Source organism: Streptomyces sp. NPDC029169, assembly GCF_055563935.1.
On the sequence record NZ_JBVHXA010000011.1, the window covers coordinates 1 to 57,206 of the forward strand.

48 protein-coding genes, 1 tRNA gene and 1 rRNA gene (1 of these 50 running past the window's edge) are annotated in these 57,206 nt (G+C 71.5%); 32 read left to right on the forward strand and 18 right to left on the reverse strand.

The window, feature by feature from the left end:
- Positions 1–95: ribosomal RNA gene (gene rrf / locus ACZ4VI_RS20990) — 5S ribosomal RNA — on the forward strand; the annotation flags it as partial.
- 4 nt (positions 96–99) lie between these two features.
- Positions 100–175: transfer RNA gene (locus ACZ4VI_RS20995), tRNA-Thr, on the forward strand.
- A gap of 107 nt (positions 176–282) precedes the next feature.
- Here ACZ4VI_RS20995 and ACZ4VI_RS21000 read toward each other — a convergent pair.
- Entirely contained in the window at positions 283–2,934 is a 2,652-nt protein-coding gene (locus ACZ4VI_RS21000) for a SpoIIE family protein phosphatase (protein ID WP_468001177.1), read from the reverse strand.
- 267 nt (positions 2,935–3,201) lie between these two features.
- Here ACZ4VI_RS21000 and ACZ4VI_RS21005 point away from each other — a divergent pair, with 267 nt between their 5' ends.
- From ACZ4VI_RS21005 to ACZ4VI_RS21045, 9 genes are all read left to right on the forward strand, one after another.
- Positions 3,202–8,706, forward strand: a complete 5,505-nt coding sequence (locus ACZ4VI_RS21005; RefSeq protein ID WP_468001179.1) for a HAMP domain-containing protein — start codon at positions 3,202–3,204, stop codon at positions 8,704–8,706.
- 241 nt (positions 8,707–8,947) lie between these two features.
- Complete coding sequence (locus ACZ4VI_RS21010; protein WP_361680772.1) at positions 8,948–9,622, forward strand: response regulator; 675 nt, start codon at positions 8,948–8,950, stop codon at positions 9,620–9,622.
- 127 nt (positions 9,623–9,749) lie between these two features.
- Positions 9,750–12,557: a DNA translocase FtsK gene (locus tag ACZ4VI_RS21015; protein WP_468001181.1), complete on the forward strand. Its 2,808-nt coding sequence runs from the start codon at positions 9,750–9,752 to the stop codon at positions 12,555–12,557.
- Positions 12,558–12,765: 208 nt separating this feature from the next.
- A complete protein-coding gene (locus ACZ4VI_RS21020; protein ID WP_468001183.1) occupies positions 12,766–13,590 on the forward strand; it encodes a helix-turn-helix domain-containing protein in 825 nt (274 codons plus the stop codon).
- A gap of 73 nt (positions 13,591–13,663) precedes the next feature.
- On the forward strand, positions 13,664–15,196 hold the full coding sequence (rimO, locus tag ACZ4VI_RS21025) for a 30S ribosomal protein S12 methylthiotransferase RimO (protein WP_468001185.1): 1,533 nt from the start codon (positions 13,664–13,666) through the stop codon (positions 15,194–15,196).
- Entirely contained in the window at positions 15,193–16,044 is an 852-nt protein-coding gene (pgsA, locus tag ACZ4VI_RS21030; protein WP_468001187.1) for a CDP-diacylglycerol--glycerol-3-phosphate 3-phosphatidyltransferase, read from the forward strand. Before rimO ends, pgsA begins: the two co-directional genes overlap by 4 nt.
- Entirely contained in the window at positions 16,041–16,550 is a 510-nt protein-coding gene (locus ACZ4VI_RS21035; protein ID WP_468001189.1) for a CinA family protein, read from the forward strand. The genes pgsA and ACZ4VI_RS21035 overlap by 4 nt, the downstream gene beginning before the upstream one ends.
- Positions 16,551–16,659: 109 nt before the next feature.
- On the forward strand, positions 16,660–17,043 hold the full coding sequence (locus tag ACZ4VI_RS21040; protein ID WP_028963738.1) for a helix-turn-helix domain-containing protein: 384 nt from the start codon (positions 16,660–16,662) through the stop codon (positions 17,041–17,043).
- A gap of 253 nt (positions 17,044–17,296) precedes the next feature.
- Positions 17,297–17,611: a hypothetical protein gene (locus ACZ4VI_RS21045; protein ID WP_468001191.1), complete on the forward strand. Its 315-nt coding sequence runs from the start codon at positions 17,297–17,299 to the stop codon at positions 17,609–17,611.
- Here the strand turns inward: ACZ4VI_RS21045 and ACZ4VI_RS21050 are convergent.
- The 3 genes from ACZ4VI_RS21050 to ACZ4VI_RS21060 are packed head-to-tail and all read right to left on the reverse strand — an operon-like array spanning position 17,559 to position 23,871.
- Complete coding sequence (locus ACZ4VI_RS21050; protein ID WP_468001193.1) at positions 17,559–18,323, reverse strand: SDR family NAD(P)-dependent oxidoreductase; 765 nt, start codon at positions 18,321–18,323, stop codon at positions 17,559–17,561. The genes ACZ4VI_RS21045 and ACZ4VI_RS21050 overlap by 53 nt on opposite strands.
- A gap of 32 nt (positions 18,324–18,355) precedes the next feature.
- Entirely contained in the window at positions 18,356–19,180 is an 825-nt protein-coding gene (locus tag ACZ4VI_RS21055; protein ID WP_468001195.1) for a DNA-formamidopyrimidine glycosylase family protein, read from the reverse strand.
- Positions 19,181–19,230: 50 nt separating this feature from the next.
- Positions 19,231–23,871, reverse strand: a complete 4,641-nt coding sequence (locus tag ACZ4VI_RS21060) for an Lhr family ATP-dependent helicase (RefSeq protein WP_468001197.1) — start codon at positions 23,869–23,871, stop codon at positions 19,231–19,233.
- Between the two features lie 91 nt (positions 23,872–23,962).
- Here ACZ4VI_RS21060 and ACZ4VI_RS21065 point away from each other — a divergent pair, with 91 nt between their 5' ends.
- From ACZ4VI_RS21065 to ACZ4VI_RS21075, 3 genes are read left to right on the forward strand one after another with little or no spacing between them, the layout of a single operon-like run.
- Positions 23,963–24,928: an AraC family transcriptional regulator gene (locus ACZ4VI_RS21065; protein ID WP_468001199.1), complete on the forward strand. Its 966-nt coding sequence runs from the start codon at positions 23,963–23,965 to the stop codon at positions 24,926–24,928.
- A 10-nt stretch (positions 24,929–24,938) separates the two neighbouring features.
- On the forward strand, positions 24,939–25,694 hold the full coding sequence (locus ACZ4VI_RS21070; protein ID WP_468001201.1) for an AzlC family ABC transporter permease: 756 nt from the start codon (positions 24,939–24,941) through the stop codon (positions 25,692–25,694).
- Positions 25,691–25,999 (forward strand): AzlD domain-containing protein, encoded by a 309-nt coding sequence (locus ACZ4VI_RS21075; RefSeq protein WP_468001203.1) that lies wholly within the window; start codon positions 25,691–25,693, stop codon positions 25,997–25,999. The genes ACZ4VI_RS21070 and ACZ4VI_RS21075 overlap by 4 nt, the downstream gene beginning before the upstream one ends.
- A 101-nt stretch (positions 26,000–26,100) precedes the next feature.
- On the opposite strand, the gene ACZ4VI_RS21080 is transcribed toward ACZ4VI_RS21075, so the two are convergent.
- Complete coding sequence (locus ACZ4VI_RS21080) at positions 26,101–27,030, reverse strand: hypothetical protein (protein WP_468001205.1); 930 nt, start codon at positions 27,028–27,030, stop codon at positions 26,101–26,103.
- A 79-nt stretch (positions 27,031–27,109) separates the two neighbouring features.
- Between ACZ4VI_RS21080 and ACZ4VI_RS21085 the strand changes: the two genes are divergently transcribed.
- From ACZ4VI_RS21085 to recX, 4 genes are all read left to right on the forward strand, one after another.
- Positions 27,110–27,304: a DUF3046 domain-containing protein gene (locus ACZ4VI_RS21085; RefSeq protein WP_468001206.1), complete on the forward strand. Its 195-nt coding sequence runs from the start codon at positions 27,110–27,112 to the stop codon at positions 27,302–27,304.
- Between the two features lie 328 nt (positions 27,305–27,632).
- Entirely contained in the window at positions 27,633–28,778 is a 1,146-nt protein-coding gene (locus ACZ4VI_RS21090; RefSeq protein ID WP_468001497.1) for an AI-2E family transporter, read from the forward strand.
- A 296-nt stretch (positions 28,779–29,074) separates the two neighbouring features.
- Positions 29,075–30,205 (forward strand): recombinase RecA, encoded by a 1,131-nt coding sequence (gene recA, locus ACZ4VI_RS21095; protein ID WP_468001208.1) that lies wholly within the window; start codon positions 29,075–29,077, stop codon positions 30,203–30,205.
- A 4-nt stretch (positions 30,206–30,209) separates the two neighbouring features.
- Complete coding sequence (gene recX / locus ACZ4VI_RS21100) at positions 30,210–30,776, forward strand: recombination regulator RecX (RefSeq protein WP_468001209.1); 567 nt, start codon at positions 30,210–30,212, stop codon at positions 30,774–30,776.
- A gap of 87 nt (positions 30,777–30,863) precedes the next feature.
- On the opposite strand, the gene ACZ4VI_RS21105 is transcribed toward recX, so the two are convergent.
- The 8 genes from ACZ4VI_RS21105 to ACZ4VI_RS21140 all read right to left on the reverse strand — a co-directional run bounded on the left by ACZ4VI_RS21105 (position 30,864) and on the right by ACZ4VI_RS21140 (position 37,324).
- Entirely contained in the window at positions 30,864–31,283 is a 420-nt protein-coding gene (locus ACZ4VI_RS21105) for a rhodanese-like domain-containing protein (RefSeq protein WP_468001211.1), read from the reverse strand.
- Positions 31,280–31,879: a cupin domain-containing protein gene (locus ACZ4VI_RS21110; RefSeq protein WP_468001213.1), complete on the reverse strand. Its 600-nt coding sequence runs from the start codon at positions 31,877–31,879 to the stop codon at positions 31,280–31,282. Before ACZ4VI_RS21110 ends, ACZ4VI_RS21105 begins: the two co-directional genes overlap by 4 nt.
- A gap of 44 nt (positions 31,880–31,923) precedes the next feature.
- Positions 31,924–32,010 (reverse strand): putative leader peptide, encoded by an 87-nt coding sequence (locus tag ACZ4VI_RS21115; protein WP_361441868.1) that lies wholly within the window; start codon positions 32,008–32,010, stop codon positions 31,924–31,926.
- A gap of 32 nt (positions 32,011–32,042) precedes the next feature.
- Positions 32,043–33,734, reverse strand: a complete 1,692-nt coding sequence (locus tag ACZ4VI_RS21120) for an FAD-dependent monooxygenase (RefSeq protein WP_468001215.1) — start codon at positions 33,732–33,734, stop codon at positions 32,043–32,045.
- 163 nt (positions 33,735–33,897) lie between these two features.
- Positions 33,898–34,809 carry an amino acid ABC transporter permease gene (locus ACZ4VI_RS21125; RefSeq protein ID WP_468001217.1) on the reverse strand — a complete coding sequence of 304 codons (912 nt, stop codon included), beginning with the start codon at positions 34,807–34,809 and terminating at the stop codon, positions 33,898–33,900.
- Positions 34,806–35,453 (reverse strand): amino acid ABC transporter permease, encoded by a 648-nt coding sequence (locus ACZ4VI_RS21130; RefSeq protein WP_468001219.1) that lies wholly within the window; start codon positions 35,451–35,453, stop codon positions 34,806–34,808. The genes ACZ4VI_RS21125 and ACZ4VI_RS21130 overlap by 4 nt, the downstream gene beginning before the upstream one ends.
- 104 nt (positions 35,454–35,557) lie before the next feature.
- Complete coding sequence (locus ACZ4VI_RS21135) at positions 35,558–36,475, reverse strand: glutamate ABC transporter substrate-binding protein (protein ID WP_468001221.1); 918 nt, start codon at positions 36,473–36,475, stop codon at positions 35,558–35,560.
- A gap of 63 nt (positions 36,476–36,538) precedes the next feature.
- The gene (locus ACZ4VI_RS21140) at positions 36,539–37,324 is read right to left on the reverse strand and encodes an amino acid ABC transporter ATP-binding protein (protein ID WP_468001223.1); all 786 of its coding nucleotides are present in this window, start codon (positions 37,322–37,324) and stop codon (positions 36,539–36,541) included.
- 297 nt (positions 37,325–37,621) lie between these two features.
- On the opposite strand from ACZ4VI_RS21140, the gene ACZ4VI_RS21145 reads away from it, so the two are divergent.
- Both ACZ4VI_RS21145 and ACZ4VI_RS21150 read left to right on the forward strand, forming a co-directional pair.
- The gene (locus ACZ4VI_RS21145; protein WP_468001225.1) at positions 37,622–38,326 is read left to right on the forward strand and encodes a response regulator transcription factor; all 705 of its coding nucleotides are present in this window, start codon (positions 37,622–37,624) and stop codon (positions 38,324–38,326) included.
- A 17-nt stretch (positions 38,327–38,343) separates the two neighbouring features.
- On the forward strand, positions 38,344–39,741 hold the full coding sequence (locus tag ACZ4VI_RS21150; RefSeq protein ID WP_468001226.1) for a sensor histidine kinase: 1,398 nt from the start codon (positions 38,344–38,346) through the stop codon (positions 39,739–39,741).
- A 167-nt stretch (positions 39,742–39,908) separates the two neighbouring features.
- Here ACZ4VI_RS21150 and ACZ4VI_RS21155 read toward each other — a convergent pair whose 3' ends face one another.
- Together ACZ4VI_RS21155 and ACZ4VI_RS21160 are read right to left on the reverse strand one after the other, a co-directional pair.
- The gene (locus tag ACZ4VI_RS21155; protein ID WP_468001228.1) at positions 39,909–40,907 is read right to left on the reverse strand and encodes a TAXI family TRAP transporter solute-binding subunit; all 999 of its coding nucleotides are present in this window, start codon (positions 40,905–40,907) and stop codon (positions 39,909–39,911) included.
- A gap of 172 nt (positions 40,908–41,079) precedes the next feature.
- Complete coding sequence (locus ACZ4VI_RS21160) at positions 41,080–41,961, reverse strand: LysR family transcriptional regulator (RefSeq protein WP_468001230.1); 882 nt, start codon at positions 41,959–41,961, stop codon at positions 41,080–41,082.
- 113 nt (positions 41,962–42,074) lie between these two features.
- Between ACZ4VI_RS21160 and ACZ4VI_RS21165 the strand changes: the two genes are divergently transcribed.
- From ACZ4VI_RS21165 to ACZ4VI_RS21190, 6 genes are read left to right on the forward strand one after another with little or no spacing between them, the layout of a single operon-like run.
- Positions 42,075–43,274, forward strand: coding sequence for a four-carbon acid sugar kinase family protein (locus ACZ4VI_RS21165; protein ID WP_468001232.1), 1,200 nt, complete (start codon positions 42,075–42,077; stop codon positions 43,272–43,274).
- Complete coding sequence (gene pdxA, locus ACZ4VI_RS21170; protein ID WP_468001234.1) at positions 43,271–44,308, forward strand: 4-hydroxythreonine-4-phosphate dehydrogenase PdxA; 1,038 nt, start codon at positions 43,271–43,273, stop codon at positions 44,306–44,308. The genes ACZ4VI_RS21165 and pdxA overlap by 4 nt, the downstream gene beginning before the upstream one ends.
- On the forward strand, positions 44,280–45,014 hold the full coding sequence (locus tag ACZ4VI_RS21175; RefSeq protein WP_468001236.1) for a HisA/HisF-related TIM barrel protein: 735 nt from the start codon (positions 44,280–44,282) through the stop codon (positions 45,012–45,014). Before pdxA ends, ACZ4VI_RS21175 begins: the two co-directional genes overlap by 29 nt.
- On the forward strand, positions 45,011–46,531 hold the full coding sequence (miaB, locus tag ACZ4VI_RS21180; protein WP_468001238.1) for a tRNA (N6-isopentenyl adenosine(37)-C2)-methylthiotransferase MiaB: 1,521 nt from the start codon (positions 45,011–45,013) through the stop codon (positions 46,529–46,531). The genes ACZ4VI_RS21175 and miaB overlap by 4 nt, the downstream gene beginning before the upstream one ends.
- 23 nt (positions 46,532–46,554) lie before the next feature.
- The gene (locus ACZ4VI_RS21185) at positions 46,555–46,710 is read left to right on the forward strand and encodes a hypothetical protein (protein ID WP_468001240.1); all 156 of its coding nucleotides are present in this window, start codon (positions 46,555–46,557) and stop codon (positions 46,708–46,710) included.
- A 10-nt stretch (positions 46,711–46,720) separates the two neighbouring features.
- Positions 46,721–47,428, forward strand: coding sequence for a class III extradiol dioxygenase subunit B-like domain-containing protein (locus tag ACZ4VI_RS21190; RefSeq protein WP_468001242.1), 708 nt, complete (start codon positions 46,721–46,723; stop codon positions 47,426–47,428).
- A gap of 253 nt (positions 47,429–47,681) precedes the next feature.
- On the opposite strand, the gene ACZ4VI_RS21195 is transcribed toward ACZ4VI_RS21190, so the two are convergent.
- Complete coding sequence (locus ACZ4VI_RS21195) at positions 47,682–47,957, reverse strand: antitoxin (protein ID WP_468001244.1); 276 nt, start codon at positions 47,955–47,957, stop codon at positions 47,682–47,684.
- A 53-nt stretch (positions 47,958–48,010) separates the two neighbouring features.
- Positions 48,011–48,322, reverse strand: a complete 312-nt coding sequence (locus tag ACZ4VI_RS21200; RefSeq protein WP_468001246.1) for a hypothetical protein — start codon at positions 48,320–48,322, stop codon at positions 48,011–48,013.
- A 182-nt stretch (positions 48,323–48,504) separates the two neighbouring features.
- Here ACZ4VI_RS21200 and miaA point away from each other — a divergent pair, with 182 nt between their 5' ends.
- From miaA to hflX, 6 genes are all read left to right on the forward strand, one after another.
- Positions 48,505–49,443 carry a tRNA (adenosine(37)-N6)-dimethylallyltransferase MiaA gene (gene miaA / locus ACZ4VI_RS21205; protein WP_468001248.1) on the forward strand — a complete coding sequence of 313 codons (939 nt, stop codon included), beginning with the start codon at positions 48,505–48,507 and terminating at the stop codon, positions 49,441–49,443.
- 107 nt (positions 49,444–49,550) lie between these two features.
- Positions 49,551–50,015 (forward strand): hypothetical protein, encoded by a 465-nt coding sequence (locus ACZ4VI_RS21210; protein ID WP_468001499.1) that lies wholly within the window; start codon positions 49,551–49,553, stop codon positions 50,013–50,015.
- A gap of 80 nt (positions 50,016–50,095) precedes the next feature.
- Positions 50,096–50,971 carry a diaminopimelate epimerase gene (dapF, locus tag ACZ4VI_RS21215; RefSeq protein ID WP_468001250.1) on the forward strand — a complete coding sequence of 292 codons (876 nt, stop codon included), beginning with the start codon at positions 50,096–50,098 and terminating at the stop codon, positions 50,969–50,971.
- 202 nt (positions 50,972–51,173) lie between these two features.
- Positions 51,174–53,351, forward strand: coding sequence for a RelA/SpoT family protein (locus ACZ4VI_RS21220; RefSeq protein ID WP_468001251.1), 2,178 nt, complete (start codon positions 51,174–51,176; stop codon positions 53,349–53,351).
- A gap of 82 nt (positions 53,352–53,433) precedes the next feature.
- Positions 53,434–54,927, forward strand: coding sequence for a M1 family metallopeptidase (locus tag ACZ4VI_RS21225; protein ID WP_468001253.1), 1,494 nt, complete (start codon positions 53,434–53,436; stop codon positions 54,925–54,927).
- Positions 54,928–55,056: 129 nt separating this feature from the next.
- Positions 55,057–56,550: a GTPase HflX gene (gene hflX, locus ACZ4VI_RS21230; protein ID WP_468001255.1), complete on the forward strand. Its 1,494-nt coding sequence runs from the start codon at positions 55,057–55,059 to the stop codon at positions 56,548–56,550.
- A 78-nt stretch (positions 56,551–56,628) separates the two neighbouring features.
- On the opposite strand, the gene ACZ4VI_RS21235 is transcribed toward hflX, so the two are convergent.
- Positions 56,629–57,206, reverse strand: partial view of a trypsin-like serine peptidase gene (locus ACZ4VI_RS21235; protein ID WP_468001257.1) — the 3' portion only. Its footprint extends 592 nt past the window's final position; only the last 578 of its 1,170 coding nucleotides appear in the window; the start codon falls outside the window, past its right edge; its stop codon occupies positions 56,629–56,631.

A 57,206-nucleotide genomic window follows, 5' to 3' on the forward strand; every position in this document is an offset into this window, starting at 1 on the left:
AAACGCCCGGTTACATTCCGAACCCGGAAGCTAAGCCTTTCAGCGCCGATGGTACTGCAGGGGGGACCCTGTGGGAGAGTAGGACGCCGCCGAACTCCCGCCCTTTTAGCTCAGTCGGTAGAGCGTCTCCATGGTAAGGAGAAGGTCAACGGTTCGATTCCGTTAAAGGGCTCCAGTGAAACAAAGAAGGCCCCCGCCTTGAGGCGGGGGCCTTCTTTGTTTTGCGTTGTGTGTGGGCCGGCGCGATGGCGGCTGAGACCCCGGAGGGTCTCAGCCGCCCGATCAGTTGCCGGTCAGGGGCTCCGGGAGGCGCATCGCCAGGATGGCCATGTCGTCCGAGGCGGGCTCCTGGGCGAAGCGTTCGACCGCGCGGAGGATGCGGGCGGCGACCGCGCCGGCCGTCAGGCCCGTACACGTCTTGAGGACCTCGATCAGGCCGTCGTCGCCGAGCATCCTCGTGCCCTCGCGGCGTTCCGTGACGCCGTCGGTGACGCAGAGCAGGACGTCGCCCGGTTCGAGGGTGATGGTCTGCTCGTACAGCTCCAGGTCGTCCAGGACGCCCAGGAGCGGCTGCGGGTCGGCGGCCGGGACGACCGTGCCGTCCTGGCGCAGGCGGAGCGGCAGAGGGTGGCCGGCGCAGACGACCTTCAGGATCGCCGAGCCGTCCTCCTGCGGCCACATCTCGCCGTAGAGGAGCGTCAGGAAGCGGCTGCGGGCGCCCTCGTCGAGGATCGCCGCGTTGAGCCGTTCCAGGACGGCGGGGCCGCCGAAGCCCTCGCGGGCGAGGAGGCGCAGGGCGTGCCGGGCCAGGCCCGTGACGGCCGCGGCTTCCGGGCCCGTACCGCAGACGTCGCCGATCGCGAAGCCGTATGCGTTGTCGCGGATCGGGAAGAGGTCGTAGAAGTCGCCGCCGACCTCGTTGCCCTCGCCGGCCGCGCGGTAGATGACCTCGACCTCGACGCCGTCGATCTGGGGGAGGCCGGGGGGCAGCAGGCTGCGCTGGAGGGACTGACTGATCGCCATGCGCTCGGAGTAGAGGCGGGCGTTGTCCAGGGCGAGGGCGGCCCGGCGGGAGAGGTCCTCGGCGAGTTCCAGGATCTCCTGGCGGAAGTGGTCGTCAGAGGGCTTCCCGAGAGTGAGCATGCCGATGACGCGGTTGCGGGCGACCAGCGGCAGGACCACCGTCTCGCCGCCGACGGCGGCCGCCGTGGCGAGCGTGGTGTCGATACCGGAGGACAACGGGCCGCTGCCGTGGCCGAGTTCGCGCATCGAGGTGGAGAGTGCGGCCCGGTGGGCGGCCTCGCCGGGCGCCGTCCAGACGCGGGCGCCGGGGGTGGGCACCGGGTCCGGCGGGGCGATGGAGGACAGCAGGGCCTTCAGTCCGTCGATGCGGTCCTCGTCCTCGTGCAGGACGTACGAGAGGTACGGGTCCGAGGCCTGGTCGGCGATCGTGTAGACGGCGCACCAGGTGGCGAGGGTCGGGACGGTCATCTGGGCCATGAGGGCCAGGGTCTGGTCGCGGTCGAGGGTGCCGGCCAGCAGGTCGGAGGCCTCGACGAGGAAGCTGAGCGAGCCGCGGCGGAGCCGTTCGAGTTCGCCGAGGCGGGCCGACTCGACGGCCAGCGCGATCCGGTCGGCGGCGAACTGGAGGCGCAGGGCCTCCTCGTTGGAGTACCGGTTGGAGCTTTCGGCGGCGACGCCGAGGGAGCCGGTGAGGCGGCCCTCCACCTTGAGCGGCACGGTGACGACGGAGCGCATGCCGGTGCCTTCGAGAAGGGGGACGGCGCCGGGGACGGCGGCCAGGTCCTCGTGGACGGCCGGCATGCGTGCGGAGCCGTAGCGGCTGGCGCCGGTCTCGACGGGGACGCGGGCGAACCGCTGGCGGGCGGAGGGGAGTCCGGTGGTGGCTCGTACTTCCAGTTCGGTCTCGTCGTCGGTGGCGAGCAGGAGGAAGGCGGAGTCGCCGTCGAGCATGTCGCGGGCGCGTTCCACCGTGCGCTGGAGGAGGCCGTCGAGGTCGTCGGGGGCGGGGGAGCCGATGAAGACCTCGAAGGGGTCCGTGGCGCGGCTCTCGGAGCCCGCGTCGGAGACGGCGGGGCGCTGGGGGGTCTGGAGGACGGCGCGCTCGTACTCCCGTACCAGCAGACAGACCGTCGAGGGTTCGCCGGAGGAGTCGCGGACGCGGAGGTGGGAGGCGTAGACGGGGATGACGCGGCCGTCGGCGCAGCGGATTCCGTAGCTGCCCTCCCAGCGGGAGAGGCGCAGGGCCTCGGCGAGGCCGGTGCTGATGCCGGGGGTGTGCGGCCAGGCGGCGAGGTCGCCGAGCGGTTTGCCGGTGACCTTCTCGGCGCTGTAGCCGAAGAGCTCCTCGGCGTCCTCGTTCCAGACAGTGATGGCTCCGCCGCGGTCGATCTGGGCGACGGCGACGCGGACGCGGCTGTCGGCGGCCGGGAGGAGGGCGTCGGGGAGGACCGGTCCGGCGGAGCGGGTGCCGATCGGGCGCTCGGGGAGATCGAGCTGGAACCAGACATGTTTGTGCGTGGGGGTGTACTCCACGCCCCAGCGGGTGGCGAGGGCGGCGCACAGGAGCAGGCCCCGGCCGTTCTCGCGGTCGGGGTGGGCGACGGTGCGGCCGCCCTGGACGGGGATCTCGCGCTCGGGGTAGCGGTCGGCGACCTCGACGCGGATGCCGTCGTCGCTGCGCAGGCAGAGGACGTCGGCGGCGGTGCCGGCGTGGATGACGGCGTTGGTGACGAGTTCGCTGGTGAGGACGACGGCGTCGTCGACGACCTCGGCGTATCCCCAGCCCTGGAGGGTGTCCCGGACGAAGGCGCGGGCGGTCGCGACGGACCGCCCGACGGGGTCGAAAGTGGCAGCCGCCCGCGCGGTGATCACAGAACTCCTCGTACGCGTTTCGACGCCCGGCTCCGCCATGGTCGGTCTGCCCCTCCCGCTGCCCGGTGGTCGTTTCGCGCCATACCGCCCCTGCCGGGCGGCCGGGGGCGGTTGGACAGCCGGATGCCAGGTTACTTACCTTCGCTGTCCGAGCGGATGCCGGTCGCCGCTGTTTCCGTCCCCCCAGGGCGGGGACGCTATGCGAAGCTGCCGAACTGTTATCGCCAGGTTCGCCAGCGGTGAAACACTGGGCAGGCTTGTGGTGACGGCCCGGGCAGTACGGTCAACCCCTTCGGGAGGGACACGGTGGAGTCTGGCACGGCGGCGCGGCGCGGTGGTGGCGGCACGACGCGCGCGAAGGGCGGACGGCCCCGGAGCGGTGGGACGGTGCAGGTGGACGCGGCGGCCATGGAGCGGCTTCTGGCTGCCCTGGTCTCCATGCGGGACGGGAACTTCCGTAAGCGGCTGACCGTGTCGGGCGACGGGGTGATGGCGGAGATCTCCGCCGTCTTCAACGAGGTCGCGGACCGGCAGATGCATCTGACCGGCGAGTTGTCGCGGGTACGGCGCATGGTGGGGCGCGAGGGCAAGCTGTCCGAGCGGCTGGAGGCGGGGCCCAGCGAGGGCGCCTGGGCGGCGGCGATCGAGGCCGCGAACGCGTTGGTCGACGACATGACGCGGCCGGTGTCCGAGGTGGGTCGGGTGCTCTCCGCGGTGGCCGAGGGCGATCTCGACCAGCGGATGGAGCTGCGCTCGTACGGTCCGGACGGGGCGGCGCGGCCGCTGCGCGGGGAGTTCCTGAAGGTCGCGCGGACCGTGAACAACCTGGTCGACCAGTTGTCGGCGTTCACCGACGAGGTGACGCGGGTCGCTCTGGAGGTCGGTACCGAGGGCAAACTGGGCGGTCAGGCTCAGGTGCGCGGTATGTCCGGTTCGTGGAAGGATCTGACGGATTCCGTCAACACGATGGCGTACCGGCTGACGGCTCAGGTACGTGACATTGCTCTCGTGACGACGGCGGTCGCCAACGGCGATCTGTCGCAGAAGGTCACGGCGCATGTCGACGGCGAGATGCTGGAGCTGAAGAACACCGTCAACACGATGGTGGATCAGCTGTCCTCGTTCTCCTCCGAGGTGACCCGGGTCGCGCGCGAGGTGGGCACTGAGGGCGAGCTGGGCGGTCAGGCCGAGGTCGCGGGTGTCGCGGGCGTGTGGAAGGACCTCACCGACTCCGTCAACACGATGGCGGGAAATCTCACCAATCAGGTGAGGGGTATCGCCGAGGTCACGACCGCGGTCGCCAATGGTGACCTCTCGCAGAAGGTCACCGTGAGCGCGCGCGGCGAGGTCGCGCAACTCGCGGACACCATCAACCAGATGACCGAGACGCTCCGCACGTTCGCCGACGAGGTGACGCGTGTGTCCGGTGAGGTCGGTGCGCAGGGTCTGCTCGGCGGTCAGGCGAAGGTGCCGGGCGCGGCGGGTACATGGAAGGACCTGACCGATTCGGTCAACACGGTCTTCCGGAACATCACCACGCAGGTGCGGGACATCGCGACGGTGACGACGGCGGTCGCCAACGGTGATCTGTCGCGAAAGGTCACGGTCGACGTGGCCGGCGAGATGCTGGAACTGAAGAACACCGTCAACAAGATGGTCGATCAGCTGTCGGCGTTCGGTTCCGAGGTGACCCGGGTGGCCCGGGAGGTCGGCGTCGAGGGTCTGCTCGGCGGTCAGGCCGAGGTGCCGGGTGTGGCGGGGAAGTGGAAGGACCTCACCGACTCGGTGAACACCGCGTTCCGGAACCTGACGGGTCAGGTGCGGGACATCGCGCAGGTGACGACGGCGGTCGCCAACGGCGATCTGTCGCAGAAGGTCACGGTCGACGTCGCGGGCGAGATGCTGGAGCTGAAGAACACCGTCAACACGATGGTGTCGCAGCTGTCCTCCTTCGCCGACCAGGTGACGCGGATGGCGCGTGACGTGGGCACGGAGGGCCGCCTCGGCGGCCAGGCGCGGGTCGACGGCGTCTCCGGTACGTGGAAGGAGCTCACCGACTCCGTCAACTTCATGGCCGGCAACCTGACGTCCCAGGTGCGGCAGATCGCCCAGGTGACGACGGCGGTGGCGCGCGGTGATCTGTCGCAGAAGATCGACGTGGACGCGCGCGGCGAGATCCTGGAGCTGAAGAACACCATCAACACGATGGTCGACCAGCTGTCCGCGTTCGCGGACCAGGTCACCCGGGTCGCCCGTGAGGTGGGTACGGACGGCCGGCTGGGCGGTCAGGCGCAGGTGCCGGGCGTCGCCGGAGTGTGGCGTGATCTGACCGACTCGGTGAACGGCATGGCCGGGAACCTCACCGCCCAGGTCCGTAACATCGCGGGGGTCGCCACGGCGGTGGCGCGCGGTGACCTGTCGCAGAAGATCGACGTGGACGCGCGCGGCGAGATCCTGGAGCTGAAGAACACCCTCAACACCATGGTCGACCAGCTCTCCAGCTTCGCGGAGCAGGTGACGCGGGTGGCCCGTGAGGTGGGTACGGAGGGCATCCTGGGCGGTCAGGCCGAGGTGCAGGGGGTCTCCGGCACCTGGAAGGACCTCACCCAGTCCGTGAACTTCATGGCCAACAACCTGACCTCGCAGGTGCGGAACATCGCCGAGGTCACCACGGCGGTCGCCAAGGGCGATCTGTCGAAGAAGATCACCGTCGACGCCAAGGGCGAGATCCTGGAGCTGGTGACGACCGTCAACACGATGGTCGACCAGCTGTCCAACTTCGCGGACGAGGTCACGCGCGTGGCCCGTGAGGTGGGTACGGAGGGCATCCTCGGCGGCCAGGCACGGGTGCGCGGGGTCACCGGCATCTGGAAGGACCTGAGCGACAACGTCAACCTGATGGCCAACAACCTGACGAGTCAGGTGCGGAACATCTCCCGGGTCTCCTCGGCGGTCGCCAACGGCGATCTGACGAAGAAGGTGACGGTCGAGGCCCGCGGCGAGGTCGCCGAGCTCGCCGACACCGTCAACACGATGGTGACGACTCTGTCCTCGTTCGCGGACGAGGTGACGCGAGTCGCCCGCGAGGTGGGTACGGAAGGCGAACTGGGCGGCCAGGCACGGGTGCCGGGTGTCTCGGGCACCTGGAAGGACCTGACCGAGTCGGTGAACTCGATGGCCTCCAACCTGACGGGTCAGGTGCGCCAGATCGCCGCCGTCACGACCGCCATCGCCAAGGGTGACCTCACCAAGAAGATCGACATCGACGCGCGCGGTGAGATCCAGGAGCTGAAGAACACCATCAACACGATGGTCGACCAGCTGTCCTCGTTCGCCGAGGAGGTCACGCGCGTGGCCCGTGAGGTGGGTACGGAGGGCATCCTCGGCGGCCAGGCCCGCGTCCGGGACGTCGACGGCACCTGGCGCGACCTGACCGAGTCCGTGAACGAGATGGCCGGGAACCTGACCCGGCAGGTCCGCGCGATCGCGGCCGTCGCCACGGCGGTGACCCGCGGCGATCTGAACCTGAAGATCGACGGCGTGGACGCGGCGGGCGAGATCCAGGCGCTCCAGGACAACATCAACACCATGATCGCCAACCTGCGCGACACCACCCTCGCCAACGAGGAGCAGGACTGGCTGAAGGGCAACCTGGCCCGGATCTCCGGTCTGATGCAGGGCCGGCGCGATCTGGACGACGTCGCCTCGCTCATCATGAGCGAGCTGACCCCGGTCGTCTCCGCCCAGCACGGCGCCTTCTTCGTGGCGATGCCGACCGCGGCCGCGACGGGCAGCGCCGAACTCGGCGGGTCCGGGGAGAGCTCGTACGAGCTGCGGATGCGCGGCAGTTACGGCTACTCCGCCGGTTCCATGCCCACCTCGTTCAGGCCGGGCGAGACGCTCATCGGGACGGCCGCCGAGGAGAAGCGGACGATCCAGGTCAATGTGCCGCCGGGCTATCTGAAGATCTCCTCCGGTCTCGGCGAGGCCGCCCCGGCGCATGTGATCGTGCTCCCCGTCCTCTTCGAGGGGAAGGTCCTCGGCGTCATCGAGCTGGCCTCCTTCCAGCCCTTCACCCAGATCCAGCGGGACTTCCTCAACCAGCTCGCCGAGCTGATCGCCACCACCGTCAACACCATCAGCGTCAACACCAAGACCGAGGTGCTGCTCAAGCAGTCCCAGGAGCTGACCGAGCAGCTGCGCGAGCGCTCCGCCGAGCTGGAGCACCGGCAGAAGGAACTCCAGGGCTCCAACGCCGAGCTGGAGGAGAAGGCCGAACTGCTCGCCCGGCAGAACCGGGACATCGAGGTGAAGAACACCGAGATCGAGGAGGCCCGGCAGGTCCTGGAGGAGCGCGCCGAACAGCTCGCCGTCTCCATGCGGTACAAGTCCGAGTTCCTGGCCAACATGTCGCACGAGCTGCGCACCCCGCTCAACTCGCTGCTGATCCTGGCCAAGCTGCTCGCCGACAACGCGGACCACAACCTCTCGCCCAAGCAGGTCGAGTTCGCCGAGACGATCCACGGCGCGGGCTCCGACCTGCTCCAGCTGATCAACGACATCCTCGACCTGTCCAAGGTCGAGGCGGGCAAGATGGACGTCTCCCCGACCCGTATCGCGCTCGTGCAGCTCGTCGACTACGTGGAGGCCACCTTCCGGCCGCTGACCGCGGAGAAGGGGCTCGACTTCTCGGTCCGGGTCTCGCCCGAACTGCCCGCCACGCTCCACACCGACGAGCAGCGTCTGCTCCAGGTGCTGCGCAACCTGTTGTCCAACGCGGTGAAGTTCACCGACAGCGGCGCCGTGGAGCTGGTGATCCGGCCGGCCGGGACGGATGTGCCGCAGTCGATCCGGGAGCAGCTCCTGGAGTCCGGTTCGCTGCGCGACCCGGAGGCCGAGCTGATCGCGTTCTCGGTGACGGACACCGGCATCGGGATCGCGGCCGGCAAGATGCGGGTGATCTTCGAGGCGTTCAAGCAGGCGGACGGGACGACCAGCCGCAAGTACGGCGGTACGGGTCTGGGGCTCTCGATCAGCCGGGAGATCGCGCGGCTGCTCGGCGGCGAGATCTACGCGGCGAGCGAGCCGGGCCGCGGCTCCACGTTCACGCTCTATCTGCCGCTGAGCCCGAGCGGGCTGCCGCCGCACGGGTACGGGCCGGGCGAGCCGGGCTCAATGGACCCGCGGTCGGGTCTGGAGGACGGCTCGGTCGACGAGATGCCGCCGTTCCCGCCCTCGCCGATGGCGGCCGATCTGCGCTCCGGCGCGGGGGCGCTGTTCCGGCACCGGCGCAAGGCGGCGCAGGCCGGGGTCGGCGAGCGGCCGGCGCTGCCGGGACAGCCCGGCAGGGGCGGTCAGGGCGAGCAGACGGCGGCCGACGAGGACCGCGTGGACTCCGAGCCGCGCCGTACGTTCATGTTCAGCGGCGAGAAGGTGCTGATCGTGGACGACGACATCCGTAACGTCTTCGCGCTCACCAGCGTCCTGGAGCAGCACGGTCTCGCGGTGCTGTACGCGGAGAACGGCCGCGAGGGCATCGAAGTGCTCGAGCAGCACGACGATGTGACGGTCGTTCTGATGGACATCATGATGCCCGAGATGGACGGGTACGCGACGACGACGGCGATCCGCCGGATGCCGCAGTTCGCCGGGCTGCCGATCATCGCGCTCACCGCGAAGGCGATGAAGGGGGACCGGGAGAAGGCGATCGAGTCGGGTGCCTCCGACTACGTCACCAAGCCCGTCGACCCCGATCATCTCCTCTCCGTGATGGAGGAGTGGATGCGCGGAAACGGAACCGGGGGTTGTTGACGGACTGTCGCCGAGGGCGTGTGAGAGGGCGGGATCCGGGGAACCTTCTGGTCTCTCACCACGTTTCTGCTACGTGCACAGTGACATCGTGGTGACAGGGTGTGGCGACAGGCGGGGTGCGGCTACCATGACCGGCACAAGGACGGACGGCGCATGGGAGTCGTCTTCTGGGGCGGCGCCCGGTGCGTCCCCCGGCTCGGCGAGTCGGGGGGAACCGATGCCGGGGCGAGGAGGACGGGGCATGGTGCAGAAGGCCAAGATCCTCCTGGTCGATGACCGGCCGGAGAATCTGCTGGCGCTGGAGGCCATTCTCTCCGCGCTCGATCAGACGCTGGTGCGGGCATCGTCCGGGGAGGAAGCGCTCAAGGCGCTGCTGACCGACGACTTCGCGGTCATTCTGCTGGATGTCCAGATGCCGGGAATGGATGGATTCGAGACCGCCGCGCACATCAAGCGGCGCGAGCGGACCCGGGACATCCCGATCATCTTCCTCACCGCCATCAACCACGGCCCGCACCACACCTTCCGGGGCTACGCGGCGGGCGCGGTCGACTACATCTCCAAGCCGTTCGACCCGTGGGTGCTGCGCGCCAAGGTCTCGGTCTTCGTCGAGCTGTACATGAAGAACTGCCAGCTGCGTGAGCAGGCCGCGCTCCTCCGGCTCCAGCTGGAGGGCGGCGGCCACGGCGGTCACGCCAAGGAGTCCGCCGGGCTGCTCGCCGAGCTCTCCGCCCGCCTCGCGGCGGTCGAGGAGCAGGCGGAGGCGCTGTCCAAGCAGCTCGACGACGACTCGGCCGACGCCGCAGCGGTCGCCACCGCCGCGCACCTGGAGCGCAAGCTCACCGGGCTGCGGCGGGCCCTGGACGCCCTGGAGCCCGGCGCGGGCGGCCCGACCGTTCTCCCCTCGCAGAGCTGACGTAACGTCAGGATGCGACCGCCCGCAGTGAGCGGGCGTCAGTTTCACGCCCGCGTACGGACGACACGAACGGGTGAGCCCGGACGGGCACGTGTCCGACGCCGCTCACACCGGTAACCTCAGCATCATGGCCTCACGTACGTCCGGCAAGGGTTCCCAGGGCACGGCGGGCACCGCGAAGCCGCGCGCCGGCCGTACGAGCGGCGCCGCGAAGAAAGCGGCGCCCCCGAAGTCGCCTGCCAAGCCCGCCGCGAAAAAGACCGCGGCGAAGAAAGCCGTACCCGCGAAGCGCGCGCCCGCGAAGAAGACCGCCGCGAAGAAGGCCGCCCCCAAGCCCGCGCCGTCCCCGACCGGGGGCGTGTACCGGCTGGCACGCGGGCTCTGGCTGGGTCTCGCGCACGGCGTCGGGGCCGTGTTCCGGGGCATAGGGCGCGGGGCGAAGGGGCTCGACCCGGCGCACCGCAAGGACGGCATGGCGCTGCTGCTGCTCGGCGTCGCGCTGATCGTCGCCGCCGGCACCTGGTCCAGTCTGCGCGGCCCGGTCGGCGACCTCGTCGAGATGCTCGTCACCGGCGCCTTCGGCCGCCTCGACCTGCTCGTGCCTCTGCTGGTCGGCGCCATCGGCATCCGGCTGATCCTCTACCCGGAGAAGCCCGAGGCCAACGGCCGGATCGTCATCGGTCTCTCCGCCCTCGTCATCGGCGTGCTCGGCCAGGTCCACATCGCCTGCGGCTCCCCGGGGCGCGGTGAGGGCACCAAGGCCATGCAGGACGCCGGCGGGCTCATCGGCTGGGCCGCGTCCAAGCCGCTGATCTTCATGATGGGCGAGGTCCTCGCCGTACCGCTGCTCGTCCTGCTCACGGTCTTCGGACTGCTCGTCGTCACCGCCACGCCCGTCAACGCCATCCCGCAGCGCCTGCGGGCGCTCGGCGCCAGACTCGGCCTGGTCGAGCCGGCGTACGACCCCGAGACCGACGGCGAGGAGTACGAGGACGACTGGCGCGAGGCCGCCCCGCAGTCCGCCCCCCGGGCGCGGCGCGCCGCGCCCGGACCCCAGCAGGTGTACGACGTCGACCAGGCCGAGGAGGAGGCGCTCACCCGGCGCCGGCGCCCGCGCCGGCCCTCCGTGCAGCCGGCCTTCGACCGGCCCATGGACGCCGTGGACGTCGCCGCCGCGGCCGCCGCCGCCCTCGACGGTGCCGTCCTCAACGGAATGCCGCCCTCCCCGCTGGTCGCCGGGCTGACCCGGGACGTCACCGCCGAGCGCGCCGCCGCGGTCGCGGCAGCCGCCGCCGAAGCCGGGGCGGCCGAGGTCGCGGAGGCTCCGCCGGCCGCCCCGGTGCCGACCGCGCGCGGCGAGAAGGCCGGTCGCCTGCCCGGAGCCGTACCGGATCTCACCAAGCCGGCGCCCGAGCACACCGACCTGCCGCCCCGAGCGGAGCAGCTGCAGCTCTCCGGGGACATCACCTACGCGCTGCCCTCGACGGATCTGCTGGAGCGCGGCGGGCCGGGCAAGACCCGCAGCGCCGCGAACGACGCCGTCGTGGACGCGCTCACCAACGTGTTCACCGAGTTCAAGGTCGACGCGGCCGTCACCGGCTTCACGCGCGGTCCGACGGTGACGCGGTACGAGGTCGAGCTGGGTCCCGCGGTCAAGGTCGAGAAGATCACGGCGCTGACGAAGAACATCGCGTACGCCGTGGCCTCCCCTGACGTGCGGATCATCTCGCCGATCCCGGGGAAGTCCGCGGTCGGCATCGAGATCCCGAACTCCGACCGGGAGATGGTCAACCTCGGCGACGTGCTGCGGCTGGCCGACGCGGCGGGCGACGACCATCCGATGCTGGTGGCGCTCGGCAAGGACGTCGAGGGCGGCTATGTGATGGCCAATCTGGCGAAGATGCCGCACATCCTGGTCGCCGGTGCCACGGGCTCCGGAAAGTCCTCGTGCATCAACTGCCTGATCACGTCGGTGATGATAAGAGCGACCCCGGAGGACGTCCGGATGGTGCTGGTCGACCCCAAGCGGGTCGAGCTCACCGCGTACGAGGGCATCCCGCACCTGATCACGCCCATCATCACCAACCCCAAGCGGGCCGCCGAGGCCCTGCAGTGGGTCGTGCGCGAGATGGACCTGCGCTACGACGACCTGGCCGCCTTCGGCTTCCGGCACATCGACGACTTCAACGAGGCCATCCGCAACGGCAAGGTCAAGCTGCCCGAGGGCAGCGAGCGCGAGCTGAAGACCTATCCGTACCTGCTGGTGATCGTGGACGAGCTGGCCGACCTGATGATGGTCGCCCCGCGCGACGTCGAGGACGCCATCGTCCGCATCACCCAGTTGGCGCGTGCGGCCGGCATCCATCTGGTGCTCGCCACCCAGCGGCCGTCGGTGGACGTCGTCACCGGTCTGATCAAGGCGAACGTGCCGTCGCGGCTCGCGTTCGCGACCTCCTCGCTCGCCGACAGCCGGGTCATCCTCGACCAGCCCGGAGCCGAGAAGCTCATCGGAAAGGGTGACGGTCTGTTCCTGCCGATGGGTGCGAACAAGCCCGTCCGCATGCAGGGCGCCTTCGTCACCGAGGCCGAGGTCGCGACTGTCGTGCAGCACTGCAAGGACCAGATGGCGCCGGTCTTCCGGGACGACGTCACCGTCGGCAGCAAGCAGAAGAAGGAGATCGACGAGGAGATCGGCGACGACCTCGACCTGCTGTGCCAGGCCGCGGAGCTGGTCGTCTCCACCCAGTTCGGCTCGACCTCGATGCTCCAGCGCAAGCTGCGCGTCGGCTTCGCCAAGGCCGGCCGACTGATGGACCTGATGGAGTCACGGAACATCGTCGGACCGAGCGAGGGGTCCAAGGCGCGGGACGTGCTTGTCAAGCCGGACGAGCTGGACGGGGTACTGGCCGTCATCCGCGGGGAAGGCGCACCGTAGACCTGGCCGGAACGAGACCGGGCCGAGACTCACTCGTAAGGGAACAGGGGCAACCGTTTCCCTTGGCCGTACGTCAAGTTGGAGGGAGGGACAGAAGGATGTCCCAGCCTCATGGCGTACAAACTGAGTCCGCCCGGTTGCCCCACCCTTTCGTACCACCCATAGACTGAACGTCCAGCAGGTGGTTACACGCTCGAAAGGCGCTCTCGTGTCCATCGGCAACTCCCCCGAATCCCCCGAAGACGACCGGAACTTCCCGGCAGACGACCGGGATTCGATCGGTCGTGCCCTCCAGCAGGCCCGGATCGCCGCCGGTCTCACCGTCGACGAGGTCAGTGCCTCCACGCGGGTCCGCATCCCGATCGTGCACGCGATCGAGGAGGGCGACTTCTCGCGCTGCGGCGGCGATGTCTACGCCCGCGGGCACATCCGTACGCTCGCGCGCGCCGTCGGCACCGATCCCGCGCCGCTGATCGAGCAGTACGACGCCGAGCACGGCGGACGGCCCGCACCGACCCCCGCCGCGCCGCTCTTCGAGGCGGAACGTATCCGCCCCGAGCCGCGTCGCCCCAACTGGACCGCGGCCATGGTGGCCGCGATCGTCGCCGTCGTCGGTTTCGTCGGCTTCACGATGTTCAGCGGGAACGACACCCAGGGCGGGGCCGGCGCCGTCGCCGAGGGTCCGGCGCCGGCGAAGAAGACGACCAGCCCGACCGTGAAGCCCACGAAGACCCCCAAGCCCGTGCCGAGCGCCATCGCCGCCGTCCCCAAGGACAAGGTGACGGTCAAGCTCACCGCGATCGACGACAAGAGCTGGATCTCGGCCAAGGCGAGCGACGGCAAGCTGCTCTTCGACGGGCTCCTCCTCGCGGGCGAGTCCAAGACCTTCCAGGACGACGAGCGCGTCGACCTGATCCTGGGCAACGCCGGCCCGATCGAGCTCTTCGTGAACGGCAAGAAGATCGAAGAGAAGTTCGAGTCGGGTGCCGTCGAGCGGCTCTCGTACACCAAGGGCGACCCCGAGGCCGGATGATCTTCCGGGCGGCCGTCGCGCAGGTGAACCCTGCGCGGCGGGGGTACGGCCGGGACGAAGTAGTCTTGAGCCCATGCCCGAACGCCGCACCGTCGCCCTTGTCACTCTTGGCTGCGCCCGTAACGAGGTGGACTCGGAGGAGCTCGCAGGCCGCTTGGCAGCGGACGGCTGGGAGCTCGTCGAGAACGCCGAGGACGCCGATGTCGCCGTCGTCAACACCTGTGGATTCGTCGAGGCCGCCAAGAAGGACTCCGTCGACGCCCTCCTCGAAGCCAATGATCTGAAGGATCACGGCAAGACCCAGGCCGTCGTCGCCGTCGGCTGCATGGCCGAGCGGTACGGCAAGGAGCTCGCCGACGCCCTGCCCGAAGCCGACGGCGTGCTCGGCTTCGACGACTACGCCGACATCTCCAACCGGCTCCAGACCATCCTCAGTGGCGGCAGCGTGGAGGCCCACACCCCGCGCGACCGCCGCACGCTGCTGCCGCTGTCCCCGGTGGAGCGGCAGGAGGCCGCCGCAGCCGTTGCCCTCCCCGGCCACGGCGCCGCGGCCCCCGTCGAGGCGCCCGAGAACGTGCCCGCTGATCTTCCCGACGGCCTTGCGCCGGCCTCCGGGCCGCGCGCCCCGCTCCGCCGCCGTCTGGACCGCAGCCCCGTCGCCTCGGTGAAGCTCGCCTCCGGCTGCGACCGCCGCTGCTCCTTCTGCGCCATCCCGTCCTTCCGTGGCTCCTTCGTCTCGCGGCGTCCCTCCGACGTCCTCAACGAGACGCGCTGGCTCGCCGAGCAGGGGGTGAAGGAGGTCATGCTGGTCTCCGAGAACAACACCTCCTACGGCAAGGACCTGGGCGACATCCGCCTCCTGGAGAGCCTGCTGCCCGACCTCGCGGCCGTGGACGGCATCGAGCGGGTCCGGGTCAGCTACCTCCAGCCCGCCGAGATGCGGCCCGGCCTCATCGACGTGCTGACCTCCACCGAGAAGGTCGTCCCGTACTTCGACCTGTCCTTCCAGCACAGCGCCCCGGCCGTGCTGCGGGCGATGCGCCGCTTCGGCGACACCGACCGCTTCCTGGAGCTCCTGGAGACGATCCGCGGCAAGGCCCCGCTGGCCGGTGCCCGGTCCAACTTCATCGTCGGCTTCCCCGGCGAGACCGAGGCGGACTTCGCCGAGCTGGAACGCTTCATCACGCACGCCCGCCTCGACGCCATCGGCGTCTTCGGCTACTCGGACGAGGACGGCACCGAAGCCGCCACGTACGAGCACAAGCTCGACCAGGAGATCGTGGACGAGCGGCTCGCCCGTCTCTCGCGGCTCGCCGAGGAGCTCACCGCCCAGCGTGCGGAGGAGCGGATCGGAGAGACCCTGGAAGTACTCGTCGAATCGATCGACGACGAGGACGGCGTGATCGGCCGTGCGGCCCACCAGGCGCCCGAGACGGACGGCCAGGTCGTCATCACCGCGGACTCCGCCGCGAGCCGGAATCTGGTTCCCGGCCGTATGGTCGAGGCGAAGGTCGTGGGAACGGAAGGCGTCGACCTGGTGGCCGAGTACTGCGAGCTTCTGGGGAGCGGCCCCCAGGCCCCCGAAGTCGAGGAGGCGGGCAGATGACCGGAGCCCCGGCATCCGCGGCGGGCGGGACCGGTAGGCGGCCCGCGCCCGGTGGCAAGCTGGGCTCGGCGGCCGTCAACCAGGCCAGCCTGTGGAACATCGCCAACATCCTCACCATGATGCGGCTGGTGCTCGTTCCCGCCTTCGTGGTGCTGCTGCTCCAGGACGGCGGGCACGACCCGGTCTGGCGCGCCTGGGCATGGGCCGCGTTCGCTGTCGCCATGATCACGGACGTCTTCGACGGCCATCTGGCGCGGGCGTACAACCTGGTCACGGACTTCGGCAAGATCGCCGACCCGATCGCCGACAAGGCGATCATGGCGGCCGGGCTGATCTGTCTGTCGTCGCTCGGGGACCTGCCCTGGTGGGTGACCATCGTGATCCTCGCGCGGGAGCTCGGGATCACGCTGATGCGGTTCTGGGTGATCCGGCACGGGGTGATTCCGGCCAGCCGCGGCGGCAAGATGAAGACGCTGGCGCAGGGCACGGCGGTCGGCATGTACGTGCTGGTGCTCACCGGTCCACTTGCGACGTTGCGCTTCTGGGTGATGGCGGTGGCCGTCGTGCTGACGGTCGTCACCGGTCTGGACTACGTGCGGCAGGCGATCGTGCTGCGGCGCCAGGGGCTGGCGGAGGAACGGGCGGCTGAGCGGGCGGCTGAAGTGCCGACTGAGCGGACTGCTGAGGTGCCGGCCGAGCGGGGGGCCGAACCGGGCGCTGTGTCCGGAGAGCGGCCTGTGCCGGGGCCGGCGAAGGGGCCCGGCACCGGGGCGGCGGACGAGGCGCCAGGGGCGCCAGGGGCGTCCGATACGTCCACGACGGGTCCGGCGGCGGGATCGGCACGATGAACGCGGCCGCCCGGGTACTGGATCTGCTTGCGGAGCGTGGTCAGAGCCTCGCCGTCGCGGAGTCCCTCACGGGCGGTCTGCTGGCCGCGGAGCTCACTGCCGTACCTGGAGCGTCGAAATCGTTCCGCGGGTCCGTCACGGCGTACGCCACGGCCGTCAAACAGGATCTTCTGGGGGTCGACGAGACCCTCCTGGCGGAGCGCGGAGCGGTCGATCCCGAGGTCGCGCTGCAGATGGCGGTGGGTGCGCGGTTCCGGCTCGAGGCCGACTGGGGCGTCGCGACGACCGGTGTGGCCGGGCCCGAACCGCAGGACGGACAGCCCGTCGGCACGGTGTACGTGGCGGTGGCGGGGCCCGTGGGGGCCGGGAAAGTGGCCGCATTGCGGTTGAACGGCGACCGTGCGGAAATCCGTAGAGAGAGTGTACGGAGCGTGCTGGAACTGCTCGGCGACGAACTCTCGGGAAATGCGCGGGCACAGGATACGGAACAGAACGGGGGGAATTGATGTTTGCAGCCCTGAGTGAACACGACATCGCTCCCCGCACGGCCGCAGCGCGAGGCGGTACGGTGGGGCGTGAAGGATGCGGCTACGCGGTCCGAGGAGGGAGCCACCGATGATTCTGCTCCGTCGCCTGTTGGGTGACGTGCTGCGTCGGCAGCGCCAGCGCCAGGGCCGTACTCTGCGCGAAGTCTCCTCGTCCGCCCGAGTTTCGCTCGGCTATCTCTCCGAGGTGGAGCGGGGGCAGAAGGAGGCTTCCTCCGAGCTGCTCTCCGCGATCTGCGACGCGCTGGACGTACGGATGTCCGAGCTCATGCGTGAAGTGAGCGACGAGCTGTCACTGGCCGAACTGGCCGAGTCGGCGGCGGCGAGCGAACCGGTGTCGGCGCCGGTACGCCCGATGCTCAATTCGGTGTCGGTGACGTCGGTGGCAGGTGTGCCCACCGAGCGGGTGACCATCAAGGCGCCCGCGGAAGCGGTGGACGTCGTCGCTGCCTGACCGAAGTGGGCGAAGGCCCCGGTCGATGTCCCCTGCGGGGCATCGGGCGGGGCTTTCGTCCTTTTCGTGCTTCTTTCAATCAGTTGGTTTCGAGATGCCCGGCTTTCGCGGTTCGTGCATCGTGGGGAGAACGTACGACTGGTTGGAGAATCCGCATGTCTGTCGTCAAGAGCCCCCGTGCGCCGGGTCTGCCTCCGGTGCGCCCTCCCGCCGGGTGATACGGCCGGTCTAGCGTCGACCGGAGGAGGCGGCCATGGTACGGCGACGGGTTCCGCTGGTGACGCTCGTGTGGGGGACGGGCGGGCTGGTGGCCGGCGGGCTGTGGTGGTGGGCGGTGTTGCGACTGGCGCTGGTCCCCGAGCAGTCGGGGCTGGTGGAGGGGGCGGTCGCGGCCGGTGGCTGGGGGCTGAGTCTGCTGCCGGTGCACGTGACGGCGTCCGCCGCCGTGGGCGGCCGGGCGCGCGCGGGGCGTGGGCGCGCCGCACGGGCCGTTGGGGACGCAGGAGGTGCACAGGTCACCACGGCATCGCGACGCCGCCGTTGGGGCGGAGGATCTGACCCGTCGTGAAAGAGGCGGCGTCGGACGCGAGATGGAGGACCGCGTGTGCGATGTCCTCCGGCTCGCCCACCCGGCCCAGGGGGGAGTGGCGGACCATGGCCGCCTCCGCCTGCTGCTGCGCGGCGGGCTCATGGCGGTCCGTCATGGGCGTACGGATCCAGCCGGGGGCGATCGCGTTGACCCGGATGCCGTGCGGGCCGACCTCGGTGGCCAGCGTCTTGGTCAGCTGGACCACGGCGGCCTTGGTGACGCTGTAGCAGAGCAGGCCCGGGCTCGCGGTGTCCATGGCGCCCGAGGCCATCGTGACGATGGAGCCGCGCGTGCCGGTCGCGATCATCGAGCGGGCAGCCTCCTGGCAGGCGTAGAGCACCCCCTTGAAGTTGACCGCGAGGACGCGGTCGAGGTCCTCGTCGCGGGTCTCCAGGACCGTGCTCGTGTGCATGATCCCGGCGACGGCGGCCATGGTGTGCAGCGGGCCCGCGCTCGCCACGGCGGCGGCGAGGGCTGCGCGGTCGGTGACGTCCAGGACGTGGGTGTGTGCCGTGCCGCCCTGCTCGGAGACGAGTTTCGCGGTCGCGCGGAGGCCGGGTTCGTCGCGGTCCGCGCAGTGGACGGTGGCGCCCGCCTGGGCGAGGAGCGTGGCGGTCGCGCGGCCGATTCCGCTCGCGGCTCCGGTGACGAAGGCGGTGCGGCCGGTGAAGTCGTACGCCGTGAGGGCCATGAACGGACCGTACGACTGGATCTGACGGTTCGTCAATTGCGGGGAGGCTGCCCTGACGGGCCGCGCTGGCAGCCGGGGCACCAGTACGAGACGCGGTCGCCGGGGCCGGACCCGTGGGCGGGGGGATCCGCCCGGCGGACAGGCGTGCCGCAGCGCAGGCAGGGGCGGTTCTCGCGGCCGTAGACGTAGAGGGGGTGGTTGGGGTGCCGGGTCGTGGTGGTGCGCCGGCCGGGACGGTCCTTGTTCGCCTCCAGGAGGCGGTGGGCGGTGGCGACCAGGCGTTCGGGGACGCCGGGCGGGAGCTCGCCGACCGGGAGCCAGGGTGTGACGGCGGCGAGGAAGGCCAGCTCCGACGTGTAGACATTGCCGATGCCCGCGAGATTCCGCTGGTCGAGGAGGGCCTCGCCGAGGGGCCGGGCGGGGTCGGCAGTGAGACGGCGGACGGCCTCCGCCGGATCCCAGTCCGGGCCGAGGAGGTCCGGGCCGAGATGGCCGACCACGTGCTGTTCCTCGGCCGTGCGGATCAGTTCCAGGACGGGGAGGCGGTAGCCGACGGCGGTCTGCTCCGCATTGCCGAGGATCGCCCGGATCTGATGCGCCGGGCCGCCGCTCCAGCGCTCACCGGTGGCGAACACCCGCCACTGACCGTCCATCCGCAGATGCGAGTGGAGGGTCAGTCCGCCGTCGAATCGGGTGAGCAGGTGCTTGCCGCGCGGTGTGACGTCGAGGACGGTGCGGCCGGTGAGATCGGCGGTGGCGAACTTGGGCACGCGCAGGTCGGACCGGGTCAGGACGCGGCCGGCCAGCGCGGAGTGCAGGCGGCGGGCGGTCTGCCAGACGGTGTCTCCTTCGGGCATGACTCCATGATGGGTCCTCCGCGTCTTCCGGGTCCTCTATGGCGGGTCTCCTACGGGCGGAGGCGCAGCCCCCTCGGGGTGGCGTGGAAGCCGGCCGCCTCCAGCGGGCGGGCGAGCGGGGAGGTGAGGGCGGTGGAGCCGTTGACCCGCTCGACGGTGACCGTGCCGAGCGACCCGGCCAGGGCGGCCGCGGCCAGGGCCTCGGCGGCGGCTCTCAGCGCCGGGTCCTCGGGGTCGGCCGGCCAGCACAGCAGCGTCTTTCCGCCGCGCTCCATGTACAGCGTCAGCTCCCCGTCGACCAGGACGACCATGGAGCCCGCCTTGCGGCCGGGCTTGTGCCCCGCGCCGCTCGGCGGCTCGGGCCAGGGCAGCGCCGCCCCGTACGCGTTGGCCGGGTCGGCGGCGGCAAGGACCACCGCGCGCGGGCCCGCGCCGGCCTCCGCGCCGCGGTCCCGGGCGGTCGCCGCCGCGCGGAGCCGGTCCACGGCCCCGTCCATCGCGAACTGGGCCGCGCCGAGACCCTCCACCACATAGCCGCGGCGCGCCTGCCCGCTGTCCTCGAAGGCGGACAGAATGCGGTACGTCGCCGAGAAACCGCCCTCGACGCCCTCGGCGGCCACGGCGCCCCGGGTGACCACACCGTGCCGGTCCAGGAGTGTGCGGGCGAGCGCGTGCGCGCGGTGGGTCGGCTCAGGCTCCACGGGCGGAAGCAGCGACCAGCGTCCGCTGACCGTGGGTGGTCCGGTCCGGGACGCGGGCCGGGCGGCCGCGGTGAGCGTGCCGTAACGGCCGCGCGGGACCGTGCGCTTGGCGCGATGAGCCGTGGACCCCGCCGTACGGCCCGAGCCGAGCAGGGAACGCAGCGGGGCGAGGGTGTCGTTGGTGAGCCGGCCCGACCAGGCCAGGTCCCAGACCGCATCGGCGAGTTGGGGATCGGTGGCGTCCGGGTGCGTGGTGGCCCGTACCTGATCGGCGATCTGGCGGAAGAACAGGCCGTATCCGCCGGACAGGGTGGTGAGCACCGACTCGTGGAGCGCGGTCTGCTCCAGCGGGTGCGGCGGCGGGAGCAACAGCGGCGCCGCGTCGGCCAGATAGAGCGAGATCCAGCCGTCCTTGCCGGGCAGGGCTCCCGCGCCGGCCCAGACGACCTCGCCCGTCGTGGTCAGCTCGTCGAGCATCGCGGGGGAGTAGTCCCTGACCCGGGACGGCAGGATCAGCTTCTCCAGGGCCGAGGCCGGCACGGGCGCGCCCTGCAACTGCTCGATGGCGCGGGCCAGCCCGTCGATCCCGCGCAGGCTGCTGCTCCCCAGGTGCTGCCACTGCGGAAGGAACGTGGCGAGCGCGGCCGGGGCCACCGGCTCCACTTCGTGCCGGAGCGCGGCGAGGGAGCGGCGGCGCAGGCGGCGCAGGACGGCTGCGTCGCACCACTCCTGGCCGATCCCGGAGGGATGGAACTCGCCCTGGACGACCCGGCCGGCCGCGGCGAGGCGCTGGAGGGCCCCGTCGGTGACGGCGGCTCCGAGGCCGAAGCGGGCGGCTGCCGCGGAGGACGTGAACGGGCCGTGCGTGCGCGCGTGCCGGGCCAGGAGATCGCCCAGGGGGTCCTTCACCGGCTCCGTGAACGCCTCGGGCACTCCCACCGGCAGGGCCGTGCCGAGGGCGTCCCGCAGCCGGCCCGCGTCCTCGATCGCCGCCCAGTGGTCGGTGCCCGCGATCCGGACCCGGATGGCCCGGCGGGCGGCTCCCAGCTCGTGCACCCAGGCCGGCTCCGCGCCGCGCTCGGTCAGCTCGGCCTCGGTGAGGGGCCCGAGTACCCGCAGTGCGTCGGCGACACCCTCCGGGTCCTTGATCCGGCGCTCCTCGGTGAGCCACTGGAGCTCCCGCTCCAGCTCCGTCAGCACGTCCGCGTCGAGCAGCTCGCGCAGCTCCGCCTGACCGAGCAGCTCGGCGAGGAGCCGCGAGTCCAGGGAGAGGGCGGCGGCCCGCCGCTCGGCGAGCGGGGAGTCTCCCTCGTACAGGAACTGGGCCACGTAGCCGAAGAGCAGGGAGCGGGCGAACGGCGACGGCTCGGGGGTCGTCACCTCGACCAGCCGGACGCGGCGGGACTCGATGTCGCCCATGAGCTCTTGGAGCCCGGGGACGTCGAAGACGTCCTGGAGGCATTCGCGGACCGCTTCCAGGACGATCGGGAACGATCCGAACTCGCTCGCCACCTGGAGCAGTTGCGCGGCGCGCTGGCGCTGCTGCCACAGCGGGGTGCGCTTGCCCGGGTTGCGCTTGGGAAGCAGCAGGGCCCGCGCGGCGCACTCCCGGAAGCGGGAGGCGAACAGGGCCGATCCGCCGACCTGGTCGGTGACGATCTGACCGATCTCGCCCTTGTCGAAGAGCGCGTCCGCCGCGCCGACCGGGGCCTGGTCGGAGTCGTACGTCGTGTCGAGGTGCCGGCCGGGGTCGATCGGCTCCTGGTCCAGGAGGTCCAGGCCCATCAGGTCGGCGTCCGGCAGCCGCAGCACGATCCCGTCGTCGGCGTGCATCACCTGGGCGTCCAGGCCGTACCGCTCGGCGAGCCTGGCTCCCAGGGCCAGCGCCCACGGGGCGTGCACCTGGGCCCCGAAGGGGGAGTGGATGACGACCCGCCAGTCGCCGAGCTCGTCCCGGAACCGCTCCACCAGGATCGTGCGGTCGTCCGGCACATGGCCGCAGGCCTGGCGCTGCTCGGCCAGATACGCCAGGACGTTGTCGGCCGCCCAGGCGTCCAGGCCGGCGGCGACCAGGCGCAGCCGGGCGTCCTCGGTCTCCAGGGAGCCGACCTCGCGCAGGAACGCGCCCACCGCGCGGCCCAGTTCGAGCGGACGCCCCAGCTGGTCGCCCTTCCAGAACGGCAGCCGGCCCGGCACGCCGGGGGCCGGGGAGACCAGGACCCGGTCCCGGGTGATGTCCTCGATCCGCCAGGAGGTCGTGCCCAGCGTGAAGACATCGCCGACCCGGGACTCGTACACCATCTCCTCGTCCAGCTCCCCGACCCGGCCGCCGCCCTTCTTGGGGTCGGAACCGGCCAGGAAGACGCCGAAAAGCCCCCGGTCGGGGATCGTGCCGCCCGAGGTGACCGCGAGCCGCTGCGCACCCGGACGGCCCGTGACCGTGCCGGCCACCCGGTCCCACACCACGCGCGGGCGCAGCTCCGCGAAGGCGTCCGAGGGATAGCGCCCGGCCAGCATGTCCAGGACGGCCGTGAACGCCGACTCGGGCAGGGAGGCGAACGGAGCGGCCCGGCGGACCGTGGCCAGCAGGTCGTCCACCTGCCAGGTGTCCAGGGCGACCATCGCCACGAGCTGCTGGGCCAGGACGTCCAGCGGGTTCGCCGGGACACGCATCGACTCGATCGAGCCGCTGCGCATCCGCTCGGTGACCACGGCCGCCTGGACGAGATCGCCGCGGTACTTCGGGAACACCACGCCCGTCGACACGGCGCCGACCTGGTGTCCGGCACGGCCCACGCGCTGGAGGCCCGAGGCGACCGACGGCGGGGACTCGACCTGCACGACGAGATCCACCGCACCCATGTCGATGCCCAGCTCCAGACTGGAGGTCGCCACCACGGCGGGCAGCCGGCCCGCCTTGAGGTCCTCCTCGACCTGGGCGCGCTGCTCCTTGGAGACCGAGCCGTGGTGGGCGCGGGCGAGAAGCCCGGGCGCGCCCCGCGCGGCGCCGGACTGCGCCATGATCTCGGCCGGCGGCGGCCCGTCGTCGGGCAGTGGCTCGCCCATGGCGCGCTCGTACGCGATCTCGTTGAGCCGGTTGCACAGCCGCTCGGCCAGCCGGCGCGAGTTGGCGAAGACGATCGTGGAGCGGTGGGCCTGGACGAGGTCGGCGATGCGCTCCTCGACATGCGGCCAGATCGACGGCTTGTCCCCGCCGTCCGTGCCCTCGGAGGCGGGGGAGCCTCCCAGCTCGCCCATGTCCTCGACCGGGACGACCACCGAGAGGTCGAACTCCTTGCCCGACGGCGGCTGGACGATCTCCACCTTGCGCTGCGGCGAGAGATAGCGGGCGACCTCGTCCACCGGACGCACCGTCGCCGACAGGCCGATCCGGCGGGCCGGGCGGGGCAGCAGCTCGTCGAGACGCTCCAGGGACAGCGCCAGATGCGCGCCGCGCTTCGTCCCGGCGACCGCGTGGACCTCGTCCAGGATGACCGTCTCGATCCCGGCGAGCGCGTCGCGGGTGGCGGAGGTCAGCATCAGGAACAGCGACTCAGGGGTCGTGATCAGGATGTCCGGCGGCTTCGTGGCCAGCGCGCGCCGCTCGGCGGGCGGCGTGTCACCGGAACGGATCCCGACCCGCACCTCCGGCTCGGGCAGCCCGAGCCGGACCGACTCCTGACGGATACCGGTCAGCGGGGAGCGCAGGTTGCGCTCGACGTCGACAGCCAGCGCCTTCAGCGGCGAGACGTACAGCACGCGGCAGCGCTTCTTGGGGTCCGCCGGCGGCGGGGCGGAGGCCAACTGGTCCAGGGAGGCGAGGAAGGCCGCGAGCGTCTTGCCGGAACCCGTCGGGGCGACGACGAGCACGTCCGAGCCCGCGCCGATGGCCTGCCAGGCGCCCTCCTGCGCCGCGGTGGGCGCGTGGAAGGCCCCGGTGAACCAAGCACGGGTCGCGGGGGAGAACGAGTCGAGTGCGGACCTGACCATGCCACCCATCGTGCACCCCGCCACTGACAACCGCCCGGACCTGGGGAAAACCCGCTCGTGACGGCGGCGGCCGGTGGCGCAGAATGGGGGCATGGCGACGGGCGAACGCGCACGGTACTGGCAGTACGCCGAGCTGCCCGGCGTCGACCTGCTGCACGCCCACTACGTGCACAAGGCCTTCGCCCGGCACACGCACGAGTCCTTCGTCTTCGCCGCCATCACCGACGGCGTCGAGGCCTTCCACTACCGCGACGAACTCGTGCACGCAGGGCCCGGCCAGATCGCCCTGGTCAACCCCGACACCCCGCACACCGGGCACGCGGGCGTGCCCGAGGGCTGGACGTACCGCACGATCTACCCCGACGCGGAGCTGATCCGGTCCATCGCCGCCGACACGATCGCCCTGCGGGGCGACGTCGGATTCACCGCGCCCGTCGTCGACGACCCGTACGCCGCGCAGCTCGTCCTCGGCGTCCACCGGGCCGCCGAAGAGGGCAACGCGCTGGCCGCCGACAGCCTGCTGCGGCTGGTCACCGCGAGGATGCTGCGCAGCCACGGGGGCCGGATCGCGCCGCTCGCTCCGCGCTCGGCCGGCGCCCGCAACGCGGCACGCGCGCGTGCGGTCCTGGAGGAGCGGATGACCGACCCGCCGACGCTGGAGCGGCTCGCCGCCGACCTGGGCACCAGCCCCTTCGCCCTGCTGCGGGCCTTCCGGGACGCCTACGGGATGCCGCCGCACACCTGTCTCACCGACGCGCGCGTGCGGCGGGCCCGGCGGCTGCTCGACACGGGGACGGCCCCGGCGGAGGCGGCCGTCGCCGTCGGCTTCACCGACCAGCCGCACCTCAACCGGCACTTCACGCGGAGCGTGGGTGTGCCGCCGGGGGCGTACCAGCGCTCGCGGGGTCCGGGTGCGGGTGCGCGGGGTGGCGGGTCGCGGGGTGCGGGTGCGGGTGCGGGTGCGGGTGCGCGGGGCGCGGGCGTGGGCGTGGGCGTGGGAGATGCGGGGTCGCGGGGTGCAAGAACGTACAAGACCGGGGACGGCCCGGCCTCGTAGCGTCCCTGGCGTGGCAGAACAGACAGCACCCCCAGTCATACGGGAGGGGACCACCACGGCGGACTCGAGGGTCGTTCGCGACGCGCTCGGGGTCGGGATCGCCGTCGGCCTCTCCGGCTTCGCCTTCGGCGTGACCTCCACGGGTTCCGGGCTCAGCCTGCTCCAGACCTGCGCGCTCAGCCTGCTCGTCTTCACCGGCGCCTCGCAGTTCGCGCTGGTGGGGGCACTCGCGGCCGGCGGGAACCCGTTCACGGCCACCGCGGGCGCGTTCTTCCTGGGCACCCGTAACGCGTTCTACGGGCTGCGCCTGTCCCAGCTCCTCGCCCTGCCCCGTGCGGTCAGGCCCTTCGCCGCGCAGTGGGTCATCGACGAGACGGCGGCGGTCGCGCTGGCGCAGCCGACGCGGCGGACGGCGCGGGTCGGCTTCACCGTCACCGGGCTCACGCTCTACCTGCTGTGGAACCTGACGACGCTGCTCGGCGCCCTCGGGGCCGAGGCCATCGGCGATACCGAGGCCTGGGGCCTGGACGCGGCCGGACCCGCCGTCTTCCTCGCGCTCCTCGCGCCCATGCTGAGGACCGCGACGGAGCGGTACACGGCGGGGCTCGCCGTCGTGCTCGGCCTCGGCCTGCTGCCCGTGCTGCCGGCCGGGGTCCCCGTCCTTGCGGCGGCGCTCGCCGCGCCCGCGGTGCTGTGGGTGCGGGGGCGGCGCATGGCAGGTCGGACGGGAGCGGCGGACGCGTCGGGCGACGAGGGGGAGCGATGAGCGTCTGGATCGCGATCGGCCTCACGGCCGTCGGCTGCTACCTCCTCAAGCTGCTCGGACTCCTGGTGCCCGCGGGCGCCCTGGAACGACCGCTCGTCCAGCGCCTGGCGGCCCTGCTCCCGGTGGCCCTCCTCGCGGCGCTCACCGCCCAGCAGACCTTCGGCGCGGGTACCGGTCTCGCCCTGGACGCCCGCGCGGCGGGCGTCACCGCGGCGGCCGTCGCCCTGGTCCTGCGAGCCCCGTTCCTGGTGGTCGTGGCCGCAGCTGTCGCCGTCACGGCAGGGGTCCGGGCGCTGGGAGGGTGACAAGCCCGGCGGACCGGTAGCCCAGCGGTTCGGCGCCCAGCGGCGTCTGGTCTCGGCCCGCCGAGCGGTCCGGAGCCGGCGTCCGGTGGACACGGTGAGGGTCAGGTGATCGGGCGGCCGTGGGCGCGTAGCGTTCGTAGGGCTTCGATCGTCACGATCGGGCGTGCCTCCAGTGCCGTGCCCGGGGCCCACTGGCGCCAGGTGACCGGCCAGCCGCCGTCCTCCTCCTGTGCCGCCGCCAGGTGGTCGAGCGAGCGTGCCATCTCCTCGTCCGTGAACCAGCGGCGTGCCAGCGAGTCCGGCACGCGCGCGTAGTCGTACGGGAAGTGGTGCTCGCCCGGTGCGTACCCGGGTGCCACCGGGAACTCGTCGAGCCGGTCCGGATCCAGGACCGCCAGCCGCTGCTCCCGCACCAGGCGCCCCAGCCGGTCGGCCACCGCCTGCGCCCGTGACCGGTCCGGGACCCCGTCCAGGAAGGCGACGGCGGCCTCGATCTCGTACGGGTGCGACTTCTCCAGCGACTCCACCGCCGACCAGCAGAACTCCGTCGCGCGGAACAGCCACGCGTGCCACACCTGGTTGCGGTGGAGCAGCCCGACCACGGGGCCGGTGGACAGCAGGGCGCTGGGCGGGTCGTCGACGATCGGCACGAACGGTGCGGCGGGATAGCCGCGCTGCGAGGGGTGGACCGCGGGCAGCGCCCCATCGTGGGTGGACACCTCGGTGAGGTAGCGGCAGATCCGCTCGACCCGCAGCCCGCCGCAGCGGCCGATCGAGTCCAGGACCCGCAGCGCGTGCCCGGTGTGCAGCGGCTGGCTGACCGGGCCGCGCAGATCCGGTTCGAGGGCGTGGCCGTAGCCGCCGTCTTCGTTGAGGTACGCCGCGAGGGCGACCTCGACGGGTTCCGCGGCGCCGCGCAGGAAGTGGTAGGCGAACCGGCGCTGTTCGAGCACGCGGGCCGTCAGCCAGATGAAGTGCTCGGCGCGCGCGAGGGGAGTGGGGTGCGGAGCCGCGAGAGGAGTTCCAGCCATGGTCCGACCGTAGGCTGCCGAGGACGTGTGACAAGGCTTACCGGCCGGGCTGCACTCTTGGGGGCGGGATACTGGGGTCATGCGGTTGACGATTTTCTGGGAGCGGATGGCGGACCACTTCGGCGGGTCCTACGCCGAATCCTTCGCACGGGACCATGTGATGTCCGAACTGGGCGGACGTACGGTGCACCAGGCACTGGACGCCGGGTGGGAGGCGAAGGACGTGTGGCGGGCCGTCTGCGCGGCCATGGACGTACCGGCGGACAAACGCTGACTCGCCCCGGCCGGGACGGAATGTCCGCGCGGTGCGCGAGACTGGCGGGGTGCCTCCGACTGACGAAACCGACGAGACCGGGAAGACGACCGCCGACGGGACCTTCCAGCAGGCCGTGAACGGGCGATCCCCAGAGGCGGGAGCGGAGACGGGGGCGGGCGGGCGGTCGGCCGTGGGCAGAGCCCCTGTGGCGACGGCCGACACGGCACCCGCGGGTGGTGAGCCGCCGACCGTACCCGCGCCGACTCCCGAGCCCGCGCCCGTACCCGCTCCCGGGTCCGGAGCCGGTACGCCAGGGGCCCGTACGCCGTCCGCGTCCGCCGGGCGGATGCCCCGCTGGCTGCCGCGGGCCCTGGTGCTAGCCCTCGCGCTCTACGCCTGCTTCCAACTGGGCAGCTGGGCCTTCCACCAGCTCATCGGGCTCCTCGTCAACATCCTCCTCGCCTTCTTCCTGGCCCTCGCCATCGAACCGGCCGTCGGGCGGATGGCCGCCCGGGGCATGCGGCGAGGACTCGCCACGTTCCTCGTCTTCCTCACCGTCATGGTCGTCAGCGTCGGCTTCGTGGTGCTGCTCGGCTCGATGCTGGCGGGCCAGATCGTCGACATGGTCGAGAACTTCCCCAAGTACCTCGACTCGCTGATCAACTGGATCAACCAGACGTTCCACACCGAGCTGTCCCGCGTCGAGGTCCAGGACAGCGTGCTGCGCTCCGACTGGCTGCGGAAGTACGTGCAGAACAGCGCGACCGGGGTCCTCGACGTCTCCGCCACCGTCCTCGGCGGCCTGTTCAAGCTGCTGACGATCTTCCTGTTCTCGTTCTACTTCGCCGCCGACGGGCCCAGGCTGCGCCGCGCGCTGTGCTCCGTCCTGCCGCCGGCCCGCCAGACCGAGGTACTGCGGGCCTGGGAGATCGCCGTCGACAAGACAGGCGGCTACCTCTACTCCCGCGGCCTGATGGCGCTCATCTCCGGCGTCGCGCACTTCGTCCTGCTGGAGATCCTCGGCGTGCCGTACGCGCCGGCGCTCGCGGTCTGGGTCGGCCTCGTCTCGCAGTTCATCCCCACCATCGGCACGTATCTGGCGGGCGCGCTGCCCATGCTGATCGCCTTCACCGAGGACCCCTGGTACGCGCTGTGGGTGCTGGTCTTCGTCGTGATCTACCAGCAGTTCGAGAACTACGTCCTCCAGCCCAAGCTGACGTCCAAGACCGTGGACATCCACCCGGCGGTCGCGTTCGGCTCGGTGATCGCCGGCACGGCCCTGCTCGGCGCGGTCGGCGCGCTGATCGCGATCCCGGCCGTCGCCACCCTCCAGGCGTTCCTCGGCGCCTATGTGAAGCGTTACGACGTGACGGACGACCCGCGCGTCCACGGCCACCGGCGCTACGGGGAGGCCGTCGTCGCGCGGCTCCAGAAGGCGCTGCACCACAAGAAGGAGCAGGGCCAGGTGTCGTCCGGGGAGGACGGCGCCTGACCGCGCGTCAGCGGCGTTCCAGCCGCACCTTCGGAAGGATCCGCTCCACCGGCGCCGGGAGCCACCACGCGCTCCCCGCCGCCCGCGCCGGGGATCCGTCGTCCGGTGGCCGCGGGCCCGCGTGGTGCGCTTGACACCAAAATCGAACATCCATTCTCATGGGGGTTCGGCCCTTGGAATCGCGGGGTTGTGAGCGAGTTATCCACAGGTCGGAGGGACGGCGGGGCCCATTGTCAGTGGCAGGGGTTAGCGTCTTTCACATGAAGCGATCGACTCAAGCAAACCGGGTGGAACCCATGGCAGGTACCGACCGCGAGAAGGCACTCGAAGCCGCGCTCGCGCAGATTGAACGGCAATTCGGCAAGGGTGCCGTGATGCGCATGGGCGACCGCACCCAGGAGCCGATCGAGGTGATCTCCACCGGCTCGACCGCCCTCGACATCGCGCTCGGCGTCGGCGGACTGCCCCGCGGCCGTGTCGTGGAGATCTACGGGCCGGAGTCCTCCGGTAAGACGACCCTGACCCTGCACGCCGTTGCCAACGCCCAGAAGGCCGGCGGCCAGGTCGCCTTCGTGGACGCCGAGCACGCCCTCGACCCCGAGTACGCGAAGAAGCTCGGCGTCGACATCGACAACCTCATCCTGTCCCAGCCGGACAACGGTGAGCAGGCCCTCGAGATCGTCGACATGCTGGTCCGCTCCGGCGCCCTCGACCTCATCGTCATCGACTCCGTCGCCGCGCTCGTCCCGCGCGCGGAGATCGAGGGCGAGATGGGCGACTCGCACGTGGGTCTCCAGGCCCGCCTGATGAGCCAGGCCCTCCGGAAGATCACCAGCGCGCTCAACCAGTCCAAGACCACCGCGATCTTCATCAACCAGCTCCGCGAGAAGATCGGCGTGATGTTCGGCTCGCCAGAGACCACGACCGGTGGCCGCGCCCTGAAGTTCTATGCCTCGGTGCGTCTCGACATCCGCCGTATCGAGACCCTCAAGGACGGCACGGACGCGGTCGGCAACCGCACCCGCGTCAAGGTCGTCAAGAACAAGGTCGCGCCGCCCTTCAAGCAGGCCGAGTTCGACATCCTCTACGGCCAGGGCATCAGCCGCGAGGGCGGCCTGATCGACATGGGCGTGGAGCACGGCTTCGTCCGCAAGGCCGGTGCCTGGTACACGTACGAGGGCGACCAGCTCGGCCAGGGCAAGGAGAACGCCCGCAACTTCCTGAAGGACAACCCCGACCTCGCCGACGAGATCGAGAAGAAGATCAAGGAGAAGCTGGGCGTCGGAGTCCGGCCGGGGGCCGCGACGGCCGAGGCCGGCGCCGAGGCCCCCGGCGCCGCGGAGGCGGCCGCCACGGACGAGACGGCCAAGTCCGCCCCGGCGGCCAAGGCCACCAAGGCGACCAAGGCCCCGGCGGCCAAGAGCTGAGCCCGTGACCGGTCGCACCGAATGGCCGGGCGACAGCGCCGACTCGTCGAGGGCCGAGAAGGAGCTGTCGCCCCAGGATCCGGCTGAGCGGGCGCGGGCGATCTGCCTGCGCCTGCTCACCGGGACCCCCCGCACCCGCAAGCAGCTCGCCGACGCCCTGCGCAAGCGCGAGATCCCCGACGAGGTCGCCGAAGAGGTCCTCTCCCGTTTCGAGGACGTCGGGCTGATCGACGATGCCGCGTTCGCCGATGCCTGGGTGGAGTCCCGGCACCACGGGCGAGGGCTCGCCCGTCGCGCCCTCGCCCGCGAACTGCGAACCAAGGGCGTCGACCCCTCGCTCATCCAGGAGGCGGTGGGGCAACTGGACTCCGAGCAGGAGGAGATCACCGCGCGCGAGCTCGTCGACCGCAAGCTCCGCGCCACCCGCGGCCTCGACCGGGACCGCCGGCTCCGCCGCCTCGCGGGCATGCTCGCCCGCAAGGGCTACCCCGAGGGCATGGCCCTACGGGTGGTCCGACAGGCCCTGGAGGCCGAGGGCGAGGACACGGAGGGGCTGGACGAGGCCTTCTAGCCGGCCGCGCGGGGGCGGTGCGTTGTTCCGTACGGTCTACGCCCTTGTGCTGGCTACGCCCTCGCGTCGGCTACACCCTCGTACCCGCTACGCCCTCGCGCCGGGCAGCAGTACCGGAAGGCCCGCCGCCTTCCAGGCCTGGAAGCCGCCGATCACGTCGGTCGCCCGGTGCAGCCCCAGTTGCCGGAGCGAGGCCGCCGCCAGCGAGGACGCGTAGCCCTCGTTGCAGAACACCACCACGCGCAGGTCGTGGCTGTCGGCCTGGGGCGCGTGGTGGCTGCCCAGCGGGTCGAGCCGCCACTCCAGTTCGTTGCGCTCCACGACCAGCGCGCCCGGGATCAGCCCGTCCCGCTCGCGCAGCGCCGCGTACCGGGTATCGACCAGGAGCGCGTCACCCGCCTCGTACGCCTCGTACGCCGCGCGGGGCTCGATCCGGTCCAGGCCGGCCCTGACCCGCTCCAGGAGTTCCTCGATGCTCACCCGCTCGCCTGCCTCGTACGCGCTCACTGCCAGTCCTCCGGACGCTCGACCTGCTCAAGACGGAGCACCACGCCCGACCGGCTGAAGCGCCGGATCAACGGGAGCGGCGGATAGTACGCGTGGACCGACACCGCGTGCGTGTCACCGGACTCGTTGAGCACCTCGTGCACATGGTGCTGCCCGAACGCACGCCCCTTGCCCGCCGGCAGCCGTCGCTCGCGGTCGACGCCGTCGGCCAGTTCCAGGGTCTTCCAGCCGCCCGACGGCAGCCGCACCGCGAGGGAGTTCTCCTTCAGGGTGCCGCGCGCCGTGGTGAACGCGCCGTGCGACTCGGCGTGGTCGTGCCAGCCCGTGCCTGTGCCGGGCGGCCAGCCGATGAGCCAGGCCTCGCTGCCGCCGGGGCCGTCGAGCCGTACCCAGGTACGGCCCTCGGGATCGAGGGGGAGGGAGTCGATCAGTTCGTCGTCCGCCGCCGTCCGACGGACGAAGTCCAGGAGATCGGCGGCGGAAGGCGCGGAGGAGACAGCGGAGGAGACAGGGGACGCGGATGGCGCGGAGACATGCTGGTGCACGGAGGACCGTCCTGGGAGTTCGCGGGGAAGCGCGCGACGGCGCCCCGACATCCGTCGGCGGGCGCGGCCAAGGGCGCGCGGAAGGAAGGGCGAATTCAGCAGGACGGGCGACACACGCAGCCCGCGAAACGGAGGAGATCCATATGGACCCTCCGCCACAGGCGCACATCGGTGTCGGTCACGCTCCGGAGTAGACCATGCGCGCCGGTGACGGTCAATTGACGTCCGCCGTCCGGTCGCCCTTCCCGGTCTGCGACTTCTCCGCCGCGGCCCCGATCGCCGCGGCCCCGCTCGCCACGGTCTCCGCCTTCCCGCCCCGGGTCGCGTCCGCCGCCGCGTACAGCTCGTCCGGCCGGACCCCGGGGAACGAGGCGACCAGATGCCCGTCCGGACGTACCAGCAGCACGGTGTGGGCCGCGGCCCCCGGATACGCCTCCGTCACGAGCAGCTCCGCCTTCACCGGCAGGGCCCGTACCGCCTCGACGAGCCGGGGCATCACGCCCGCGCTCATCCAGTGCCGCCGGTCCCACACGCCCGTCCCGGGCGCGACGAGGACCACCAGGAGCCGCCCCCGGCCGAGCCGGTCCCGGAGCCGTACCGTCGTACCGTCCGGTGCCGTCACGCGTACGTCCTCGACCGGCGCGCCCTCGCCCGTCCCCACCACGACCTGGGACACCCCGGCGTCCTGGGGCGCGAGGGGGGAGTGCGGGTACGCGGGGGGCGCGCCCAGCGGGCCGCGCCCCAGGTGACCGTCCGTCAACAAGTTGTCGTGGCCCCGGGAGCCGCCCGGCAGGTACGTCCGCAGCCCCCCGCCGCCGCGCAGCACCGGCAGCGACTGGTCGGCGGCCCGCAGCCGGGAGGCGACGGCGGCGCGGCGCTCGCTCTGGTAGCTGTCGAGGAGCGTGTCCGAGGCCCCGTGGTGCCAGGCGTACGCGAGCTTCCAGGCCAGGTTGTCGGCGTCCCGCAGCCCCTCGTCGAGCCCCTGCGTCCCGACCGCGCCGAGCAGATGCGCCGCGTCGCCCGCCAGGAACACCCGGTCCACGCGCCAGCGCCGCGCGAGCCGGTGGTGCAGCGTGTGGACACCGGTGTCGATCAACTCGTACGGCGGAGTCTCCCCGCCGCACCAGCCGGCCAGGGTTTCGCGGATCTTGGTGACGAGCGCGTCCGGGGTGACGAGATCACCCCGCGGCGGCAGCAGCCAGTCGATCCGCCAGACCCCGTCCGGCAGCGGGCGGGCCGTGACCTCCTCGCCGCCGCCGCGCCACGGCGGCTGACGGTGCAACAGGGCCTCGCCGGGCCAGGGGAGTTCGGTGCGCAGCGCGGCCACCGCGTGCCGCTCCACCGCCGTACGGCCGGGGAAGCGGATCGCGAGCAGCTTGCGCACCGTGGAGCGGGCGCCGTCGCAGCCGACCAGATGGCTGCCGCGCCACCATGTCCCGCCGGTTCCCGGTCCGGGGCCGCGGGTGTGGGCCGTGACCCCGCTCGCGTCCTGCTCGATGGTGTCCAGGCGGGCGTCGTGGACGAGCTGGATCAGCTCCTGCCCGGCGATCACGTCGCGCAGTCCCCGGGCGAGGGCGTGCTGCGGGATGTGCAGCGGAGCCGCCGGGCCCTCGTCGTCACTCTCCGTACCGCCGAGACCGAGGCTCAGCTCGATGTGCCGCATCTGTTGCTTGCGCCTCAGTGAGCGCCAGCCGACCCAGCGGACCCCTTCGTCACGCAGGGTGGCGCAGCCCAGCCGCTCCACCATCGCGGCCATGTCGGCGCGCAGCACGACGGTGCGGGCGGGGCGGATCTCCTCCTTGCCGGGGCCCTCGTCGAGGACGACGCTGGGCACGCCCTGCGAGGCCAGGGCAAGGGAGAGGGCGAGGCCTACGGGCCCCGCGCCGACGATGATCACCGGGTCCACGGCGCGGCTCCTGAAGGCCGTTCGGTCATGCGGGTAGCACAGCGAAGTGTGGCGCGAGCCCGGTGCGTGATCACAGAACGTATGCAACCCATTGCGGGTGCTTGCGTCAAGCGACGGGGGCAGCGGCGCGACCGCCACTGCCCCCGGATGATGTCACATACTGTCAGTTCTTCGTGATACCGGGCTCGTCGGGCCCGGCGTCCGTGCCGCCCCCGGCGGGGTCGCTGCTCAGCACGATCGCCGTCGCGGTGGCATTGGGGACGACGATCCCCGTCTTGGCCCGGCGGCCCCGCTTCTCGATCCAGGTGGCGAGCGCGGAGAGCGCGAGACACAGCGCGATGTAGATGGCGCCGAAGACCACGATGGTGGAGACGTACGGGTACTGGCCGTTGACCTGCGTGTTGGAGGCGATGAGTCGGGCCGAGTAGAGCAGCTCGGGGTAGAGGATCACGAAGCCGAGCGAGGTGTCCTTCAGGGTGACCACCAGCTGGCTGATGATCGTCGGCAGCATCGCCCGGACGGCCTGCGGCATCAGGACGGTCGTCATGACCTGCGTCTTGCTCATGCCCAGGGCGTACGCGGCCTCGCGCTGCCCCTTCGGCACGGCGTTCACGCCGGCGCGCAGCACCTCGGCCTGGACGCAGCCGTTGTAGATCGACAGGCCGAGGGCCAACGCCCACATCGAGTAGTCGACGAGGAAGGCGACCCAGACGGCGTAGATCGTGATCAGCAGCGGGATGGAGCGGAAGATCTCGATGAAGCCGGTGGCCACCACGCGGACCGGCGCGTGGTCCGAGAGCCTGGCGACGGCCAGCAGCACACCGAGGACGAGCGAACCGACCGCCGCGAGGCCGAACGCCTTCAGGGTGGCGAGGAGGGCGTCGGCGATGTTCTGCCGGATCCCCGCGTAGTTGAAGATGTCCCACATCGCGGGGTCGAGGTGACCCTTGTCGGCCAGCCGGACCACGCTCACGGCGAGCAGCGCGACGATGGCGAGGGTGCCCACGACGGCGTAGATCCGGTTGCGGACACGCGCCTTGGGGCCCGGGGTGTCGAAGAGAACGCTGGCACTCATCGGGCGACCTCCATGCGGCGCTCAAGGAGACGGAAGATCCCGCTGATGGTGAAGGTGACGACGAGGTACGCGATGGCCACCCACAGGAAGATCGGGCCGATGGCGTAGCCCTGCTCGCTCATCAGCGTCTGCCAGCCGAAGAGTTCGGTGACACTGAACGCGCCCGCGATGGCCGAGTTCTTGGTGAGCGCGATGAAGATCGAGCTCAGGGGCGGAAGTACGGTCCGAGTGGCCTGCGGCAGCACGATCATCCGCAGCGTCTGCGAGAAGGTCATGCCGAGCGAACGGGCGGCCTCCGCCTGGCCGATCGGCACCGTGCTGATGCCGGACCGGACGGCCTCGCAGACGAACGCGGAGGTGTAGAAGCCGAGCGCGAGCGAGCCGAGTACGAAGGGGCTCATCCCCGGGAACAGGATCTCCGGGACGACGAAGAACGAGACGAGGAAGAGCAGCGTCAGCGGGGTGTTGCGCAGCAGCGTGACCCAGGCGGTCCCGAAGAAACGCAGCGGCGGGACGGGCGAGACCCGGAAGCCGGCGACGATGACGCCGAGGACCAGCGCGATGACCGAGCTGACGGCGGTGATCGACACGGTTCCTATGAAGCCGTCGCGGAACTCCGGGAAATGGTCGAGCAGTACGTTCATGAGGTCTCCGCGTCGGCGGTCAGCGGCTTACGGGCAGGAGGCTTACGGGCAGGAGGAGCGGCGCCCCGTACTCCCGTACGGGGCGCTCGACTTCGGGCGAGGGATCAGTAGCGGTTGACCGCCGGCGGCGCGACGTACGCGGAGCCGGAGAGACCCAGAGTCGCCTCGTAGATCTTCTTGTACGTGCCGTCCTTGATGTTCTTCTCAAGGATGTCGTTGATCTTGTCGCGCAGGACCTTGTCGTCCTTGTTCAGGCCGACGCCGTAGGGCTCCTCGGTGAACGGCTTGCCGACGACCTTGAGCTTGCCGGCGTTGGCGGCGGCGTAGCCCTTGAGGATCGAGTCGTCGGTGGTGACGGCGTCGACCTGCTTGGTGAGCAGCTGCTGCACGCAGTCGGAGTACTTGCCGAGCTCGACGGTCTGGGCGCCGTACTCGGGCTTCTTGATCTCCTGCAGCGGGGTGGAGCCCGTGATGGAGCAGACCTTCTTGCCCTTGAGGGTCTCGGGACCGGTGATCGCGGTCTCGTCCTTGCGGACCAGGAGGTCGGCGCCGGCCTTGTAGTACGGGCCCGCGAAGCCGACCAGCGCCTTGCGCTTGTCGTTGATCGTGTAGGTGCCGACGTAGTAGTCGATCTTGCCGAGCGAGATCGTCGACTCACGGGACTTGGAGTCGACGGTCATCCACTCGATCTTGTCCTCGGTGAAGCCGAGCTCCGCCGCGATCATCTTGGCGATCTCGACGTCGAAGCCGGACCGCTCCTTGGTGGCCTGGTCCTCGAAGCCGAGGTACGGCTGGTCGGCCTTGGAGCCGATGATCAGCTTGCCGCGCGTCTGCGCCTCCTTGAAGGTCGGCGACTCCAGCTTCACATCGGTGGCGACGATGTACTTGGGGAGCTGCGGGGCGCTCTTGTCGCCGGGCTTCACGGCGGGCTTGTCGCCGGCCGAGCCCTCCTTGCCACCACAGGCGGTCGCGGTCAGTGCGAGCACGGCGACGGCCACGGCCGCGGTCTTGCGGAGCTTCATGGTGAACATCCCTTGGTTTTTGGCGTGTTGATCTGCAGGGTGAAGCATGAGGGCTGACCGCCGTCAGTGGTGCAGGATTTTCGAAAGGAAGTCCTTGGCGCGGTCGCTTCGGGGGTTGCTGAAGAACTCGTCGGGCGTGGCCTGTTCGACGATCCTGCCGTCGGCCATGAACACGACGCGGTTCGCGGCGGACCGCGCGAAACCCATCTCATGGGTGACGACGACCATGGTCATACCGTCGCGCGCCAGCTGCTGCATGACCTCGAGAACCTCGTTGATCATCTCGGGGTCGAGCGCCGACGTCGGCTCGTCGAACAGCATGACCTTCGGCTCCATCGCCAACGCCCGTGCGATCGCGACGCGTTGCTGCTGGCCGCCGGAGAGTTGCGCCGGGTACTTGTCCGCCTGGGTACCGACACCCACCCGGTCGAGCAGCGCGCGGGCCGTGGACTCGGCGTACGCCTTCGTCGTCCGGCGGACCTTGATCTGACCCAGCATCACGTTCTCGAGCACCGTCTTGTGCGCGAAGAGATTGAAGGACTGGAAGACCATGCCGACGTCGGCGCGCAGCCGGGCCAGCTCCTTGCCCTCCTGGGGCAGCGGCTTGCCGTCGATCGTGATGGTGCCGGAGTCGATCGTCTCCAGGCGGTTGATGGTGCGGCACAGCGTGGACTTGCCGGACCCCGAAGGCCCGATCACGACCACGACCTCGCCCCGGGCGATCGTCAGGTCGATGTCCTGGAGCACATGCAGCGCGCCGAAGTGCTTGTTCACGTCGGACAGCACGACCAGGTCGCCCGCCGCCGCAACGGCGTCTTCCGAGCCCTTGGTCACTGACACTCCGCTCATCGGCTTATTGCTCCGTCCTCCTCGGTTGGGGAGGACACTAGGCACGCGGTGCGACGAGCGTCATTACATCTGAGCGGAAATTGAGGATAACGATACGGCCTCAACCGGACACACTGCGTGAAGAGGACGCCCGGTGGCGTACCGGGTGCATAACAGAAACCCTGGTGGAACAGGGGGACACTTGACTGTGACAGCGACCATCGGCGTTCATGCCCTGGTACACAGATAGCCATCACGCGATCACGAAGCCACGCAGCCGCCGGGATCACGAAGCCACGAAGCCACCGGAGGGGGGCCATGAGACTCCTGCTCGTCGAGGACGACGATCATGTCGCCGCGGCCCTGTCCGCCGTACTGGCGAAGCACGGGTTCACGGTCACGCACGCCCGGAACGGCGAGGAGGCGCTCCAGGCCGTGCTGCCCGCCGCGCACGGCGAGCGCCCTTCGTACGGAGTGATCCTGCTCGACCTCGGGCTGCCCGACCAGGACGGCTACCAGGTCTGCGGCCGGATCCGTCAGCTCACCCCGACGCCCGTGATCATGGTGACCGCGCGCGCCGACGTACGGTCCCGGATACACGGCCTCAACCTCGGGGCCGATGACTACGTGGTCAAGCCGTACGACACCGGGGAACTGCTCGCGCGGATCCACGCCGTCAGCCGGCGCACCGCCGCCGGCGAGGAGTCGGGCGGGGCGGGCGATGACGCAGCGGTGCGGCTCGGATCCGTCGTCATCGAGCTGCCCACCCGCCGGGTCAGCGTCGACGGCACGCCCGTCCAGCTCACCCGCAAGGAGTTCGACCTGCTCGCCCTGCTCGCCCAGCGGCCCGGTGTCGTCTTCCGGCGCGAGCAGATCATCAGCGAGGTCTGGCGCACCAGTTGGGAGGGGACCGGCCGCACCCTGGAGGTGCACGTCGCCTCGCTGCGCTCCAAGCTGGCGATGCCCGCCCTGATCGAGACCGTGCGGGGCGTCGGGTACCGCCTGGTCGCGCCCGCCGCGTAGCCGCCCGGATCCCCCACGTGCGCACACGTCTCCTCCCGCTTCTCCTCGTCCTGATGGCCGGCGTGCTGCTCGCCCTCGGCTTCCCGCTGGCCGCCAGCATCGCCGCCGCCGAGCAGCAGCGCGTGGTCGTCGACCGGCTCGACGACGCGGCACGGTTCGCCGCGCTCGCCCAGTTCGTGAGCGAGTCCGAGCCGACCGTCGACGAGCGCCGCACCACCCTCCGCGGTGAACTCGCCAGTTACCACGACGTGTACGGCATCCGGGCCGGCATCTTCTACCGCGACAACACGGCCATGGCCGCCGCGCCGGAGGACTGGGTCGTCCCTTACGAGGGTGAGGGCCGCCGCGCCTTCAAGGAGGCGCAGCTCGGGCGCCGCAGCCACGACCCGCCGCAGGTGTGGCCGTGGCAGCAGCACGCGCGCCTCACGATCGCCTCACCGGTCGTACGGGACGGTGACGTCGTCGCCGTCGTGGTGACCGACTCGCCCACCGGGCAGCTGCGCTCACGCATCCTGAGCGGCTGGCTGATCATCGCGGCCGGGGAGTCCGCAGCGATGCTGCTCGCCGTCGGCGCCGCTTTCCGGCTCACCGGCTGGGTGCTGCGGCCGGTCCGCGTGCTGGACGCGGTCACCCACGACATCGCCACCGGCCGGATGAAGTCCCGGGTCGCCGCGGCCGGCGGGCCGCCCGAACTGCGGCGCCTTGCCCGGTCGTTCAACGAGATGGCCGACAACGTCGAGGACGTCCTGGAGCAGCAGCGGGCCTTTGTCGCCGACGCCTCGCACCAGTTGCGCAACCCGCTCTCCGCGCTGCTGCTGCGCATCGAGCTGCTCGCCCTCGAACTGCCCGAGGACAACGAGGAGATCGCCTCCGTCCGGACCGAGGGCAAGCGGCTCGCGCAGGTCCTCGACGATCTGCTGGACCTCGCGCTGGCCGAGCACGCCGCCGCCGATCTGCGTCTCACCGACATCGGCGCGCTGGTGGCCGAGCGGGTCGCCGCGTGGCGGGCGCTCGCCGACGAGAAGGGCGTACGGCTCGGCGGGGAGTGGCGGGCGGTGACGGCGTGGGCGGACCCGGTGGCGCTCTCCAGCGCGCTCGACGCGGTGATCGACAACGCGCTGAAGTTCACCCCGGCGGGGGAGGAGGTCACGGTCACCGTGGCGTCCGAGGGCGACAGCTGCACGATCGAGGTGGCGGACGGCGGTCCTGGGCTCACGCCGGAGGAGCTCGAACGGGTCGGGGACCGCTTCTGGCGCAGCGGCCGCCACCAGAACATCAAGGGCTCGGGGCTCGGTCTTTCGATCTCCCGGGTCCTGCTGGCGGCAGGCGGCGCCTCGATCGCCTACGCCCCGAACGAGCCGCACGGACTGCGCGTGACGGTCACGGTGCCTCGGACGGGGCCGCAGGGGCGGTGAGGGAGCGGGGGGGCGTACCCGACGTACGGCGTGCGCCTGAGGGTCTGTACGGCCCGGGATTCGTACGGCCTCAGGGGTGGTACGGCGCGGGGGAGCCGTACGGCTCGGTGTGTACGGCCCCGTCCTAGCCGGCGGTCTCCGGCCTGCGGGCGCCCGAGGGCCTAGCCCTACGGCTTCACCGAGCGGTAGTAGCGGCGCGCGCCCTCGTGCAGCGACAGGGGTTCCGTGTAGATCGCGGTGCGCAGGTCCACCAGCTGCGCCGGGTGGACCTGGCTGCCGATCCGGTCCCGGCTTCTGATCACTGTACGCGTGAAACCCTCCACCAGCGCCGGATCCGCCGCGTCCGTCGTCACCAGCAGGTTCGCCACCGCCAGCGTCTCCACCGGCTGGCCGTCCTGCGCCCGGGCGTAGGCGTCCGCCGGGATCACCGCGGAGCGGTAGTGGCGGGTCGACTCACCGACGTCGTGCAGCCTGTCCACCAGAGCGGCGTCCAGTGAGACCAGCCGTACCGGAAAACGCTCGGACAGTGCCTGGACGGCCTGCGTGGGCAGACCGCCGGACCAGAAGAACGCGTCCAGCTGCCCGCGCTCCAACATGCCCGGCATGGTGTCGATGCCGGCGGAGACCGGTTGGATGTCGGTGTCGGGGGTGAGTCCGCCCGCCGCGAGGATCCGGTCGGCGACGAGCCGGACGCCCGAGCCCTCCTGGCCGACGCCGACCCGCAGCCCGCGCAGATCGGCCACGGACTGCACGGGCGACTCCTTGCGGACCACCAGCTGTACGTAGTCGTCGTAGAGGCGGGCGGAGCCGCGCAGCCGCTCGAACCCGGGCTTCTTGTCGCGCTGGTACTGGGCCACGGCATCGGCCGTCGCGATGGTGAAATCCGCCTCACCGGAGGCCAGGCGTGCGAGGTTCTGCTGGGAGCCCTCGCTGTTCCTGAGCGATATCGAGACATCCGGCAGATCGGTGGCGAGGGCCTGCCGCAGCAGCTCGCCGTACCGCTGGTAGACCCCGGTGGGAACGCCCGTACTGAACGTGACGCGGCCGCTCGGCGCCGGAGTACCGAACGGAACCAGCCACCACACCAGCACCCCGCACACCACCAGGAGCGCCGCCGACACCTGGAGAAGGCGACGGCGGGCGGCACGGGAGAGCGAGGCGAGCATGGCGCGATCCTGCCAGTTCGATCCCCGCCCTGGCCAGGCCGGGCGGGGAGACGCCGGTCGGGCCTCCATGCCGATGCCCCCTCTGGTGCGTCCGGCGGTGCGTCCCGCCGGTGCCCGCGCGCCACGCGCGCGTGGCCGGCCGCGCGCCGTGCCTTCGCCGTGCCTGCGCCGGTCAGAGACCGCCGGCCTGGGATCGCAGCCACCCCAGCAGGGCGGCGATCCGGCCGTCCCGCTCGGGCGGTTGCCGACTGAGCAGGTGATATCCCGTGCCGTCCTCGACCAGGCCGTAGGGCGCCACCAGCTGTCCGCGCATCAGGTCGTCGTAGACGAGCGCGTACGGACCGATGGCCATGCCGACGCCGGCGACGGCCGCCTGGAGCGCCAGGTAGAAGTGCTCGAAGGTCTGCTCCCCGACCGGCTCGACGCGGCGACGCGTGATGCGCCGCCAGTCGGCCCACGCCCGAGGCCGGGTGCTCGTGTGCAGAATCGTCACACCGGCGACGTCGATTCCTTTCGGGAGCCGTTCCGCCATGTCCGGGCTGCAGACCGGACCGATGCGTTCCAGGAAGAGGGGCGAGCGGCTCACGTCCGCCGGTACGGGGAAGTCGTCGCGGCGCAGAGCGACGTCGACGGGGTCCCGCTCGAACGAGACGGGCCCGCCGGCCGCCGACAGATGCACGGTGAGGTCCGGCACCTGGACCGCGAGGTCGGGCAGGCGGGGAATGAGCCAGCGCATCAGCAGCGTCGGCTCGCAGGACAGCGCGAGCGGACCGCCGCGCTTGCGGCGCGCGACCTCGCGAGCCGCCGTGTCGACCTGGTCGAGCGCGTCCCGGACGGCGGACGCGAGGCGACGGGCCTGAGGGGTCGGCCGCAGCGAGCGGGTCCCACGCTCGAAGAGCGTGACACCGAGGGATTTCTCCAGGTTCTGGATCTGACGGCTGACCGCGCCGTGGGTCACATGGAGCTCCTGGGCGGCCCGGGTCATGCTCGCGTGCCGGACGGTCGCCTCGAAGGGGAGCAATGAGTTCAGCGGGGGGAGATCGGGCCAGCGCACGTGTGAAATCTACTCACAGGTGGGGTGAGAAGGAATCGCTTGTCCAGCGGCTTTCCGGGCGCCAGGGTTGACGGCAGTGGCGAGGGCGTCACGCGATCCGAGGAGGACGACACATGAGGCGGGAACCCCAGGCCGACCCCGTGACGAGCATCGCCGTCCTCGCGGACGACCTCACAAGCGCCGGCGACGGCGCGTCCCCCTTCCGCAGGACCGGCCACCGCGCACAGATCCTGCTGTCGTGGGGCGCCTGGCCCGACGGTGGGGCGGGGTCGGGGGCCGGGCTCGGAGTCGTTGCTGTCGACCTCGGAAGTCGTCTGCTCGACGAGGCGGCTGCCGTGGCTCGGACACGGCGCGCCGCGGGCGCGTTCGCGGGTGCCGACGTGCTCGTCAAGACAGTCGACTCCACCCTCCGGGGCCATGTGGCCGCCGAGATCCGCGCCGCCCACGCCGGTTCGGCCCGGCGGGCCGTCGTCGTCGCGCCCGCGTTCCCCGCCGAGGGCAGGACGACGATCCGCGGGATCCAGCACGTCCGGGGCGTGCCGGTGCACGAGACGGACTTCGCGCGCGACCCGGCGCACCCGGTCCGCACCGCGGACCTCGCCAGGCTGCTGCCCGAAGCGGAACTGCTCGAACCCGAGGGGTTCGGCAAGCTGCCGGAACTGGTCGACAGGGGAGGCGTGTTCGTCTGCTCGGCCGCCGCCGACGCTGACCTCGACCTCCTGGTGTCCTCCGTGCCCCGGCCGGGCGACGTCCTCTGGGTCGGCTCCCCGGGCCTCGCCGCAGCCCTGGCCGGTCACCACCCCCGTAACCAGGCCGCGCCAACGCCCGAACCGGCCGCATCCCGGCGCCCGCTTGTGGTCGTCGGCAGCGCGCACCCGGCCACACGCCGACAGCTCGACCGGCTGCGTACGCGAGTGGACGTGGGTACGGCCGTCGCCGACGGCGACCCCGCAGGGGCCGTCGAGGTCCTCCGGCGCTCCTCCGCCCCCGTGCTCGTCGTCCACACGCCCGACGCCCGCCGTGCCGCCGCCGGCTCGCTGACCGGCGATCTCGCCACCGTCGTACGGGAATTGGTGACGGACGGGCTGGTCGACGGACTCGTGCTCACCGGCGGGGAGACCGCGGTGGCCGCCCTCGACGCCCTCGGGACCTCCGGCATCGACCTGACCGACGAACCCGAACCGGGGGTCGCCCGGGGCGTCCTGCTCGACCCGCCCCGCATCCCCGTCCTGATCAAAGCGGGCGGCTTCGGCGACGACGGAACACTCGACCGCCTCTGCCGCCTCCTCGGAGAGGGCGGGCCGGTCTCATGAAGCCACCCATCGCCCTCACCATGGGCGACCCGAACGGCATCGGCCCCGAGATCACCGTCAAGGCGTACGCCGACCCACGGCGCCGCCCTCCGGTCGTCGTCATCGGTGACCCGGACACGCTCGCCCGGGCCTGCCGCATCACCGGCACCGAGCTGACCGTGCGGCCGATCGCCTCCGTCGCGGAGGCAGCCCACAGCCCCGGAGCCATGGACGTCCTCTCCGAGGGCGCGCTCCCCGCCGACCTACCGCTCGGCACCGTGGACGCCCGCGCCGGAGCCGCCTCGTTCCAGTACATACGCCGTGGCATCGAGCTCGCCCTCCGCGGCGAGGTCCGGGCCCTCACCACCGCACCCATCAACAAGGAGGCGCTGAGGCTGGCGGGGCTGCCCTACCCGGGCCACACCGAGATCCTCGCCGAGCTCTCGGGCGCCGGCGACTACGCCATGATGATGGCCAACGACGAACTGAGGGTCGTCCTCGTCACCGTCCACCAGTCCCTGCGCACGGCACTCGACTCCCTCACCACGGCCCGCGAGCTGGAGATCATCCGGCTGACGCACCGCACGCTCCGGGCCGGCGACCCGACGGGCCCCCGCCCCCGGATCGCCGTCGCCGCCCTCAACCCGCACGCCGGCGAGAACGGGCTCTTCGGCCGCGAGGACCTCGACCTCATCGAACCGGCCGTAGAGGCAGCCCGGCGGGAAGGCATCGACGCCAGCGGCCCCTGGCCCGCCGACACCGTCTTCATGCGCGCCCGTGCGGGCGAGTTCGACGCCGTCGTCGCGCAGTACCACGACCAGGGGCTGATACCCGTCAAGTACCTGGGCCTCGAGCACGGCGTCAACATCACCATCGGCCTGCCGTTCGTCCGCACCAGCGTCGACCACGGCACCGCCTTCGACCTCGCGGGCCGGGGCACCGCCGACCACACCAGCCTTCTCACCGCCCTGCACCAGGCGGACGAGCTGGCCGCCCCCGCCCCCGCACGCGACCCGGAGGACCCCCGTGGACTTCATCTTCATGCTCACCCGTGACGACAGGACCGTCACCGACTGCCTCGATGTCCTCGACACCGTCCGGGACCTCGGCATCGGCCACCTCGGCTTCAAGGACGTCGGCGTCGAGCAGGCCACCCTCGGCAGGCTCCACCGGGGGATCAAGGACATGGGCGCCACCAGCTACCTCGAAGTGGTCAGCACCACCCGCGACGAGGCCCTCACTTCGGTCAGGCGTGCCGTCGATCTCGGTGTCGACCGACTCATGGGCGGCACCTGGATCGACGAAACGCTGGCCCTCGTGGCCGGCACCGGCATCGAGTACCTCCCCTTCGTGGGTGAACCGCTCGGCCACCCCACCCGCCTCGCGGGCGGCCCCGACCGGATCGCCGAGGACTGCCGCCGGGCCGAGGCCGCCGGCTGCGCGGGCGTCGACCTCCTCGCCCACCGGGCCACCGACGCGGACCCCCTCGACCTCGTCCGCGCCGCCCGGGCGGCCACCGGCGGCCGCCTGGTCGTGGCCGGCAGCATCACCACCACCGCCCGGATACAGGCCCTGGCGGCCGCCGGGGCCGACGCCTTCACCATCGGCTCCGCCGCCTTCGACGGATCCCTGCGCCCCGAAGCGGGCACCCTCGCCGCCCAGCTCACCGTGGCCGTCGAGGCCGCCCGGAGAGCCCCCGCGCCGTCGTCCCGGCGGCTCGGGCCGGGGCAATCCCCGGCACCGCATACCCTTGTTCCATGACCAGCAGCGACCGGAGCCAGGCAGTGGACGTCCAGCGAACCTACGAAGTGCGCACCTACGGGTGCCAGATGAACGTCCACGACTCCGAGCGGCTCTCCGGTCTGCTGGAAGACGCCGGTTACGTCCGCGCCCCCGAGGGTTCGGACGGTGACGCAGACGTCGTCGTCTTCAACACCTGCGCGGTCCGCGAGAACGCCGACAACAAGCTGTACGGCAACCTCGGCCGGCTCGCCCCCAAGAAAACCTCGCGCCCGGGCATGCAGATCGCCGTCGGCGGCTGCCTCGCCCAGAAGGACCGCGACACCATCGTCAAGAAGGCCCCCTGGGTCGACGTCGTCTTCGGCACGCACAACATCGGCAAGCTGCCGGTCCTCCTGGAGCGCGCCCGCATCCAGGAAGAGGCCCAGATCGAGATCGCGGAGTCGCTGGAGGCCTTCCCCTCCACGCTCCCGACCCGCCGCGAGTCCGCGTATGCCGCCTGGGTCTCGATCTCCGTCGGCTGCAACAACACCTGCACGTTCTGCATCGTCCCGGCGCTGCGCGGCAAGGAGGAGGACCGCCGCCCCGGCGACATCCTCGCCGAGATCGAGGCCCTGGTGGCCGAGGGCGTCTCGGAGATCACCCTCCTCGGCCAGAACGTCAACGCGTACGGCTCCGACCTGGGCGACCGCGAGGCCTTCTCCAAGCTGCTCCGCGCCTGTGGCGAGATCGAGGGCCTGGAGCGGGTCCGCTTCACCTCTCCGCACCCCCGCGACTTCACGGACGACGTCATCGCTGCGATGGCCGAGACCCCGAACGTGATGCCGCAGCTCCACATGCCGCTGCAGTCCGGCTCGGACACCATCCTCCGGGCCATGCGCCGCTCCTACCGGCAGGAGCGTTTCCTCGGCATCATCGAGAAGGTGCGCGCGGCCATCCCGCACGCCGCCATCTCCACCGACATCATCGTGGGCTTCCCCGGCGAGACCGAGGAGGACTTCGAGCAGACGATGCACACGGTCCGCGAGGCCCGCTTCGCCAACGCCTTCACCTTCCAGTACTCCAAGCGGCCCGGGACGCCGGCGGCCGAGATGGACGGGCAGATCCCCAAGGAGGTCGTGCAGGCGCGCTACGAGCGTCTCGTCGCGCTCCAGGAGGAGATCTCCTGGGAGGAGAACAAGAAGCAGGTCGGCCGCACGCTGGAGGTCATGGTCGCCGAGGGCGAGGGCCGTAAGGACGGCGCGACCCACCGCCTCTCCGGCCGCGCGCCCGACAACCGGCTCGTCCACTTCACCAAGCCGGACCAGGAGGTCCGCCCGGGCGACGTGGTGACCGTCGAGATCACCTACGCCGCCCCGCACCACCTGCTCGCCGAGGGCCCGACGACGTCGGTACGCCGTACCCGCGCCGGCGACGCCTGGGAGAAGCGCACCGCAGCGGAGGCCGCCAAGCCGGCGGGTGTCCTGCTCGGGCTGCCGAAGATCGGCGTGCCGGATCCGCTCCCCGCGGCCTCGGCACCGGCCTGCGGAGGCCACTGACATCTGCTGATCGTCAGAGGACCATGTCGGACACGCAGACGTTGCGGAGCATCGCCGAGCTCGCGCACGACTCGACCGACGCCGAGATCGCGAAGACGACCGCGGCCGAGGCCCTTGAGGCGTCGATGCCGGAGCCGCGGGACAGCGTGCCGCCCATGGACCGGAGACCGTCGCAGTAGGCTGCGGATCATGCTTGTCGCCGCAGCCGTCTGTCCCTGCCCGCCCCTGCTCGTGCCCGAGGTGGCGGCGGGAGCCGCCGGTGAGCTCGCTGGAGCCCGGACGGCCTGCGCCGACGCCATCGGGCTGCTCGCCGCGTCCCGCCCCGACCGGCTCTATGTCGTCGGCCCCGCGTACGGGGACGCGCGCGGAACCTACCCTGCCGGTTCGACGGGCGGTTTCGGCGGCTTCGGCGTCGATCTCTCCGTACGGCTCGGTGACGGGCCCGAGGGGGAGCGACCGCTGCCCGCCTCCCTCGCCGTCGCCGCGTGGCTCCTGCAGCGCGCGGACTGGGCCGACGCGCCTGTCGAGGGCCTCGGGGTGGGCCAGTTGCTGGGAACCGCCGAGTGCGTCTCCACCGGCCGTGAGCTGGCCGCCGCGGCCGACCGCGTGGCGCTCCTGGTGATGGGCGACGGCAGCGCGTGCCGGACCCTCAAGGCCCCCGGCTACCTGGACGAGCGCGCCGCCGCCTTCGACGCGGAGGCGGCCCGGGCGCTGGGCGCGGCGGACGTGGACGCCCTGCTCGGGGTGGACGAGAACCTGGCGTACGAACTGAAGGCCGCCGGGCGGGCCCCCTGGCAGGTTCTCGCGGGCGCCGCCGAGGGCGCCGGGCTCGACGGCCGACTGCTGTACGAGGACGCCCCGTACGGCGTCGGCTACTTCGTGGCCGCCTGGTCCTGACGGCGCCCACGGAACACCGCGTGCGGCGGCCGACGAGGGGCTGACGACGGCCGACGAACGACGGCGGACGACAGACGGCGGCCTACGAACGACGAACGACAAACGGCGAACGACAAACGGCGGACGGCGAACGACAAACGGCGGACGGCGAACGACAAACGGCGGACGGCGAACGACAAACGGCGGACGGCCGCGGAGCACGATGCTCCGCGGCCGTCCGCCGTGCGGGAGGGATGTTCGGTGACGCCGGGCGTCAGGGGGCCGGCGGGGTCGGGCCCTGGCCTTCGCCCTGACCCGTGTCGGTGCCCTTCGTGCCCTCGTCCTTGTGGGCGATCCGCCCAAGGGCGTCCTTGGCCTTGCCGGTGCCAGATTCGATCTTGGTGCTGTACTTGCCCTTGGTCTTCTCGTCGACCAGCTTCGCGGCCTTCTCCAGACGCTGGTCGATCTTGGCCTCATGCTGCTGCGCCAAGTCCGAGACCTTGTCCTTGGCCGGGGCGAGCTTGGCCTTCAGTGAATCCAGGAGACCCATGGGTCACCTTCCCTCCGGTGAGTGCATATGCCGTGCCCTGTCTCCAGGAGCCGCTACTTCCGGGCGCTCTCGCCTGCCTCGTTGTCCGCGGCCTCGTCCGCCGACTGCTGCTTCGGAATCTCCACGGCCTCGACGACCTCGACGACATCCGCATCCGCCACCGCGGCCGCGTCGCCCGCCTCCGCCGGCTCCGCGGTCGCGCCGTCCTCCGTGCCGTCCTTCGCCTCGGCCCCGGTGGCCCCGTCGCTCAGCGCTCCGGCCTCCGTCTCCTCCGGCGCGTCCGTCACGGCGACAGCCTGGGCCTCCTCCGTCGACGCCTCGGCAGCTTCCTTGCCCTTCCGCCGAAACATTGCAAAAACGCCCATTTCCACTCCATAGCGTACTCGTGTGGGAAAAGCCCCGCGGCGCCCGGGGCGCCCTGTTGCGCCACCCGGCGCAGCCGGTACGGAAACCGGCGGTCGGAACCTCGCAACTGGCAACGAACCCGGTTGCGGACCGTCACGTCGCTCATTCGGGGACCTCCTGGGAGGTTTGCGAGACTGTGACAGTGAGAACTGCAGCTCCCGCCCCGCGGGTCATCGCCGTCGTCGGTCCCACAGCGGCCGGAAAGTCCGATCTGGGTGTATTCCTCGCCCAGCAACTGGGCGGTGAGGTCGTCAACGCCGACTCGATGCAGCTCTACCGAGGGATGGACATCGGTACCGCCAAGCTGACGCTCGAGGAGCGCGGCGGCATCCCGCACCACCTCCTCGACATCTGGGACGTGACGGAGGCCGCCAGCGTCGCCGAGTACCAGCGCCTCGCGCGCGCCGAGATCGACCGGCTGCTCGCCGAAGGCCGTACGCCGGTCCTGGTCGGCGGCTCCGGCCTGTACGTGCGGGGCGCCATCGACGCGCTCGAGTTCCCGGGCACCGACCCGGCCGTACGCGCCCGCCTGGAAGCCGAGCTGGAGGAGCGGGGCTCCGGCGTCCTGCACACCCGCCTCGCCGCCGCCGACCCCGAGGCCGCGCGCGCGATCCTGCCCAGCAACGGGCGCCGCATCGTCCGGGCCCTGGAGGTCATCGAGATCACCGGCAAGCCCTTCACGGCCAACCTGCCCGGCCCGGACTCCGTCTACGACACCGTGCAGATCGGCGTCGACGTGGCGCGCCCCGAGCTCGACGAACGGATCGCCGCGCGCGTGGACCGGATGTGGGAGGCCGGCCTCGTGGACGAGGTGCGCAGCCTGGAGGCGCTCGGGCTGCGGGAGGGGCGCACGGCCGCCCGCGCACTCGGGTACCAGCAGGTGCTCGCGGCGCTCGCGGGGGAGTGCACCGACGACGAGGCGCGCGCCGAGACCGTACGCGCCACCAAGCGCTTCGCGCGCCGCCAGGACTCGTGGTTCCGCCGCGACCCGCGGGTCCACTGGCTGAGCGGCGCGGCGGAGGACCGCGGGGAACTCCCGCGACAGGCGCTGACGTTGGTCGAACGAGCGGTTACAGCCTGATCACGTGATGGCATCGGGACGCCTTGCCCGTCATTCCAGGGGTCTCTGGCGTGCCATCATCGAGCATCGATCGACCAAGTGGAGTCCGAGTGGGAGGGCGCGTGGCGATGGAGGCCGGCCCTCGCGACAGAGAACAGCACGACGCGGCCCCGGGCGAAGCCCAGGGTGACGCGCCCGGTTTGAGCCCGGACGGTCCGGACGACGCCGAAGGCTCGTCCGTCGAGGTCGACGCCGACGAGGTCGAGGTCGAGCTGCGGCCGCAGCGCCGGCTGCGGATCTGGCAGCTCGCGCCCATCGTGGGCCTCGCCGCCGTCGGCTCGCTGATGTTCGCCTTCCCCCTCGCCTTCGGCTCCGGCGACGGCGGTGCCGTCGTCGCCATGCTCGGCCTGCTGATCAGCTCCTGCGCGGCCGGCTGGGGCATGATGGCCGCCCGCAGGGTCGGCTCCGCCTGGCCCGGCCTTCCGGCCCGCGGCTCCGGCGAGCGGCCGAACTGGCGCGTGATCGCCCTGTACGTGTTCCTCAGTGCGCTCCTGGTCGCCCTGGCCGTCTGGCGCGTGGCCCGGCTGCGCTGAGGCGCCCCCGTCAGCGGAGCGCCCCGCCCGAGGGGTGGATCTTCGAGCGGCTGTCGGACCCGGCCCGTACAGTTGATCCCGTGACCACGACACAGACCTCGCCACTCGCATTCCTCAAGGGCCACGGGACCGAGAACGACTTCGTGATCGTCCCCGACGCCGACAACGCCATCGAGCTGCCGGCCGCCGTCGTGGCCCGCATCTGCGACCGACGGGCCGGCATCGGCGGCGACGGGGTGCTGCACGTGGTCCGCAGCGCGGCCCACCCCGAGGCCCGCGGCATGGCCGACGAGGCCGAGTGGTTCATGGACTACCGCAACGCGGACGGTTCGGTCGCCGAGATGTGCGGCAACGGCATCCGGGTCTTCGCCCGCTATCTGGAGCACGCGGGCCACGTCACGGCCGGCGAGGTCGCCGTCGCCACCCGCTCCGGCGTCAAGCGCATCCACCTGGACAAGGACGGTTCCGTCACGGTCTCCATGGGCCGCGCCCGGCTCCCCGAGGACGGTGTCACCGTCACCGTCGACGGCCGCAGCTGGCCCGCCCGCAACGTGAACATGGGCAACCCGCACGCCGTGGCCTTCGTCGACTCCCTCGACCACGCGGGCAACCTGCTCACCGAGCCTCCCTACGCCCCCGCCGCGGTCTACCCGGACGGTGTGAACATCGAGTTCGTCGCCGACCGAGGCCCCCGCCACGTGGCCATGCGGGTACACGAGCGCGGCGCCTCCGAGACCCGCTCCTGCGGCACGGGCGCCTGCGCCGTCGCCGTGGCCACCGCCCGCCGGGACGGCGTCGACCCCGCCGTGAGCGGGACGCCCGTCTCGTACACCGTGGACGTCCTCGGCGGCTCGCTGATCATCACCGAGCACCCCGACGGAGAGGTCGAGATGACCGGCCCCGCCGTCATCGTCGCCGAGGGCACGATCGACCCGTCCTGGCTCGCGGGCGAGTGAGCCTGCCCGTCGGTAAGGACCGAAAGCGCCCGACGGACGGATTCGAAACAGTCAACGACTGATCTTTCGCTCGAATGGGTGATCCGTTTCACGCTGAGCGAGAGCGGGACTCCGCCACGTGGTGGGGTCGGTAGCATCAAGCACCGGCCCCACAGGCACGCCTTGCCCGTTCACCGCCGGTCGACGTCGCCGGAGGTGCCCCATGAGTGCAGAGGCCACCAACCCTGTGAGCGAGGCGGAGGCCACCGGCCCCGACGCTCCCAGCCGAAGGCGAACCCGTCCGAGGATCGACCTCCGCAGGCTGGGTCGTGCCGCACTGCTCGGCCCCACCACCAGAGACAGGCTGCCCGACGCCATCGGACATGTCGCGGAGGCCCACCGGGCCCACCATCCCGACGCCGACCTGGCCGTGCTGCGCCGGGCGTACGTGCTGGCCGAGTCCTCGCACCGCGGACAGTTCCGCAAGAGCGGCGAGCCGTACATCACCCATCCGCTCGCCGTGACCCTGATCCTCGCCGAACTCGGCGCCGAGACGACGACGTTGACCGCCGCGCTCCTCCACGACACCGTCGAGGACACGGAGGTGACGCTCGATCAGGTCCGGGAGCAGTTCGGCGACGAGGTCGCCTATCTCGTCGACGGCGTGACCAAGCTGGAGAAGGTCGACTACGGCGCCGCCGCCGAACCCGAGACGTTCCGCAAGATGCTCGTGGCCACCGGCAACGACGTCCGCGTGATGTCGATCAAACTCGCCGACCGGCTCCACAACATGCGCACCCTCGGCGTGATGCGCCCCGAGAAACAGGTCCGGATCGCCAAGGTCACCCGCGACGTCCTCATCCCCCTCGCCGAACGGCTCGGCGTCCAGGCGCTCAAGACCGAGCTGGAGGACCTCGTCTTCGCGATCCTCCACCCCGAGGAGTACGAGAACACCCGCGCCCTCATCGCCGGCAACACCGGCGCGGGCGACGCGCTCGCCACCATCGCCGACTGCGTCGCCACCGTCCTGCGCGAGGCGGACATCGCCGCCGAAGTCCTCGTCCGGCCACGGCACTTCGTCTCCGTCCACCGCGTCCGTCTCAAGCGCGGCGACCTGCGCGGCAGCGACTTCGGGCGACTGCTCGTCCTGGTGGCGGAGGACGCCGACTGCTACGCCGTCCTCGGCGAACTCCACACCTGTTTCACCCCGGTGATCTCCGAGTTCAAGGACTTCATCGCGGCTCCGAAGTTCAACCTGTACCAGTCGCTGCACACCGCCGTCGCCGCCCCCGACGGGGCCGTCGCCGAAGTCCTCATCCGTACGCACCAGATGCACAAGGTCGCCGAGGCCGGCGTCGTCGCACTGGGCAATCCGTACACGCCCCCGACGGGCGGCGACGGCACCGAACCGGCCGAGGACGGCGAGCGCGCCGACCCCACCCGCCCCGGCTGGCTCTCCCGCCTGCTCGACTGGCAGCAGTCCACCCCTGACCCGGACACCTTCTGGACCTCACTGCGCGCCGACCTCGCCGAGGACCAGGAGATCACCGTCTTCCTCGCCGACGGACGCGCCCCCGGCACGATCAGCCTGCCCGCCGGGGCGAGCTGCGTCGACGCCGCCTACGCCCAGCACGGCGCCGCCGCCCACGGCTGCCTGGGCGCACGCGTCAACGGCCGCCTGGCGACACTCAGTACGGTGCTGAACGACGGCGACACCGTCCAGCTGCTGCTCGCCCAGGACAGCGCGTCCGGGCCGTCCCCTGCGTGGCTGGAGCACGCCCGTACGCCCGCCGCGCGGATCGCGATCACCGCCTGGCTCCAGGCGCACCCGGAGGCCGCCAAGCCCCCGGAGGCCGACCCTCGGCCGCCCGTCTCCTTCACGGCCGACCGGCGCTCCGGCGCCAAGCTCCACGCCGAGCTGCCCGGCGCCGAGGCCACCGCCGTACGCCCGGCCGGCTGCTGCACTCCCGTACCCCCCGACGAGATCACCGGCTTCCAGGTCCGCGGCGGCTCCGTCACCGTCCACCGCACCGGCTGCGCCTCCGTCGACACCATGAGACGGCTCGGGCGGGAACCCGTCACCGTCCACTGGGGCGACAGCGCGGAGTGCCGCGTCACCCTCGTCGCGGAGTCCTTCGGCCGGCCCCGGCTCCTCGCCGACCTCACCGAGGCCATCGCCGCGGCCGGCGTTGCCGTCGTCTCGGCGACCGTCGAGCCGCCCAGCGAACAGCGGGTGCGGCACACGTACACCCTGCAACTCCCGGACGCGGCCGGACTGCCCGCGCTGATGCGCGCCATGCGCGACGTCGCCGGGGTGTACGACGTGAGCCGCGCCCAGCACCCGCCACGCATGATGCGTGACCCCGGAGCGACCTCAGCCCGCGCGTCGCTGCCCGGGTGACGTCAGCACCGCCCTGACCCCTTCGGGTGGCGGTCGCGCGCGCCGCCCGGGGGAGCGGCGAAGGCCCTGGTAGCCGTAGCCCATGCCGCTCACACCCCGAAACCCGTCCCCACGCGCGCGGTGGCAGCGCTCCGCCGTCCTGGTCGCCGCATCGGCCGGCCTCGTCGCCGCCGCCCTCCCCGCGCCGGCGCCACTCGGCATCGGAGACCCGCTCTTCCCCCACCTCGGCAACCCCGGCTACGACGTCCTCGCGTACGACATCGCCCTCACCTATCCGGGCAAGAACACCGAACCGCTCGCCGCCGTCACCCGGATCAAGGCGCTGGCCACCGCCGACCTGGAGCGGATCAACCTGGACTTCACGCACGGAACGGTCGCCTCCGTCACCGTCGACGGAGAGCCGGCGACCTTCGAGACCAGCGGTGAAGACCTGGTGATCACCCCCGCCGACACGGCGGAGGACGGCGACGCGCTCACCATCGACGTCACCCACACCAGCGACCCCCGCGGCCCCGCCGACACCGGCGGCTGGGTCCGCACCGGCGACGGCCTCGCCATGGCCAACCAGGCCGACGCCGCCCACCGGGTCTTCCCCTCCAACGACCACCCCGCCGACAAGGCGTACTTCACCTTCCGGATCACCGCGCCCAGCTCGCTCACGGCCGTCGCCAACGGCCTCCCGGAGGGCCGGACCACCGAAGGAACCAGCACCACCTGGACCTACCGCACGGCCCACCCGATGGCCACCGAACTCGCCCAGGTCTCCATCGGCCGCACCACCGTCGTCCACCGGACCGGACCGCACGGCCTGCCCCTGCGGGACGTCGTCCGCACCGCCGACCGGGACCTCCTGGAACCCTGGCTCAAGCGCACCCCCGGCCACCTGGAGTGGATGGAGCGCCAGGTCGGCCCGTACCCCTTCGAGACCTACGGGCTGCTGATCGCCGACGCCGACACCGGCTTCGAGCTGGAGACCCAGACCCTCTCTCTCTTCGAGAGAAGACTGTTCACCGAACCGGGGTTCCCGGAGTGGTATGTCGAGTCGGTCATGGTCCACGAGCTCGCCCACCACTGGTTCGGCGACAGCGTCTCGCCCCGCACCTGGTCCGACCTGTGGTTCAACGAGGGGCACGCCAGCTGGTACGAGGCGCTGTACGCCGAGGAGACCGCCGGACAGTCCCTGGAACGGCGCATGAAGGCCGCCTACGCATCCTCCGACGCCTGGCGTGCGGCCGGAGGACCGCCCGCCGCCCCCGAGCCGCCCACGGCCGGCCAGAAGATCAGCCTCTTCCGGCCCGTCGTGTACGACGGCAGCGCCCTCGTCCTCTACGCGCTGCGCGAGGAGATCGGCAAGGAGGCCTTCCAGAAGCTGGAGCGCCGCTGGGTGAGCGAGCACCAGGACGCCACCGCCACCACCGCCGACTTCACCGCGCTGGCCTCCGAGATCGCAGGGCGTGACCTCACGTCCTTCTTCGCCGGCTGGCTGTACGCAGAGAAGACGCCGCCGATGCCCGGACACCCCGACTGGCGCTCCCTCTCGGCGGACGAGGCACGCGGCCCCGCGAACGGTCGGTGAAACCGGGATGACGGGCCCGGGCCGACCGTGTCACCATCGTCAGGTCGACGACGCGGCCGGCCCGGGAATCTTTCCGTGCCGTCACACGTTGTGATCGACGCAACGACTTTCCATCGACGTAAGGATCAAATGACCTCCTCTTCATCCCCTTCCCAGGACGAGCAGAGCTTCGCCGAGACGAGCCGCACCGAGAGCCTTCGGGCCGATGCCCTGATGGAAGAGGACGTCGCCTGGAGCCACGAGATCGACGGAGATCGGGACGGCGATCAGTTCGACCGCTCCGAGCGCGCCGCCCTGCGGCGCGTGGCGGGCCTCTCCACCGAGCTCGAGGACGTCACCGAGGTCGAGTACCGGCAGCTGCGCCTGGAGCGCGTCGTGCTGGTCGGCGTATGGACCTCGGGGACAGTTCAGGACGCGGAAAACTCCCTCGCGGAGCTGGCGGCCCTCGCCGAGACGGCGGGCGCCCTGGTGCTCGACGGCGTGATCCAGCGCCGTGACAAGCCGGACCCGGCCACCTTCATCGGCTCGGGCAAGGCACGCGAGCTGCGGGACATCGTGATCGAGTCCGGCGCCGACACCGTCGTCTGCGACGGCGAGCTCAGCCCCGGCCAGCTCATCGCACTCGAAGACGTCGTCAAGGTGAAGGTGGTCGACCGGACCGCCCTCATCCTCGACATCTTCGCCCAGCACGCCAAGTCCCGAGAGGGCAAGGCGCAGGTCGCGCTCGCGCAAATGCAGTACATGCTGCCGCGGCTGCGAGGCTGGGGTCAGTCGCTCTCCCGTCAGATGGGTGGCGGCGGCGGTGGCGGCATGGCCACCCGTGGTCCCGGTGAGACCAAGATCGAGACCGACCGGCGACGGATCCGCGAGAAGATGGCGAAGATGCGCCGGGAGATCGCGGAGATGAAGACCGGCCGCGACATCAAGCGGCAGGAGCGGCGCCGTCACAAGGTTCCCTCGGTCGCCATCGCCGGTTACACCAACGCCGGCAAGTCCTCCCTGCTCAACCGGCTGACCGGCGCGGGCGTGCTGGTGGAGAACGCACTGTTCGCCACCCTCGACCCGACCGTGCGCCGGGCCGAGACGCCCGGCGGCCGGGTGTACACCCTGACCGACACCGTCGGGTTCGTACGGCATCTGCCGCACCACCTCGTCGAGGCGTTCCGCTCCACCATGGAGGAGGTCGCCGACGCCGACCTCATCCTGCACGTGGTGGACGGCTCGCACCCGGCTCCGGAGGAGCAGCTCGCCGCCGTGCGCGAGGTGTTCCGGGACGTCGGCGCGGTGAACGTGCCGGAGGTCGTGGTCGTCAACAAGGCGGACGCGGCCGACCCCCTCATCCTGCAGCGGCTGCTGCGGGTGGAGCGGCACGTGATCGCGGTCTCCGCCCGCACGGGCGAGGGCATCGGGGAGCTGCTCGCGCTCATCGACGCCGAGCTGCCGCGCCCGCAGGTCGAGATCGAGGCACTCGTGCCTTACACCGAAGGCGGTCTCGTCTCCCGGGTGCACGCCGAGGGCGAGCTGCTCTCCGAGGAGCACACCCCGGAGGGCACGCTGCTCAAGGCGCGCGTGCACGAGGAGCTCGCGGCGTTCCTCGCGCCGTTCGTTCCGGCCGCGCACTGACCGGTCCGTAGGTGACACGGAAGGCCCCGTCCCCCTCATCGGGGGGCGGGGCCTTCCGCTTCTCACATCCCTACCGGGTCAGCGAGCGAACTTCTTGCTCACCATCTCGTGCGCGTCCTTCGCGCCCCTGCCCAGCTGCGGACCCGCCAGCCAGCCGTTGCCGCCGGCCGGGCCGATCGACGTGTTCGACACCAGCGCCGGCTTTCCGTTCGGCATGGTCCGGATCCAGCCGCCGCCCGAGGAGCCACCGGTCATGGTGCAGCCGATGCGGTACATGGTGGGCGTGGCCGGAGCCGTCGTCAGCCGGGTCGGCCGGTCGACGCACTTGTGCATGATCAGACCGTTGTACGGCGCCGCCGCCGGGTAGCCCCAGGCGCCCATGTAGCCCGCCCGAGCGTGCGCCGGGGCCGAGAAGTCGATCGGCAGCGCGACGCCGACGGTCTCCTCCAGGGACTTCTTGCCCCGCTCCGGCTGCACGTGCAGCACGGCGTAGTCGTACGGCCAGGCCGCGTTCGTACCGCCGCGGTTGATCCACTCGCCCGAGGTCACGGCCCAGTCGGCCCAGTACTGACCGTACGGCGCGACCTCGTGCGGCTGCGCCTTGCGAAGCGCGGACGCCGACTTGCCGAGGTCGTTGTAGGCCGGGACGAAGGTGA

What these genes read in the sequence shown, in the direction of transcription:
- ACZ4VI_RS21000 (WP_468001177.1), bottom strand. Translation starts at nt 2,934, where the DNA reads ATGGCGGAGCCGGGCGTCGAAACGCGTACGAGGAGTTCTGTGATCACC.
- ACZ4VI_RS21010 (WP_361680772.1), top strand. Translation starts at nt 8,948, where the DNA reads ATGGTGCAGAAGGCCAAGATCCTCCTGGTCGATGACCGGCCGGAGAAT.
- ACZ4VI_RS21015 (WP_468001181.1), top strand. Translation starts at nt 9,750, where the DNA reads ATGGCCTCACGTACGTCCGGCAAGGGTTCCCAGGGCACGGCGGGCACC.
- rimO (WP_468001185.1), top strand. Translation starts at nt 13,664, where the DNA reads ATGCCCGAACGCCGCACCGTCGCCCTTGTCACTCTTGGCTGCGCCCGT.
- pgsA (WP_468001187.1), top strand. Translation starts at nt 15,193, where the DNA reads ATGACCGGAGCCCCGGCATCCGCGGCGGGCGGGACCGGTAGGCGGCCC.
- ACZ4VI_RS21035 (WP_468001189.1), top strand. Translation starts at nt 16,041, where the DNA reads ATGAACGCGGCCGCCCGGGTACTGGATCTGCTTGCGGAGCGTGGTCAG.
- ACZ4VI_RS21040 (WP_028963738.1), top strand. Translation starts at nt 16,660, where the DNA reads ATGATTCTGCTCCGTCGCCTGTTGGGTGACGTGCTGCGTCGGCAGCGC.
- ACZ4VI_RS21045 (WP_468001191.1), top strand. Translation starts at nt 17,297, where the DNA reads ATGGTACGGCGACGGGTTCCGCTGGTGACGCTCGTGTGGGGGACGGGC.
- ACZ4VI_RS21050 (WP_468001193.1), bottom strand. Translation starts at nt 18,323, where the DNA reads ATGGCCCTCACGGCGTACGACTTCACCGGCCGCACCGCCTTCGTCACC.
- ACZ4VI_RS21055 (WP_468001195.1), bottom strand. Translation starts at nt 19,180, where the DNA reads ATGCCCGAAGGAGACACCGTCTGGCAGACCGCCCGCCGCCTGCACTCC.
- ACZ4VI_RS21060 (WP_468001197.1), bottom strand. Translation starts at nt 23,871, where the DNA reads ATGGTCAGGTCCGCACTCGACTCGTTCTCCCCCGCGACCCGTGCTTGG.
- ACZ4VI_RS21065 (WP_468001199.1), top strand. Translation starts at nt 23,963, where the DNA reads ATGGCGACGGGCGAACGCGCACGGTACTGGCAGTACGCCGAGCTGCCC.
- ACZ4VI_RS21075 (WP_468001203.1), top strand. Translation starts at nt 25,691, where the DNA reads ATGAGCGTCTGGATCGCGATCGGCCTCACGGCCGTCGGCTGCTACCTC.
- ACZ4VI_RS21080 (WP_468001205.1), bottom strand. Translation starts at nt 27,030, where the DNA reads ATGGCTGGAACTCCTCTCGCGGCTCCGCACCCCACTCCCCTCGCGCGC.
- ACZ4VI_RS21085 (WP_468001206.1), top strand. Translation starts at nt 27,110, where the DNA reads ATGCGGTTGACGATTTTCTGGGAGCGGATGGCGGACCACTTCGGCGGG.
- ACZ4VI_RS21090 (WP_468001497.1), top strand. Translation starts at nt 27,633, where the DNA reads ATGCCCCGCTGGCTGCCGCGGGCCCTGGTGCTAGCCCTCGCGCTCTAC.
- recA (WP_468001208.1), top strand. Translation starts at nt 29,075, where the DNA reads ATGGCAGGTACCGACCGCGAGAAGGCACTCGAAGCCGCGCTCGCGCAG.
- ACZ4VI_RS21110 (WP_468001213.1), bottom strand. Translation starts at nt 31,879, where the DNA reads ATGTCGGGGCGCCGTCGCGCGCTTCCCCGCGAACTCCCAGGACGGTCC.
- ACZ4VI_RS21125 (WP_468001217.1), bottom strand. Translation starts at nt 34,809, where the DNA reads ATGAGTGCCAGCGTTCTCTTCGACACCCCGGGCCCCAAGGCGCGTGTC.
- ACZ4VI_RS21130 (WP_468001219.1), bottom strand. Translation starts at nt 35,453, where the DNA reads ATGAACGTACTGCTCGACCATTTCCCGGAGTTCCGCGACGGCTTCATA.
- ACZ4VI_RS21135 (WP_468001221.1), bottom strand. Translation starts at nt 36,475, where the DNA reads ATGAAGCTCCGCAAGACCGCGGCCGTGGCCGTCGCCGTGCTCGCACTG.
- ACZ4VI_RS21140 (WP_468001223.1), bottom strand. Translation starts at nt 37,324, where the DNA reads ATGAGCGGAGTGTCAGTGACCAAGGGCTCGGAAGACGCCGTTGCGGCG.
- ACZ4VI_RS21145 (WP_468001225.1), top strand. Translation starts at nt 37,622, where the DNA reads ATGAGACTCCTGCTCGTCGAGGACGACGATCATGTCGCCGCGGCCCTG.
- ACZ4VI_RS21155 (WP_468001228.1), bottom strand. Translation starts at nt 40,907, where the DNA reads ATGCTCGCCTCGCTCTCCCGTGCCGCCCGCCGTCGCCTTCTCCAGGTG.
- ACZ4VI_RS21165 (WP_468001232.1), top strand. Translation starts at nt 42,075, where the DNA reads ATGAGGCGGGAACCCCAGGCCGACCCCGTGACGAGCATCGCCGTCCTC.
- pdxA (WP_468001234.1), top strand. Translation starts at nt 43,271, where the DNA reads ATGAAGCCACCCATCGCCCTCACCATGGGCGACCCGAACGGCATCGGC.
- miaB (WP_468001238.1), top strand. Translation starts at nt 45,011, where the DNA reads ATGACCAGCAGCGACCGGAGCCAGGCAGTGGACGTCCAGCGAACCTAC.
- ACZ4VI_RS21185 (WP_468001240.1), top strand. Translation starts at nt 46,555, where the DNA reads ATGTCGGACACGCAGACGTTGCGGAGCATCGCCGAGCTCGCGCACGAC.
- ACZ4VI_RS21190 (WP_468001242.1), top strand. Translation starts at nt 46,721, where the DNA reads ATGCTTGTCGCCGCAGCCGTCTGTCCCTGCCCGCCCCTGCTCGTGCCC.
- ACZ4VI_RS21195 (WP_468001244.1), bottom strand. Translation starts at nt 47,957, where the DNA reads ATGGGTCTCCTGGATTCACTGAAGGCCAAGCTCGCCCCGGCCAAGGAC.
- ACZ4VI_RS21200 (WP_468001246.1), bottom strand. Translation starts at nt 48,322, where the DNA reads ATGGGCGTTTTTGCAATGTTTCGGCGGAAGGGCAAGGAAGCTGCCGAG.
- ACZ4VI_RS21210 (WP_468001499.1), top strand. Translation starts at nt 49,551, where the DNA reads ATGGAGGCCGGCCCTCGCGACAGAGAACAGCACGACGCGGCCCCGGGC.
- ACZ4VI_RS21220 (WP_468001251.1), top strand. Translation starts at nt 51,174, where the DNA reads ATGAGTGCAGAGGCCACCAACCCTGTGAGCGAGGCGGAGGCCACCGGC.
- ACZ4VI_RS21225 (WP_468001253.1), top strand. Translation starts at nt 53,434, where the DNA reads ATGCCGCTCACACCCCGAAACCCGTCCCCACGCGCGCGGTGGCAGCGC.
- hflX (WP_468001255.1), top strand. Translation starts at nt 55,057, where the DNA reads ATGACCTCCTCTTCATCCCCTTCCCAGGACGAGCAGAGCTTCGCCGAG.